The organism is Streptomyces dysideae, from assembly GCF_001514305.1.
In the GTDB taxonomy this organism is placed as follows: domain Bacteria; phylum Actinomycetota; class Actinomycetes; order Streptomycetales; family Streptomycetaceae; genus Streptomyces; species Streptomyces dysideae.
Window position 1 is genome coordinate 170,569 of record NZ_KQ949088.1, and the last position, 48,653, is coordinate 219,221.

Annotated in this window: 40 protein-coding genes and 4 pseudogenes (1 of these 44 running past the window's edge); 20 read left to right on the plus strand and 24 right to left on the minus strand. The window is 70.4% G+C overall.

The features are described from left to right. On the plus strand, positions 1 to 667 hold the 3' portion of the coding sequence (locus AQJ91_RS22675; RefSeq protein WP_107122498.1) for an acyl-CoA dehydrogenase family protein. Its footprint begins 491 nt before the window's first position; only the last 667 of its 1,158 coding nucleotides appear in the window; the start codon falls outside the window, past its left edge; the stop codon is at positions 665 to 667. A gap of 57 nt (positions 668 to 724) precedes the next feature. On the opposite strand, the gene AQJ91_RS22680 is transcribed toward AQJ91_RS22675, so the two are convergent. The 7 genes from AQJ91_RS22680 to AQJ91_RS22710 all read right to left on the minus strand — a co-directional run bounded on the left by AQJ91_RS22680 (position 725) and on the right by AQJ91_RS22710 (position 5,193). Continuing rightward, entirely contained in the window at positions 725 to 1,246 is a 522-nt protein-coding gene (locus AQJ91_RS22680) for a DUF6879 family protein (RefSeq protein ID WP_067024735.1), read from the minus strand. Positions 1,247 to 1,303: 57 nt separating this feature from the next. Continuing rightward, complete coding sequence (locus tag AQJ91_RS22685; RefSeq protein WP_067024738.1) at positions 1,304 to 1,786, minus strand: hypothetical protein; 483 nt, start codon at positions 1,784 to 1,786, stop codon at positions 1,304 to 1,306. A gap of 98 nt (positions 1,787 to 1,884) precedes the next feature. Continuing rightward, positions 1,885 to 2,109: a DUF397 domain-containing protein gene (locus tag AQJ91_RS22690; protein WP_067024741.1), complete on the minus strand. Its 225-nt coding sequence runs from the start codon at positions 2,107 to 2,109 to the stop codon at positions 1,885 to 1,887. Positions 2,110 to 2,507: 398 nt separating this feature from the next. After that, positions 2,508 to 3,359 carry a helix-turn-helix domain-containing protein gene (locus AQJ91_RS22695; RefSeq protein WP_199847999.1) on the minus strand — a complete coding sequence of 284 codons (852 nt, stop codon included), beginning with the start codon at positions 3,357 to 3,359 and terminating at the stop codon, positions 2,508 to 2,510. After that, positions 3,335 to 3,868: a DUF6879 family protein gene (locus tag AQJ91_RS22700; protein ID WP_067024744.1), complete on the minus strand. Its 534-nt coding sequence runs from the start codon at positions 3,866 to 3,868 to the stop codon at positions 3,335 to 3,337. The genes AQJ91_RS22695 and AQJ91_RS22700 overlap by 25 nt, the downstream gene beginning before the upstream one ends. Before the next feature lie 280 nt (positions 3,869 to 4,148). Beyond that, a complete protein-coding gene (locus tag AQJ91_RS22705; protein WP_067024747.1) occupies positions 4,149 to 4,331 on the minus strand; it encodes a DUF397 domain-containing protein in 183 nt (60 codons plus the stop codon). A gap of 10 nt (positions 4,332 to 4,341) precedes the next feature. Beyond that, the gene (locus AQJ91_RS22710; protein ID WP_067024750.1) at positions 4,342 to 5,193 is read right to left on the minus strand and encodes a helix-turn-helix domain-containing protein; all 852 of its coding nucleotides are present in this window, start codon (positions 5,191 to 5,193) and stop codon (positions 4,342 to 4,344) included. A 240-nt stretch (positions 5,194 to 5,433) separates the two neighbouring features. Between AQJ91_RS22710 and AQJ91_RS22715 the strand changes: the two genes are divergently transcribed. Continuing rightward, entirely contained in the window at positions 5,434 to 5,877 is a 444-nt protein-coding gene (locus AQJ91_RS22715; protein WP_067024754.1) for an ATP-binding protein, read from the plus strand. Between the two features lie 45 nt (positions 5,878 to 5,922). On the opposite strand, the gene AQJ91_RS22720 is transcribed toward AQJ91_RS22715, so the two are convergent. Continuing rightward, on the minus strand, positions 5,923 to 6,480 hold the full coding sequence (locus AQJ91_RS22720; protein ID WP_067024757.1) for an acyl-CoA thioesterase: 558 nt from the start codon (positions 6,478 to 6,480) through the stop codon (positions 5,923 to 5,925). 119 nt (positions 6,481 to 6,599) lie between these two features. Between AQJ91_RS22720 and AQJ91_RS22725 the strand changes: the two genes are divergently transcribed. Further along, on the plus strand, positions 6,600 to 7,901 hold the full coding sequence (locus tag AQJ91_RS22725) for an LCP family protein (protein ID WP_067024760.1): 1,302 nt from the start codon (positions 6,600 to 6,602) through the stop codon (positions 7,899 to 7,901). Positions 7,902 to 7,982: 81 nt separating this feature from the next. Here the strand turns inward: AQJ91_RS22725 and AQJ91_RS22730 are convergent, their stop codons facing one another. The 4 genes and pseudogenes from AQJ91_RS22730 to AQJ91_RS22740 all read right to left on the minus strand — a co-directional run bounded on the left by AQJ91_RS22730 (position 7,983) and on the right by AQJ91_RS22740 (position 11,832). Further along, on the minus strand, positions 7,983 to 9,389 hold the full coding sequence (locus AQJ91_RS22730) for an APC family permease (RefSeq protein ID WP_067024763.1): 1,407 nt from the start codon (positions 9,387 to 9,389) through the stop codon (positions 7,983 to 7,985). A 219-nt stretch (positions 9,390 to 9,608) separates the two neighbouring features. Beyond that, on the minus strand, positions 9,609 to 9,971 hold the full coding sequence (locus AQJ91_RS22735; protein ID WP_067024766.1) for a four-helix bundle copper-binding protein: 363 nt from the start codon (positions 9,969 to 9,971) through the stop codon (positions 9,609 to 9,611). A gap of 108 nt (positions 9,972 to 10,079) precedes the next feature. Then, positions 10,080 to 10,284, minus strand: a pseudogene (locus tag AQJ91_RS55865) (SAM-dependent methyltransferase); the annotation flags it as partial. Between the two features lie 84 nt (positions 10,285 to 10,368). Next, positions 10,369 to 11,832 (minus strand): LCP family protein, encoded by a 1,464-nt coding sequence (locus tag AQJ91_RS22740; protein WP_079085122.1) that lies wholly within the window; start codon positions 11,830 to 11,832, stop codon positions 10,369 to 10,371. Between the two features lie 138 nt (positions 11,833 to 11,970). Here AQJ91_RS22740 and AQJ91_RS22745 point away from each other — a divergent pair, with 138 nt between their 5' ends. Then, complete coding sequence (locus AQJ91_RS22745) at positions 11,971 to 13,014, plus strand: glycosyltransferase family 2 protein (protein ID WP_067024772.1); 1,044 nt, start codon at positions 11,971 to 11,973, stop codon at positions 13,012 to 13,014. A gap of 51 nt (positions 13,015 to 13,065) precedes the next feature. On the opposite strand, the gene AQJ91_RS22750 is transcribed toward AQJ91_RS22745, so the two are convergent. The 4 genes from AQJ91_RS22750 to AQJ91_RS22765 form a co-directional block, all read right to left on the minus strand. Beyond that, positions 13,066 to 14,694: an LCP family protein gene (locus AQJ91_RS22750; RefSeq protein ID WP_079085130.1), complete on the minus strand. Its 1,629-nt coding sequence runs from the start codon at positions 14,692 to 14,694 to the stop codon at positions 13,066 to 13,068. Between the two features lie 333 nt (positions 14,695 to 15,027). Then, positions 15,028 to 16,791 (minus strand): LCP family protein, encoded by a 1,764-nt coding sequence (locus AQJ91_RS22755; RefSeq protein ID WP_079085123.1) that lies wholly within the window; start codon positions 16,789 to 16,791, stop codon positions 15,028 to 15,030. A 223-nt stretch (positions 16,792 to 17,014) separates the two neighbouring features. Beyond that, positions 17,015 to 18,241 (minus strand): LCP family protein, encoded by a 1,227-nt coding sequence (locus AQJ91_RS22760; RefSeq protein ID WP_107122501.1) that lies wholly within the window; start codon positions 18,239 to 18,241, stop codon positions 17,015 to 17,017. A 351-nt stretch (positions 18,242 to 18,592) separates the two neighbouring features. Then, positions 18,593 to 19,348 (minus strand): TIGR03089 family protein, encoded by a 756-nt coding sequence (locus tag AQJ91_RS22765; RefSeq protein WP_067024782.1) that lies wholly within the window; start codon positions 19,346 to 19,348, stop codon positions 18,593 to 18,595. Between the two features lie 129 nt (positions 19,349 to 19,477). On the opposite strand from AQJ91_RS22765, the gene AQJ91_RS22770 reads away from it, so the two are divergent. Together AQJ91_RS22770 and manB are read left to right on the plus strand one after the other, a co-directional pair. Continuing rightward, complete coding sequence (locus AQJ91_RS22770; RefSeq protein WP_079085132.1) at positions 19,478 to 21,001, plus strand: peptidoglycan recognition protein family protein; 1,524 nt, start codon at positions 19,478 to 19,480, stop codon at positions 20,999 to 21,001. Positions 21,002 to 21,167: 166 nt separating this feature from the next. Then, positions 21,168 to 22,250, plus strand: coding sequence for a mannose-1-phosphate guanylyltransferase (gene manB, locus AQJ91_RS22775; RefSeq protein WP_067024790.1), 1,083 nt, complete (start codon positions 21,168 to 21,170; stop codon positions 22,248 to 22,250). 149 nt (positions 22,251 to 22,399) lie between these two features. Here manB and AQJ91_RS22780 read toward each other — a convergent pair whose 3' ends face one another. From AQJ91_RS22780 to AQJ91_RS22795, 4 genes are all read right to left on the minus strand, one after another. Then, positions 22,400 to 23,410 carry a DNA-3-methyladenine glycosylase family protein gene (locus tag AQJ91_RS22780; RefSeq protein WP_079085124.1) on the minus strand — a complete coding sequence of 337 codons (1,011 nt, stop codon included), beginning with the start codon at positions 23,408 to 23,410 and terminating at the stop codon, positions 22,400 to 22,402. 59 nt (positions 23,411 to 23,469) lie between these two features. Then, a complete protein-coding gene (locus AQJ91_RS22785) occupies positions 23,470 to 24,807 on the minus strand; it encodes a coenzyme F420-0:L-glutamate ligase (protein ID WP_067024795.1) in 1,338 nt (445 codons plus the stop codon). 77 nt (positions 24,808 to 24,884) lie between these two features. Continuing rightward, entirely contained in the window at positions 24,885 to 25,844 is a 960-nt protein-coding gene (cofD, locus tag AQJ91_RS22790; RefSeq protein ID WP_067024798.1) for a 2-phospho-L-lactate transferase, read from the minus strand. A gap of 84 nt (positions 25,845 to 25,928) precedes the next feature. Beyond that, positions 25,929 to 26,477 carry a cysteine dioxygenase gene (locus AQJ91_RS22795; RefSeq protein ID WP_067024801.1) on the minus strand — a complete coding sequence of 183 codons (549 nt, stop codon included), beginning with the start codon at positions 26,475 to 26,477 and terminating at the stop codon, positions 25,929 to 25,931. A 707-nt stretch (positions 26,478 to 27,184) separates the two neighbouring features. Between AQJ91_RS22795 and AQJ91_RS22805 the strand changes: the two genes are divergently transcribed. The 3 genes from AQJ91_RS22805 (at position 27,185) to AQJ91_RS22815 (ending at position 32,799) form a co-directional block, all read left to right on the plus strand. Beyond that, positions 27,185 to 27,448 carry a WhiB family transcriptional regulator gene (locus AQJ91_RS22805; RefSeq protein WP_010034659.1) on the plus strand — a complete coding sequence of 88 codons (264 nt, stop codon included), beginning with the start codon at positions 27,185 to 27,187 and terminating at the stop codon, positions 27,446 to 27,448. Positions 27,449 to 27,658: 210 nt separating this feature from the next. Continuing rightward, positions 27,659 to 31,321 carry a glycosyltransferase gene (locus AQJ91_RS22810; RefSeq protein ID WP_079085125.1) on the plus strand — a complete coding sequence of 1,221 codons (3,663 nt, stop codon included), beginning with the start codon at positions 27,659 to 27,661 and terminating at the stop codon, positions 31,319 to 31,321. After that, positions 31,318 to 32,799, plus strand: a complete 1,482-nt coding sequence (locus tag AQJ91_RS22815; protein WP_067024812.1) for a DUF5719 family protein — start codon at positions 31,318 to 31,320, stop codon at positions 32,797 to 32,799. The genes AQJ91_RS22810 and AQJ91_RS22815 overlap by 4 nt, the downstream gene beginning before the upstream one ends. A gap of 42 nt (positions 32,800 to 32,841) precedes the next feature. Here AQJ91_RS22815 and AQJ91_RS22820 read toward each other — a convergent pair whose 3' ends face one another. Then, on the minus strand, positions 32,842 to 33,291 hold the full coding sequence (locus AQJ91_RS22820; RefSeq protein WP_067024815.1) for a metallopeptidase family protein: 450 nt from the start codon (positions 33,289 to 33,291) through the stop codon (positions 32,842 to 32,844). Positions 33,292 to 33,636: 345 nt separating this feature from the next. Here AQJ91_RS22820 and AQJ91_RS22825 point away from each other — a divergent pair, with 345 nt between their 5' ends. The 8 genes and pseudogenes from AQJ91_RS22825 to AQJ91_RS22855 all read left to right on the plus strand — a co-directional run bounded on the left by AQJ91_RS22825 (position 33,637) and on the right by AQJ91_RS22855 (position 41,023). Next, the gene (locus AQJ91_RS22825) at positions 33,637 to 34,014 is read left to right on the plus strand and encodes a DUF3499 domain-containing protein (RefSeq protein ID WP_067024818.1); all 378 of its coding nucleotides are present in this window, start codon (positions 33,637 to 33,639) and stop codon (positions 34,012 to 34,014) included. Between the two features lie 151 nt (positions 34,015 to 34,165). After that, a pseudogene (locus tag AQJ91_RS22830) lies at positions 34,166 to 34,947 on the plus strand (L-lactate permease); the annotation flags it as partial. A gap of 279 nt (positions 34,948 to 35,226) precedes the next feature. Further along, a pseudogene (locus AQJ91_RS49830) lies at positions 35,227 to 35,577 on the plus strand (L-lactate permease); the annotation flags it as partial. 100 nt (positions 35,578 to 35,677) lie between these two features. Then, positions 35,678 to 37,042 (plus strand): phosphomannomutase/phosphoglucomutase, encoded by a 1,365-nt coding sequence (locus tag AQJ91_RS22840; protein WP_067024824.1) that lies wholly within the window; start codon positions 35,678 to 35,680, stop codon positions 37,040 to 37,042. Positions 37,043 to 37,282: 240 nt separating this feature from the next. Then, on the plus strand, positions 37,283 to 37,453 hold the full coding sequence (locus AQJ91_RS49835; protein WP_079060162.1) for a Trm112 family protein: 171 nt from the start codon (positions 37,283 to 37,285) through the stop codon (positions 37,451 to 37,453). 83 nt (positions 37,454 to 37,536) lie between these two features. Then, positions 37,537 to 38,664, plus strand: coding sequence for an SIS domain-containing protein (locus tag AQJ91_RS22845; RefSeq protein WP_067024827.1), 1,128 nt, complete (start codon positions 37,537 to 37,539; stop codon positions 38,662 to 38,664). Positions 38,665 to 38,773: 109 nt separating this feature from the next. Beyond that, a complete protein-coding gene (gene manA / locus AQJ91_RS22850; RefSeq protein WP_067024830.1) occupies positions 38,774 to 39,925 on the plus strand; it encodes a mannose-6-phosphate isomerase, class I in 1,152 nt (383 codons plus the stop codon). Between the two features lie 117 nt (positions 39,926 to 40,042). Beyond that, positions 40,043 to 41,023 carry a cation diffusion facilitator family transporter gene (locus AQJ91_RS22855; protein WP_067024832.1) on the plus strand — a complete coding sequence of 327 codons (981 nt, stop codon included), beginning with the start codon at positions 40,043 to 40,045 and terminating at the stop codon, positions 41,021 to 41,023. A gap of 60 nt (positions 41,024 to 41,083) precedes the next feature. Here AQJ91_RS22855 and lepB read toward each other — a convergent pair whose 3' ends face one another. Together lepB and AQJ91_RS22865 are read right to left on the minus strand one after the other, a co-directional pair. Further along, a complete protein-coding gene (lepB, locus tag AQJ91_RS22860) occupies positions 41,084 to 41,749 on the minus strand; it encodes a signal peptidase I (RefSeq protein ID WP_079085127.1) in 666 nt (221 codons plus the stop codon). A gap of 80 nt (positions 41,750 to 41,829) precedes the next feature. Further along, positions 41,830 to 43,396: pseudogene (locus AQJ91_RS22865) on the minus strand (fructose-specific PTS transporter subunit EIIC). 603 nt (positions 43,397 to 43,999) lie between these two features. Here AQJ91_RS22865 and ahcY point away from each other — a divergent pair. Both ahcY and AQJ91_RS22875 read left to right on the plus strand, forming a co-directional pair. Beyond that, positions 44,000 to 45,457: an adenosylhomocysteinase gene (ahcY, locus tag AQJ91_RS22870; protein ID WP_067024835.1), complete on the plus strand. Its 1,458-nt coding sequence runs from the start codon at positions 44,000 to 44,002 to the stop codon at positions 45,455 to 45,457. A 163-nt stretch (positions 45,458 to 45,620) separates the two neighbouring features. After that, entirely contained in the window at positions 45,621 to 46,235 is a 615-nt protein-coding gene (locus AQJ91_RS22875) for a hypothetical protein (RefSeq protein ID WP_067024838.1), read from the plus strand. 63 nt (positions 46,236 to 46,298) lie between these two features. Here the strand turns inward: AQJ91_RS22875 and AQJ91_RS22880 are convergent, their stop codons facing one another. Next, on the minus strand, positions 46,299 to 47,294 hold the full coding sequence (locus AQJ91_RS22880; protein WP_067024841.1) for an RDD family protein: 996 nt from the start codon (positions 47,292 to 47,294) through the stop codon (positions 46,299 to 46,301). Between the two features lie 130 nt (positions 47,295 to 47,424). On the opposite strand from AQJ91_RS22880, the gene AQJ91_RS22885 reads away from it, so the two are divergent. Further along, the gene (locus AQJ91_RS22885) at positions 47,425 to 48,432 is read left to right on the plus strand and encodes a stage II sporulation protein M (protein ID WP_067024843.1); all 1,008 of its coding nucleotides are present in this window, start codon (positions 47,425 to 47,427) and stop codon (positions 48,430 to 48,432) included. Positions 48,433 to 48,653: the final 221 nt, after the last annotated feature.

A 48,653-nucleotide genomic window follows, 5' to 3' on the forward strand; every position in this document is an offset into this window, starting at 1 on the left:
CAATGCGGGCGAGTCCGAGTACTACACGGTGATGGCGGTGACGGACCCGACGAAGCGCTCGAAGGGCATCTCGGCGTTCGTGGTCGAGAAGTCGGACGAGGGCGTCTCCTTCGGCGCCCCCGAGAAGAAGCTCGGCATCAAGGGCTCCCCGACCCGCGAGGTCTACCTCGACAACGTCCGCATCCCCGCGGACCGCATGATCGGCGAAGAGGGCACCGGCTTCGCCACGGCGATGAAGACCCTCGACCACACCCGCATCACCATCGCCGCCCAGGCCCTCGGCATCGCGCAGGGCGCGCTGGACTACGCCAAGGGCTACGTCCAGGAGCGCAAGCAGTTCGGCAAGGCGATCGCCGACTTCCAGGGCATCCAGTTCATGCTCGCCGACATGGCGATGAAGATCTCCGCGGCCCGCGCCCTGACGTACCAGGCGGCGGCGGCCTCGGAGCGGGGGGACGCCGACCTGACGTATCTGGGGGCGGCGGCGAAGTGCTTCGCGTCGGACGTGGCGATGGAGGTGACCACGGATGCGGTGCAGCTGCTGGGTGGTTACGGCTATACCCGCGACTATCCGGTGGAGCGGATGATGCGCGACGCCAAGATCACGCAGATCTACGAGGGCACGAACCAGGTCCAGCGGATCGTGATGGCCCGCAACCTGCCGTAACCACCACGACGGGGAGAAGCCCCGGCCAGCCATTCGGCCCGGACCGGGGCTTCCTCGTCAGACGTCCAGCCCCTTCGCGTACTGCTCGAAAGGCACCGACTCGGCCAGCGCGATCCGCTTCCACTCCAAGTACGGGGTGATGTCGCCCGTAATCAGCTCCCGGTTGATCTGCGTTCCGTCCGGGCGGTAGTTGAGATGAACGACGGTTGTCTCGTCGAACATCCAGAAGTCCTGCTCAGGCAGTCCGGGGTTCGAACCGTCGGTCAGATCGATGACGCGATAGTCCTCCCCGGCCGCGACATTCGTCGGAACTCCCCACGAGAAGGAGTACCTGCTGTACGGCGTGAGCGGCTGACGCACGATCTTCGCTCGGGTCATCGTCCGCCCCGCCGCCGCGTGCTCGCGAATGGTCTGATGCCACCGCGCGTTGAAGCCGTCCGGCATGGGTTCCCCAGCCAGGAACGCGCCGAAAGTCGCCGCCTCGCCGGGCATGGTGTAGGTCTGGTGCACTTCGAGCCGGAACGCCGAACGCTTGAAGTCACGGAAGTACGCCTCCCATTCGTCGCCGTCCAGGTACACGGGGTGTGGGGTCAGAACCGCCGGTGGGCACGAGCGGCCTCCTTCGAGATGTCTTGGTCACACGAGGGGACAGGGCAGGGTGGGTGTCGAGTGGTTCGGGGAACAGGTCACCACGGCCAAGTGCAGGTACGCGGGGCGTTCGAGGTAGAAGCCGTACGACACATCGGCTCCTGTATCGAGTCGTTCAGCGGCGGAGTCGACCAGCCTGGCCAGGCGGCCGGTATCACGGTCGTGCTCGCAGGCGAACCGATGCATGTGCTCGGTGAGTCGTTCCCCGATCCAGGCTGCCGCCTCCTTCGCCTCATCCCACGTGCCGCGAATCAGTGAACGCGGCTTGATGAGCCAGTACGCCGTCTCCAGCGGAGGCAAATCGACGGTGGGGAACTCCGTTGCCACTTCGCGGTAGCGCTGGAGCAGCCGTTCTCCGCCGGGGTCACCCGGGGCCGGCGGGGGCGGCGGCGCCGGATGTGGAGGTCGCCGAAGCGCCTCTTGGTCGAAGCGCTCCTTCGGGCCGGTCCACAGATAGCCGTGGTGGTGCACCAGTCGTTCCCGTTCGGTGTTGGCAGTCGGGGAACCAGCAGGGCCCGGCCCAAGGAAGCTACGGCGTGAGCGGCGCCCTGCTGGCGAGGAGAGGAGGATCAGACGTTCAGGCCGAAGCGCGCCGGCTCGATCCCGGCCGCGTCCAGCTCCTCCGTGGTGAACCGCAGCGGTTGCACGTCCGGCCGCTTGCTGTCACCGAGGGCCCAGGCGTCCTCACCGATACGCGCAAGGGGCACGCATCCCTCCGTGCAGGGGCCGCCGCACGCTTTCACGAAGGAGGCCCTGTCGATGTCGAGCACGTACAGGTCGGTTCCGTTCTGCATTGCTGCACCTTCCTGTTCAACTGATCGCGGCCATGACTGACCGCCGCCGCCCTCGTGGGCGGGAGTTCAAAGGGGGGAGAGGGAGCGTCCCTCAGCGACCGGAGCCCTTACCCCGTTCGGCGGAGAAGCTCGAATCAATTCCCCTGCTCATGACGTGTGCACCTCTGCCTGGTGCTTGCGCATCCTTACGTTGCCGTCGGATACGGCGCTGTAGTCCCCCGTGGAGCGGGCGTTTTCGCGGGCCACCGATAAGGACAGGCAGTCAGAGCAACCGGATTTCGGCGACGGCTCAAAGGGCGGTTCCGACAGGCACGTCCCCACCGTGGTCGGGGTTTGAGGATCGGAAGTTCTCTCTTCACTCTCCATGGCGCCATCTTCGACGGCCTATGGATGCGGAACTAGCCCGTTTCCTGTTCTCGCAAAAGGTCGTCGCGGATACCCTCGACCAAGCTCCGCATGTCCTCACCGGACATCGCCACCCGTTCGAACCCCTCAAATTTCTCGATGTACAGAGCGACATCTCGGGGATCGGTCACAGCCAACTCTGCATGGACGGTTTCCACTGTCACCATGCGGTCGTCCTTGATGGAGAAGGAGTGACTGGGGAAGTCCGTCTGCCGCGCGGACAACGGCACAATCCGGAGGTCAACGCTCGGAAGCCGGGAGACGGAGATGAGCTTGTCGAGCTGCCCGGCCATCATCAGAGGCGGCAGGACCCTCCAGCGGAGGACTGGTTCCGTCACGATAAAGCGAAGCTGCCGCCCCGGCTCGTAGAGAATTCTCTGTCTGGCGAGCCTTGCCCCTACGGCACGTGCGAGCTGTTCTTCGCTGAGTTGTTTGCGTCCCAGGACCGCCTGTACGTACTCCGGCGTCTGCAACAGGCCCGGGACGAGGGCGGGTTGAAAGAGCCGCAGCAGAGTCGTCCTGGCCTCGATCGCCTGAATCTGCTGCTGTTTCCGGTGATACCCGAGCCGCTGGTACAGACGCCATGCCGTTGCCTCGGTCGCCGCCGCCCGAGCGACCGACATGTACTCGGCTTTGACGCCCTCGGACACTCCTATGGCGGTAAGGATGTGCTCCATGTCCACGACGCTCGGCATGACGCTGCCGTTCTCAATCTTGGACAGCTTCGAAGCGGACATGGCCGCGCCACGGGCGACGGCTTTGGCCTCCTTCCCGGATGCCTGCCGCAGCGCCCGCAGCGCGGATCCCAGCTCAGCTCTGTTCACTCCCCGTGCTGCGCCCACCATTCCGTGAAGGGCACGGCCTGTGCGAGTGCCGTGTCCCGGTAACCCCGGAATGTGACCAGCTGGTCGTCTTCCTCCAGGAGTTCACTCCCGAGGTACTTCCCAGCCCCGTCGTATGCCATGACCCCTGCCACCCGGTCGTCGAACAGCCAGAAGTCGGGCGCATCCGGGATCGGGTTCTCCCACTCAGTGGTGTCGAGGATGAAGAACTCCTCACCGGCGCTCATGTTCCGGCGGTATCCCCAGGACAGTTCGAACCGGAGGTAGTCTGTCAGCGGGCGCGACAGGACGTGCACGCGGTACACGCGCTTGCCGGCCGCAGTGGCGTTTCCCACCGTCGTCAGCCATGCGGCTGTCTTGTACGACTCCGGTTGCTCCTCTCCCGCCAGGAACGCTTGATAGGCGTCGACCCCGCCTGACTGGCTGTAGTCGTCCAGCGTCTCCAGCCGGAAGGCCTCCCGCTCGAACGCGGTGAACCATTCCCCGAGAGAGCGGCTAGATGAAGTTGCCACGGACAGCCTTTCGGATCAGCTCGACGGGGATTTCGACGAGGCCTTCGTGCGCCGGGATCTCTCTGTCGTGGTCGATCAGAATGCCTCCCTGCACAACGAGGGTCCCGCGGTCGGTGGCATACAGCGTTGGGCACTCACCCTCGTCGCACTCACCCACACTCCAGCCGTGTCAGCTGCACCACTGTGTACTCCTCCTGTCGGGGATCAGTTGTCACAACTGATCGTCCCGACTCCGGCAGAGCTCCTGCAAGGGCCCTTGGTTTCCGTTACTGGAAACCGCTCAGCGGCTCGCGTCCGGCGCGTGCGAGAGGAAGTACACCCAGACAGTGGGCCGGAGGGTGAGGTGCGGACCGGCGGGGGTCTTGGAGTCGCGGATGTGGATAGTGGTGGGCGTGGCGGCTATCTCCACGCAGTTGGCGGCTTCGGCGCTGTACGTGGACTTCTGCCAGGTGAGTTCGGGCATGGTGGGTTCCTCAAAGTTCTGCGGCGATGCGACGGATGAAGTCGCGGGACTCGGGCTCGGGAAGGGCGCGTGACTCCATGCGGTCCAGTACGGAGCGGTAACGGTTCAACTGAGCTTCCGCGTCAAGGAATTCGCAGCCGTGGTCGGTGTCCAGGACAACGGTGTCGAGCTGTGGGACGGGGCCGGTCGCGTACGTAATCGGCTGGCCCGAGGCGGGGAAGCCGGTCTGACCGAAGGGCAGTACCAGCACGGTGACCGTGGGCTGCTCGCTCATCTCGAGTAGGTGATGGAGCTGTGCCTGGGCGACATCCGGACCGCCGAAGCCCATGCGCAGGGCCGCTTCGTGGACGATGGTCGTGTAGGCGGTCGGGACGTCCTCGAACAGGACAGCCTGGCGCTTCACGCGGTACGAGACACGGTGCTCGATCTCGTACGGGCGTAGTGGCGGAACGGCTTCCCGCATGGTGGCGCGGGCGTGCTCCGAGGTCTGCAGTAGCCCCGGCATGTGAATGGTGACTGCTACGCGCATCGTCGTGGCGTGGTGTTCCAACTCCGCCAGATCAAGGAGGCCGGACGGGAGGTTGTCGCGGTACTCCTCCCACCAGCCCCGCTTGCGGGCACCCGTCATGTCGGCGAGGGCGTCGACGTACGCCTCGTCGGCACAGCTGTAGTTGCGTGCCAGCGTACGTACGCGATCGGCGCTCACGGCGTACCGCCCGGCCTCGATGTTGCTGATCCGGGCCTGCGGGGCGCTCAGCAGTCCGGCAGCCGCGGTCGACGTCAGTCCCGCGCGCTCGCGGAGTTTGCGCAGCTCGGCGCCGAGGCGCTGTTGGCGCAGGGTCGTTGTGGAGGCGGGTGGCATGTCGAGTCGTCTCTCTCCTACGCGCGAGTGTGCAACGTCACTCACACGAGTGGTAGTTGGTAGACCTTCGCGGATTCGATGGAATACCTTCCAATCTCCACGCTACGTTGCACGTGTTGGCCGCTCAACTCCCCTCGCCCGTAAGTCGGAAGCGCACCAATCCAGGCAATACCACGGCCCGGAGCGGTAGTTGAGCGAGGCGACCACGTCCCCTTCCCTGCGAGATTTCTGGAGGTTTCCATGCGCACCGTATCCCCGCCCCACACCTGGGTGTACTCCCTCCGCCTGCCCCACGACCCCCGCGCGGCACGGGTCGCACGCATGACCGTACGGTCAGTACTCGACAGCCACGGCAGGCCCGAAGTCCTCGACACCGTCGAGCTGTTGATCTCCGAGATGGTGACGAACGCCTACCTGCACACCAGCGGCCCCGCATCCCTCCGTCTGACCGCGCTCGCCGACGGACGTCTGCGCGTCGGGGTCTGGGACAGTCACCCCCGCATTCCCGCACCCTTCGGGCGACCGCCCCACGATCACGTCTCGCTCGCCCCGGCGGATGCCGACGGCGGGCGCGGCCTGCGCCTTGTACAGGAATACGCCGACTGCTGGGGCGGCGTGCCTTTCGGCGATGGCCTCTTCGACCGCCGCGCCGGGAAGCTGCTCTGGTTCGAGACGAGCGGGTGAACCTCCCGCCCCATCCCACCCTGCCCCGCCCCGCCGGAGGTGCGGTCAGTCCTCGAACCCGTCCGCAATCCTCTTCTCCCGCAGCTCCATGATCGCCCGCCGCCGTGCCAGCCGATGCGTCCGGCGGATCTGGGCCTCCTGGTAGCGCCGCTTGTCGCGCTCGGTCTCCGGCAGCACCGGCGGGACCCGGCGCGGTTTGCCGTCGGCGTCGACGGCGGCGAAGACGAGGTAGGCGGAGCCGACCTGGGTGGCCGGGGTGGACTCGTTCCAGCGTTCGGCCAGGACCCGTACGCCGACCTCCATGGACGTCCGGCCGGTCCAGTTGACCTGGGCCTTCACATGGACGAGGTCGCCGACGCGGACCGGTTCCAGGAAGGCCATCTCGTCCATGGACGCGGTGACGGCGGGACCGCCGGAGTGACGGCCGGCCACCGCGCCCGCGGCGTCGTCGACCAGCTTCATGATCACGCCGCCGTGCACCGTGCCCAGAAGGTTGGTGTCGCTGTGGGTCATGATGTGGCTGAGGGTGGTGCGGGACGCCGAGGTCGGCTTGCCGGGGATATCCGGAGTTTCCGATTCCGAAGCTGCGGCCTGGTCTGTCATGGCCTCCACCTTATGTCGACCCGACATTCGCGGACTTTGTGTCGGGTTCGCAACAGCCGTGCCCCTTTTTTACGCGGACCCTTGTAAGAGACACAGCCCGGCCCTGCACACTGGGGCGCATGAACGATTGGCCCGAGGCATGGTCCGACGACAACCGCGGCAACCGGTACGGACGCGGCAGCGCGAGCGCAGAGCCTGAGAGCGCCCGTGTGATGCGCCAGGTCCGGCGGCCCGCCTCGGGCGCGTACGGAGGCGGTCCCAACCCCTCCGCGCCGCCGTACGGAGGCGGGGTGCCGCCCCAGCCGTCGTACGTCGACGGCCAGGGCCACGGCGGATACGACGACAGTGGCTACAACGACAGCGGCTACAACACCGGCCAGGTCTACGGCGGGGGTGGACCTGGCGGCCCCGGCGGTACGAGGATGCGCGAGCCGCGTCCGGCGCCGAACTGGGGGCGCCGTATCAAGCGGACCGCGATCACGGTCGTGACCGTGATGGCCGTCACCACCATAGGCACCTACTTCTGGGCCGACTCCAAGCTCAACCGCGAGGTCGACCTGTCCAAGGTCATCGAGCGGCCGGAGGCGGGCGAGGGCACCAACTACCTGATCGTCGGCTCCGACAGCCGTGCGGGTATGTCGGCCGAGGAGAAGAAGAAGCTGCACACCGGGTCCGCCGAGGGCAAGCGCACGGACTCGATGATGATCCTGCACACCGGCTCCAACGGCCCCACCCTGATCTCGCTGCCGCGCGACTCGGACGTGGAGATCCCGACCTTCAAGGGCTCCGAGTCCGGCAAGACGTACCAGGGCACGGGCCGGCACGTGAAGCTCAACGCCGCCTACGCGGAGGACGGCCCCGAACTGCTCGTCCGTACCGTCGAGTTCAACACCGGTCTGCACATCGACCACTACGTCGAGATCGGCTTCGCCGGTTTCGCGAACATCGTGGACGCGGTCGGCGGCGTCGAGATGGACATCCCGCAGGACATCAAGGACACCAAGTCCGGCGCGGACTTCGAGAAGGGCAAGCAGACCCTGAACGGCGAGGAGGCGCTCGCCTTCGTCCGTACGCGGTACGCGCTGGCGGGCTCCGACCTGGACCGTACGAAGAACCAGCAGAAGTTCCTGTCGGCCCTCGCCAACCAGGTGGCGACCCCGAGCACGGTCCTGAACCCCTTCAAGCTGTACCCGACCATGGGCGCGGGCCTGGACTCCCTCATCGTCGACAAGGACATGAGCCTCTTCGGCCTGGCGGACATGTTCTGGTCGATGAAGGGCGTCAGCGGCGGCGACGGCAAGTCGATGAACATGCCGATCTCCGGGTCGTCCGGCGGCAACCTCGTCTGGGACAAGGCGATGGTGAAGACGCTGGTGGAGCAGCTGAAGAACGACGAGACGGTGACCGTTTCGGGCAACTGACCAGGGCTGGGCCCGGGCCTGGGAGTTCGTGCGGGCGGCACAGTGCGGCCCGCACGGCTCCCGGTGACGTGACAACGACGGTCAGCGCGCCCCGACGGCCTCGATCAGCCGCTCCTCTGCGTCCTCACCCGGCGCCACCTTCGGCAGCCGCCACAGGAACAGGGCGCCGACCAGCCACCACGCACCGACGATCACCCACTCCGACGGCCAGACCAGGGCGGCCGGCATGCCCGGCAGGTACAGGACGCCCAAGCCGAGGCTGAGCACCAGCGCGGCGATGCCGACGGCCGGGCCGGCCGGGGTGCGGAACGGGCGTTCCATGGCGGGCTCGCGGCGGCGCAGTACCAGGAACGACAGCACCACGACGACGTACGCGACGACGATGTTGATACCGCCCGCGTCGACGAGCCACACCAGCATCGGCCGGCCGAAGAACGGGGCGAGCACGGAGAGGCCGCCGATGAAGAGGACGGCGTTGCCCGGCGTGCGGTACTTGGGGTGGAGCTTGCCGAACCAGGCGGGGATCATGCGGGACTCGGCCATGGCGTAGAGGAGTCGGCTGCCGCCGATGAGGAAGGCGTTCCAGCTGGTCAGGATGCCCGCGATACCGCCGATGATCAGAAGGTTGCCCATGGCCTCGCTGTGCCACAGGGCGGCCATGGCGTCGGCGGCGGCGAGTTCGGACTTGGCGAGGGTGGCGGAGTCGAGGCCGGAGCCCACCGTCAGCATGATCATGACGTACCACGCGGTCGCGCAGAGCACGGAGATGACCAGCAGCTTGCCCACCAGGCGGTACGGCAGCTTGATCTCGCCGGCGGACTGTGGGATCACGTCGAAGCCGACGAAGAGGAAGGGCACGGCGACCAGGACCGTGAAGACGCCGTCCATGCCGCCGTTGACCATCGGGTCCATGTTGTCGGTGGAGCCGCCCTTGAACGCGCCGACGAGCAGCGCGGCGCCCGCGGCGAGCAGGAAGAGCACGGCGACGGTCTGGAAGACGGCGGCGGGGCGGATGCCGATGTAGTTGACGGCGGTGACGGCGATCGCCGCGAGGACGCCGACGGCGACCCAGCTGGCGTAGACGTCGTAGCCCTGGATGGTCCACATGTGGCCGGCGAGCATGTCCGGGAAGAGGTTGACCATGCTGTGCGGGAGCGCCACGGCCTCGAAGGCCGCGACCGACACATAGCCGAGGACCATGGCCCACGACGCCACGAAGGCGCCGCGTCCGCCGAGCGCCCGCAGCGCGTAGTGGTGTTCGCCGCCTGCGTGCGGCATCGCCGAGACCAGTTCGGCGTAGGTGAGGCCGACGAGCGCCACGACGAGCCCGCCGACGACGAGTGCGAGGGCCGCGCCCACCGGCCCGGCGTCGTTGATGAAGCCGGACGTGAGCACGATCCAGCCGAATCCGATCATGGCTCCGAAGGCCAGTGCGAGGACATCGCCTCTGCCGAGCACTCTGAGAAATCCGCCGCTGTTGTCCGTCATCCGCCGAGCCTGCCTCTCTGGGGGTGCGCGCATCCGGGGTGCGTGCATCCGGGGGAGACAGCAGTGGAGCGTATGTCCGAACATGAACGCCAGGATCGAAATGTATAACTAGGATCGTATACATATCCATAATGGCGAAAGCGCTGGTGGGGCGAGGTCCCCCGGGCATGACCAAGGGCACCCCAAGAGGTGCCCTTGGAAACACTGGGACGAGATCCGTCACATCGTGGCGCCCGCCATCGCGCGGCAGGACTCGGCACAACGGCGACACGCCTCGGCGCAGCGCATCATCTGCGGGTCGTCCGGCATGGACATACACGCCTCGGCGCACATCTCACACGCCTTGGCGCACATCGCGCACATCTCGGTCGACATCGGCGAGCGGCGCATCATCATGTCCGCACACATACGCGTGGTCTCGGCGCAGTCCATGAGCGTCCGCATGATCTGCATCTGGGCCTGGCCACCCAGCTGCATGCAGGAACTCATGGTCTCCTCGCACACACTGTGGCAGGACATGCACGCCTCGACGCAGTCCTGCATCGCCTTGCTCATCGCGGTCATGGTTCCCTGCTGGGGCATGGCTCCTCCTGGGGGGGGTGCGGGAGCCCGGGCGGGCCCCGTGCCCTTCCGTCCTACGCCCGCCCGCGGCTCCGCGCCATCCGGCGGACGCCGGTAATCCGGTTCAGGGCCCCGCGGCCGACTCCGCAGAAGTGCGTGACGTCGGGGGCCTGGGACGCGCTGGGCGACCTGGTGGGTGTTGTCGGCGGTCTGCAACCCGCTGCCGACGTCCGGGAACTGCCGTATCCCCGCCTCCCAGGCCAGGAACCGAACCGCACGACGCCCGCGCCGGAAACCGCCGGTTCTCCACCGCCGAACGGGGCAGCTCCGGCACGAAGGGCAGCACCTGGTCGCCGACCTCCTTGTCGACGGCGGTAGTCCATGCCGCCGAGCCGGCTATGGCGTTCTACGGTCCGGGCTACGAACACCCCACCTCATCCCCCCGCACCACCCCGGACTCCCGCTGCCCAGGATCCGCCGCCTTCACCTTCCGCACCCCCCGGAAGTCCGCCCCCACCACCACCTTCAACGTCGCCCCCAGCCCTTTGACCACCCGCAGCTCACTCCCGGGCAACGCGGCCGCCAGCGACTTCGCCGACCGGTCCCACCGAGGGTCGTACGCGACGACCGTCCGCTTCACCGTCCGGTCCGCCGCGTTCACCGGCTTCCGTGTCGTGCGGAAGCCCTTCGCCGCCAGCGCGGAGTCCACGCGCCGCCCGAGTCCCGCCGTCGCCGTCCCGTTCTCCACCTGGACGCGGATCTGCCGCGGGGCGATGTCCACCCGTACCGCCTTGGCGCCCGGCCGCCGTACGGACAGTGGCCGGTCGTCGCGGAGGGACCGGAAGAGGCGGTCGGCCTTCTTGGCGTCCCACTTCAGGGTCGAGCCCAATCCCTTGACGACGTATCCCATCCGGCCGATCGGGACCGTCGTGAACTCCGACGACGACGGTGAGAAGTTCCGCATCGCGCGGCCGAGGTCGAGCAACTCGTCCGCGCCGAAGCCCTTGTCGGCGCGTACGGAGCCCAGCACCGCCCGTGTCACGTCCCGGAACTTCATGGGGTTGAGGAGGATGCCGGAGGACGTCGCTCGGTCGATCAGCGCCGCCATGAAGCGCTGCTGACGCTGCATCCGGCCCAGGTCGGAGGCGCCGTCGACGTGCCGGGCGCGGACGTACTGGAGGGCCTCGCCGCCCTTCAGGTCGTGGGTGCCGGGCGGCAGGTCGAGGCCGGTGTAGGAGTCCTTCAGCGGTTCGGCGGTGCAGATCTTCACGCCGCCGAGTACGTCCACCGTCTTCATGAAGCTGGTGAAGTCGACCTCCAGATAGTGGTCGATCTTCACCTTGGTCATTTTCTCGACCGTACGGACCGTCAGGTTCGGGCCGCCCTCCGCGTACGCCGCGTTGATCTTGATGGGGTGTCCGCCGTGCCGTCTCCCGGTCGTCCCGTCGGTGTGCGCGGGCGTCATGGCGTACGAGTCGCGCGGCAGGCTCACCACACTCGCCCGATCCCGGTCCTCCGAGATGTGCACGATCATGATCGTGTCGGTGCAGTGGCAAGGCGCGCCGCCGAGCCGGTACTTGCGGCGCTCGGCGTCCGTGATTTTGTCGCGGCCGTCCGTGCCGACCAGCAGGACGTTCATGCCGTGGCCCGCGCGCGGGCGGTTCTTCATGTCCTTGAAGGGGTCCACGCGCGCGAAGCCCGCGTCCAGGCTGGTGATCACCGCGTGCCCGATCCCGGACGAGGCCAGGACCACCACGGACAGCGCGGTCACCGCCCGCATGGCCCAACGCGGCTTCTCCCGCCGTACGGGCGGCCTCGGCGCGCGGCGGGACGGCTGCGGGCGGCGTTGCGGCGCGGGGGAGCGGCGGGGCGGCGTGGGCATGGGGACACCTCCGCTGGGAGCGGATCTGGGGCCGTACGTGGGATCCGTGAGCACCGTAGGCCGATACGATCTGTGGCCCGACTCAGTACGCCGGCGGCGCGCAACGGTGTCCCCCGTTCGCGGTAACGTGATGCCCCTATGAACGCCAAGCCCGACGTACAGCTCCCCGCCGTTTCTGTGATCATGCCCGTCCTCAACGAGGAGCGGCATCTGCGCGGAGCCGTCCAAGCGATCCTCGCGCAGGAGTACGCCGGCGAGATGGAGGTCGTGATCGCCCTCGGTCCGTCCACGGACCGCACGGACGAGATCGCCGCCGAGCTCGTACGGGACACTGCGTCCGACAGAAGCAAGCGCGTCCACACCGTCCCCAACCCCACCGGCCGTACGCCCGCCGCCCTCAACGCCGCGATCAAGGCCTCCCGCCACCCGGTCGTCGTCCGCGTCGACGGGCACGGCATGCTCTCGCCGAACTACATCGCCACCGCCGTACGGCTCCTGGAGGAGACCGGCGCGCAGAACGTCGGCGGCATCATGCACGCCGAGGGCGAGAACGACTGGGAGCGCGCGGTGGCCGCCGCCATGACCTCGAAGATAGGGGTCGGCAACGCGTCGTTCCACACGGGAGGCGACGCCGCGCCCGCCGATACCGTCTACCTCGGGGTGTTCCGGCGCGAGGCGCTGGAGCAACAGGGCGGCTACAACGAGGAGTTCATCCGCGCCCAGGACTGGGAGCTCAACTTCCGGATCCGCGAGGCGGGCGGGCTCATCTGGTTCTCGCCGGAGCTGAAGGTGTCGTACCGGCCGAGGCCGTCGGTGAAGGCGCTCGCCAAGCAGTACAAGGACTACGGCCGCTGGCGGCACGTCGTCGCCCGCTACCACGAGGGCTCCATCAACCTGCGCTACCTCGCCCCGCCGACCGCGGTGTGCGCCATCGCGGCGGGCCTGGTCGTGGGCGCCCTGCTGACCCCGTGGGGCTTCGTGATCCCCGGCGGCTATCTCGCGGCGATAGGGGCCGGGTCCCTCCCCGCCGGCAAGGGGCTGTCCCTCAAGGCCCGGCTCCAGATCCCCGTCGCCCTCGCCACCATGCACATGTCGTGGGGCTTCGGCTTCCTCACCAGCCCGCGCGCCCTGGCCAAGAAGGTCATCGCGTCCCGGCGCCCGGCGGTCCTCACCTCCAAGTGAGCCCCGCCGGGCCCCGGCCCGCGCCTATGGCCACGCTCCTACGACCGCGCTCTATGACCAGGTGAAGCCCGGGTTCACCTTCATGCAGGCCTTCGTGTCTGAGGCGTTGAGGGCCTCCGCCGACTCCGGCGTCTCGTCGCTCTGCTTCGGCGCCTCGTACGCCGTGCCCTCCCGCCAGTCCGCGCCCACGAACAGCGTGACCCCGGACACGTCCGTGGACTTCTTGACCGCGCTCGTCGGGATGCCGAGCGCCTTGGCGACCCGCTGGGCGTCGCCCTCGAGGTCGGCGCTCGGGTAGCGGACGACCGTCGTCTCCTCGACCGTCGAGACCGACTGGTCCGCCACCGCCTGCGTGAAGCCCTCGCCGACGAGCAGCCGGGCGACCGCGGAGGCCCGGCCGGCGACCGCGGCCAGCATGGCGGTGCGGGTGCCGTTGCGGACCTGCACGGCGATCTCGTCGTCCGCGGCGGCCGGGTCCGCGGTCGGAGACGCCGACGCCTCGGTGGTCTTCTTCTTGTCCTTGCCGTCCAGGGCGATGTCCTCGCGCACCAGCCGGAACAGCTGGGTGGCGTCCTCGGTGGGCTCGACGCGGGCGCCGACATAGCGGTTGGGCATCGTCGTCATGGTGATGCGCGCGGTCGGCACCTTCTTGAGCTCGCCCGCCAGGTCGTAGAGCTTGTCCACCCTGCCCAGGCCGTCGTCGACGGTGAGCGCCTCGGTGGCCGCCTCCGCGAGGGCCCGCAGCTTGCCCGGGTTGCTCAGCTTGGCGTTCTTGCGCAGCTCACGGACCATCGAGTTCATGTACTGGTGCTGCGCCTTCGCGCGGGCCAGATCGCTGCCGTCCTCGAAGCCGTACCGGGTGCGCAGCCACTGCAGGGCCTGCTCGCCCTTGACGTACGTCGTGCCCTTCTCCAGCTTCAGCCCGGAGCCGTGGCCCGCGCTGTCCTTGGAGTGGATGTTGGCGTCCACACAGACCGGGACGCCGCCGATCGCGTCCGCCATCGACACCACACCCGAGAAGTCGATCATCATGAAGTGGTCGATGTGGATGTCGGTCAGCTTCTCCCACGTCGCCACCGTGCAGCCGGGGCCGCCACGGCCCAGGGACTGGTTCGTCATCCTGCGCCCGACGGTCGCCGCGTACACCTTCCCGGTGTCCGGGTCGGTGCACTTGGGGATCTCCACCAGGGTGTCGCGGGGCATGCTGACGACCGACATGTTGGTGCGGTCCGCGGACACGTGCAGCAGCATCTGGACGTCGGCGAGCGGGGTGGAGCCGAACGTCTCCTTCGCGCCGCCCAGTTCCTGGTTCTCCTTGCTGTCCCGCGCGTCCGAGCCGATCAGCAGGATGTTCAGAGGCGTCTGGCCGGCCGCGTTCGCCTCGGGCTCGGCCGCTCGGTCCTTCGCGTCGCCGAGGTTGAGGGCGTCCTTCCTCAGGTTGTCGTTGAGGTGCTGGTAGTAGAGATACCCGGCCCCCGCCGTGCCCAGTATCACCACCGCCAGTACCGTCGCCGACCAGCGCAGCGCACGGCGTCTGCGCCGCGTCCGGCCGGTCCCGCGACCCCCGCCGCGGTGCCCGCCGCCATCGTGCCGGCCGCCCGGGTCGGCCGGTGCGCCCTCGTCGCCCCGCGGCGTGTCCTCGCCCTGCGACGTGTCTTCGCCCTGCGGTGTCAGGGACATCGTGTCCTCCACCGCGGGCACCTCCCCCCGCACACTGCTCCGCGCCAACTCCCTGCCCTTCCCCACCCTTTGCCCGACACGGCTGCGCCGCCGCGCCGGACCTCCCTGTCCCGCACGGCTCCGCACCCTGTCAGAGCACCCTGTCCACCACGGATCGACACCCTGTCGAACGACTGTGAGCCCGGCCCGCCCCAGCCCAGGCCGGCTCCGCGACCGCCCTGCCGTATCAGACCGGTGTGGGCCCGACACGGTTGTGCCGTTCGCCGGACAGACGTACGCCCGACAAGGGCACGTATCACGTCGAGTAAGACGCGATACGGCCCCGTCGGGTCACTACTTGGCGCATTCCACCTTGTCCGCGGTGGACTTCTGGACCCCCTCGGGAGTCGCGGCCGAGGAGGAGTTGAGCTTCACCCCGGCCCCCTTGAAGTCCTTGCCCAGGGTGAGTGTCATCGTCGGCAGCCCCTGGGCGTTGGTGACGCTCTCGCCCGGCTTCATCGCGGATCCGGACAGACCCATGATGTCGGCGAGCCTGCGCGCCTGGTCGGCCTGGTCGGGGGCGTACTCGAGCGTCGTCTTCGACAGCGTCTTCGGAGCGTTGCCCGCGTTCTCGGACTTGGACACACCCTCGTCGTTCTGCAGGTACAGGAGCTGTGCCTGCGCGCTGCCCGCTGCCGCCCCGCCGTTCAGGATCTGCACCCGTACCTCGGAGGCGTCGGCCTTGGTGCCCTTGAGACGGGCGGCCACGGCGGCGGCCTCCTTCTTCTTCTGCTGCTTGACCTCGGTGAACGACACATCGTTCTTGATCATGTCGAAGACCTGGGGAGCCGACGTCTCGTTGACGACGACGGTCGCCTTGACCTTCTCGGCAGGGTTGTCGATCACCGGGACGGTCGTGAACGTCAGGTTCTTGACGTTGAGCTTGCCCAGCTCCAGACCCAGGTCCTTCAGCTTGCCGATGCTGTCCAGCGCGGAGTCGACGGTCAGCGCCTCGGTGCCCGCCTCGGCCAGCTTCACCATCTTGGTCGGGCTGGTGAGCGTGTCGTTGGACTTCAGCTTGCGCATCAGCGCGCTGAGGAACTGCTGCTGCAGCTCGATCCGGCTCAGGTCGCCGCCGAAGCCGACCGAGTGCCGGGTGCGCACGAACGCCAGCGCCTGCTCGCCCTCGATGTTGTGCGTGCCCGCCGCCAGCTTCAGGTGCGAGTCCGGGTCGTCGATGTCCTTGGCCAGACAGACCTCGACCCCGCCGACCGCCGAGGTCAGCGTCTTGACCGCGTTGAAGTCGGCGACCATGAAGTTGTCCGGCTTCACCCCGGTCAGCTCGGTGACGGTCCGCATCGCGCAGCTGGGCGTACGGCCGTCCTGGCCGAGGCTGGTGTTGAACCGGACGCCGGCCGAGCCCGGGATGACCTTCTGGCTGCCGTCCTCCTGGGTGGTCGGACAGTCCGGGATGTCGACGATCAGGTCACGCGGGATGCTGAGCGCGGTCGCGTTCGTCCGGTCCTTGGAGACGTGCAGCAGGATCGTGGTGTCGGCGTGGCCGACGCTGCCGGCGTCGCCGTAGCCCTCGTTGCCCGAGCCGGTGCGCTTGTCGGTGCCGATCAGCAGGATGTTGATGGCCTTGTCCTTCTGGAAGCCACCCGTGCTCGCGCCGTCGTCCGGAACCGAGTCGATGTTCGAGTTGAGGTGCCGGATGTAGAAGTAGGCGCCAGCGGCCGCGGCGAGCACCACGAAGGCCATGACACCGCCGGTCCACAGCAGCGCCTTCTTCGCCTTCCCCTTCTTCTTCACCGGTCGGCGGCCACGCCGCCCCGGCAGGGGTTCCTCGGGCGCACCCCGGCGCCTGCGCGGCGGCGGGACCTCCCGCCCCGGCACCTCACGCTCCGGCGGTGCGGTCCGGCTGCGCACCGCACCGCCGGCGCCACCCGCTGCACGCGTGGCGCCGGCGGCACCGGACGCGGATCTACGCGGTCTAGGTACGGGCGACTGCGCTGCGGAAGGAGTCAGTCGCAGTTCGTATTCGCCGGTGTTCGGATTGAGTACCCACTGGTCTGCGGGGTCGATGTCGTCCGCCCGCCCACGGCCTTGCGCGTCCACGGTTGTCTGAGTCCTCCGTCGGGGCCACGCGGCGCCTTCCCCCTCCAAGGCGCTCGGGTCTCGGTCAAACAGTGCGCAAGCCTAACTACGGCCGGGTGCACCGGATTGCTCACACTATCCGTCCAGTTCGACGTCAAGCGACGACGGTGACAAATTCCACGTCCCTACAAAGGGCAATCTGCCGCATTTCCCTGAACTGGGGTTCGTCGACTTGGCGATCGCTTTACCCGCAGGCGTCCTCGGCGGCGGTGTTCCCGCGGAAAGTAGGTGTGGGGGCGGGGTCCGCGGCGGGCTCACCGGGCCGTTCAGCGGCCCCCTTCCCGTCGCTGTACCCACCCTCATGGTCATAAGACCGGTACCCGCTGTAGCCGGACGGCCCCGCGACCTCCAAAGGTGTGTCCGTACGCAACCGCTCGAACAACTTCTCCGCCTCAGGTTCCACAAGTTGATCGCGATTGGCGTTGTAGAGGTACGACTCCCGCGGAACAGTCAGAAATTGCACACGTTCGGTGGGGATGTCGCGCAGCCCGCGAGCGAGTTCGTACAAACCACGCAAGCTGGCCAAATCGGGATCTGTGGTGAGCGACGAAGTGGCGGCATCCAGCACCGGATAAAGCTTGACCGGATTCAGGAGTACGCCATTGCTCCACACCTTGTTGACGAGCGCCGCGAGGAACCGCTGCTGCCGGTCCATCCGGTCGGTGTCGCTGCCGTCGCCGAGCGACTTGCGGGCGCGGACGTAGCCGAGGGCCTGCTCGCCGTCGAGGGTCACCTCCCCGGCCGGCAGCCGCAGCTTGGCCGCCTTGTCGTCGATCGGCTCCGCCAGACAGATCCGGACCCCGTCGACGGCATCGACCATCTCCTTGAACCCGCGGAAGTCGACGACGGCGTGATGATCGACACGGATGTCGGTGAGCCTCTCGACAGTCCGGACGGTGCAGGCCGAACCGCCCGCCTGGAAGGCGTAGTTGAACATCGCGAACATCGGCTCGGTACGGCTACCGTCGGGCCGTCGGCACCCCGGCACGTCCACCATCAGATCGCGCGGGATCGACACCGCGGTGGCGCTGCGCCGCCCCGCGGTCAGATGCAGCAGGATCGTGGTGTCCGACCGCTCGGTCCCCGAGTCCCGCCCATACGGGCGGTTCCCGTCCCCCGCCCGCGAGTCCGACCCGATGAGCAGAATGTTCCGTGCATCCCGAACCAGCGAGGTGGGCCGCTCCCGCTCGAACCGGGCAAGCTCGGCAGCGGCGGCCTCGTCCCGGGTGATGTTCCCGTCCAGCTTCAGATAAACGGCCACCCCGGCCCCGCCGGCCACGACGACAAGCCCACAGAGCCCAAGGGCCCCGTACCGCACCCACCGCCTCCGACGCCGCCGTATACCCCCCGCACCACTGGCGGACGCCCCCACCGCCTCGTCCACACCGCGGCCCGCCCCCTCGGAGCCCATGCCTGCGTTGTCGGTCACGTGCGACTCCACCCCTCATGACGTACGAACGTGTCGTGCGGGCTGCTTCTACGACCATGGCGTGGGTGGGGGGCGGGGGGTGGGTGGTGATGGGCTGAATGAGTGAAGGGGGATGGGGGAGCGGGAGGCGGGGGTGCCAGGTCTGGGGGGGGAGCGCGCTGGGGGGAGGGGACCCCGCGGGGTGCAGGGGACGCAGTCCCCGCCGGGGTTCAGGGGCGGAGCCCCTGGCGGGGGGGGCGAAGGGGCGGAGCCCCTGGGGATGGGACGGGTAGGGGCGGCGGGGGCGAGAGCCGCCCTGCGTCAGCCGCCCGGAGCCAGCCCCCCGCCCTCCAATTACCGCGCCGTCGCCGAAACCCTCTCGCTCTCGATCCGCCTGGCCAGCGCCTCCTCGCCAAGCGCCTCCAGGTGCCGGCACAGCACCACCGAACCCCCCGTGGCCAGCGCCGCGTACAGCCCGGCGTTGAGGCCCTCCCACGTGTCGTACGGCAGCCCGGACAGGATCCGCGACCCCGGCCCCGTAAGCCCCAGTGCCGGCGCCTCCGCCCGCGCCCGCTCGACGACCTCGGCCCCGCTGAACTCCCGCCCGGCCACGATCAGCGCCGGCCCCTCGGGATCCACCGGCGCGAACGGCACGAATCGGTCACCCTGACTCGGCACCTCGACGGCGTAGTCGGCGAAACCGGCCGGCGGCTGCGGAAAACGGCCACCGAGCGGCCGCAGCGCCAACGCCACCCGTTCCCCACCACACGCCCGCGCCGCATCCAGCGTGTCCGGCCCGCTCACCACCAGGTCGGCGGCCCCCGCCTCCCCGGCCACGTCCGCGACCGCGCCCACCGACGAACACGCCAGCAGCCACACCGCCGTCTGCCAGTGCGCGGGCAACAGCAGCGCGACCCGGTCACCGGGCCCGGCACCGAGGTCGCCCTGGAGCAGGTTCGCGGTCTTGGCCACCCAATTGGCGAAGGTGGCCACGGACAATTCGACGCGTTCCCCGGTGGCGTCGTCGTAGAAGGTCACCAGGGGGCGTCCGGGATCCGCAGCGAGCGCGGAACTCAGCAGGTCGGCAGGGGTGCGATCGGTGGCATTCACCCGCGCAAGCGTACGCGGACACACCGGCGCGCACGGCCCGGCGGTGCCACCGGATCGGCCCATTGCCCCCCGACAGCCCGTCAATTCCCCAATAGACAGACTTGTGTGGCTATGTCCAACATCAGGGGCATGCGTGGATTCCTTGCTTCCTCGATCGGCGTCACCTGCGCGGCGGCCCTGGCCGTCCCGCTGACCCTGCCCGCAACCGCGGCGACCGCGGCGACCGCGGCGACCGCGGCGACCGCGGCGACCGCGGCGACCGCGGCAACCGCGGCGACCGCGGCGACTGCGGCGACTGCGGCGACTGCGGCGACCGCGAGACCGGCCCCGACCGCGGAAGCGGCCACCTCCGCCGGTCCGGCGGCCGAGCCGTACGCCCCCGGCAGCACCCAGTCCCTGCCCCTCACCCCCCGTACCCGTGCCTTCGGCGTCCCCACCGAACAGGGCCTGCTCCGCCCGGACGTACGCCCCTTCTCCCTCGTCGGCGTCGTCTGGGACAACCCGGACACCGAACTGCACGGCAGCGTCCAGGTCCGCACCCGTACCGCCGGCACCGACACCTGGTCCGGCTGGCAGGACGTGGAGACCCACAACGCCGAACACGCGGCCGACCCGGGCACCGCCGAACGCGCCTCGTCCCGGTTGCGCGGCGCCACGGCCCCGCTGTGGGTGGGCGAATCGGACGGAGTGGAGGTACGAGTCCAGACGGCCACGGACACCCGCACCTCGCACCCGGCCACCCCCCTCCCCACCGGCCTACGCCTGGAACTCGTGGACCCAGGGACGGCGCCGGCGCCACCTGAGGCCGACACCCCCACGACCGTCTCGAGGGCCGACATCGCCGGCACCTGGCACACCAACACCGTCAACACCATCGACACCATCGACACCATCGAGAGCGCCGAGGCCCTGGCTGCCTCCGCCGCCAACGCCGAACTCGCGCCCCTCGGCGCCACGGAGATCCCGGAACTGAACCAGGCCCAGACCGAGTGGGAGCTGTTCACCCTGCGCGCGGGCGAGCTGATGGAGGCGCAGCAGACGAAGCCGTACATCGGCCCGCGCCCGCGCATCGTCACGCGGCGCGGCTGGGGCGCGAACGAGAGCTGGCGGGAGCGGAAGTTCGCCTACACGAAGAAGGTGAAGGCGGCCTTCGTGCACCACACGGCGTCCGGCAACAACTACAGCTGCTCGCAGGCCCCCTCACTCATCCGCGGTATCTACCGCTACCACGTCAAGAGCATGGGCTGGCGCGACATCGGCTACAACTTCCTCGTCGACAAGTGCGGAAACATCTACGAGGGCCGTGCCGGGGGCGTGGCGAAGCCGGTCCTGGGCGCCCACACTCTCGGCTTCAACACCAACAGCATGGGGATCGCCGTCCTCGGCAGCTTCGGTGCCAGTAAGCCGCCCGCCGCCGGGGTGAAGGCCGTCGCGCGGCTCACGGCCTGGAAGCTGGGCCTGTTCGGCGCCAATCCGCGTGGCAAGACATACCTGAAGTCGGACGGTGGCAATCTCTACCGAAAGGGAGAGAACGTACGACTGAATGTGATCTCCGGCCACCGGGACGGCTACGCCACGGAGTGCCCCGGCGGGGAGCTCTACCGCAAGCTCGGCTCGGCCCGCACCACGGCGGCCCGCTTCCAGGGCCGCTGACGCCGGGAACGGGCGGCTCGGGAACCGGGAACACATTCACCGCCGTCGGGGGACGAGAGGCGGAACGTGACGCCGTACTGCCGTCGAGGGCACCGCGCAACGGTCTGCACAAACTGGCCGGTCGAAAGACAGTTCGGCCGGTCCCGGCAGGAAGCAGAGACGACAGGTGACAGAAGCGATCCTCCTGGTCGGCGGCAAAGGCACCCGGCTGCGTCCGCTCACGGTGCACACGCCCAAGCCCATGGTCCCGGCGGCCGGAGTCCCCTTCCTCACGCACCAGTTGGCGAGAGCGAGAGCGGCGGGCGTCGACCACATCGTCCTGGCGACGTCCTATCTGGCCGAGGTCTTCGAACCCCACTTCGGCGACGGTTCGTCCCTGGGCCTCCACCTGGAATACGTCACGGAGGAAGAGCCCCTGGGCACCGGCGGAGCCATCCGCAACGTCGCCTCACGCCTCTCCTCATCCCCCGACGACCCGGTCCTCATCTTCAACGGCGACATCCTGACCGGCCTGGACATCAGGGCTCTGGTGGCGACACACGAGCGCACCGCCGCGGACATCTCCCTCCACCTGACGAAGGTGCCGGACCCGAGGGCGTACGGCCTGGTCCCCACGGACGAGACGGGCCGCGTCACCGCCTTCCTGGAGAAGCCGCAGACCCCGGAGGAGATCGTCACCGACCAGATCAACGCGGGGGCGTACGTCTTCCGCCGCTCGGTCATCGACACGATCCCGGCGGGCCGCCCGGTCTCGGTGGAAAGGGAAACCTTCCCGGACCTCCTGGCAGCGGGAGCCCACCTCCAGGGCATGGTCGACTCGACGTACTGGCTGGACCTGGGCACCCCGGCGGCATTCGTCCGAGGCTCCGCGGACCTCGTCCTCGGCCGGGCCCCGTCCCCCGCGGTCCCCGGCCGCTGCGGCGACCGCCTCATCCTCCCGACGGCCACGGTCGCCTCCGACGCCAAACTGACCGGCGGCACGGTGGTGGGCGAGGGCGCCTTCGTCGCGGAGGGCGCGCGCGTCTTCGGTAGCACGATCCTCCCCGGCGCGGTCATCGAACCGGGCGCGATCATCACCAACTCCCTCATCGGCACGAGGGCCCGCGTAGGCGAACGCTCGGTCCTCACCGGCACGGTCATCGGCGACGGCGCGATCATCGGCGCCGACAACGAGCTGAAGGAGGGCGTCCGGGTGTGGTGCGATGCGCGGATTCCGGCGGGGGCGGTGCGGTTCTCTTCGGATCAGTAGGGGGCGGCGGTCCCTGAGGCGGGGGCGGGGGTTCGAAGCGCCGGTACGGCCTGCCCGGCGGAGCCGGACATGGGCGAAAAGACCTCCTGGAGCGCCGCCCCAGGAGGCGGCCTGAGCCAGGAAACTCCTCCCGTCAGGGAGCGGAGCAGTCAGAACCGCCCGATGTCCCCCCGAGGCATCCGCGGCGCCAGCCTCGGCGGCGTATGCCCGCTCAACAGAATCAACCGAGCCGCCCGATGCCGCTCCCCCGCATACGGCTCCAACAACTCCAGCATCAGGGAGTCGTCCGCATCCCGATCCCCGGCCAGCGCCCACCCCACAATCCCCGGCAGATGCAGATCCCCCACGGTCACCGCATCCGCCGCCCCATGACTACGCTGCACCACTTCCGCCGACGTCCACGGCCCGATCCCCGGCACGACCTCCAACCGCGCCTGCGCATCCTCCGGAGACATCCTCACCGCCTCCTCCAGCCGCCGAGCCACCCGGACAGCCCGCAGAATCGTCGACGCCCGCTTGTTGTCGACCCCGGCCCGGTGCCACTCCCACGACGGAACGAGTGCCCACGTCCGAGGCGAAGGCATCACCCACAACCGCCCACCCGCCGCAGGCCCAGGTCCCGGCGCCGGCTCCCCGAACTTCCGTACCAGCAACCGCCAAGCCCGATACGCCTCATCCGTCGTGACCTTCTGCTCCAGTACTGACGGAATCAACGACTCCAGCACCAGCCCCGTCCGCGTCAGCCGCAGCCCCGGCCGTCGATGCCACGCATGGGCGACAACCCGATGCCGAGGCGCGAAAACGGACGGATCATCGGCGGCCCCGAGCAACTCGGGCAGCTGCTCCAGCAGCCACGAAGCCCCGGGCCCCCAGGCCTCACCGCGCACCTCACCGCCGTACACGGAAACCCGCAGCGTCCCCGGCCCCGCAGGCGTCAGACTGGCCCGCCACACGGACCCGTCCGGCATCGCCCGGAACGTGGGATCCCCCGGCCCCCGCCGCAGCGGCCCGAGCACCAGCCTCAGATCGAACGGCCCGTCCGGCACGTACCTCCGCACGCGCCCCGACTCCGCGCCCACGGCCGCCCGCGCGCCGGGCACGACGACCTCCCCGCTGCGTACGGTCGTACGTGTGGGCCGGGGAGCGAAACGTCCTGCCACGAATGAGGTCCTAGGGAAGTGGGAGGGGCCCTACGAGGGTAGACGCTAACCGGTGCGCGTCACCGCACCTCGACAAACGCCCCCGCATCCCGCTCCGCCCGAGCTCGCGGCTCCTCCGCCGGATGCCCGACCGCCACCGCTCCCATCGGATCCCACCCCTCCGGCAGCCCCAGCACCCCCCGCACGACATCCCGGCAGAACATCGTCGACGACACCCACGCCGACCCCAGCCGCTCCCCGGCCAGCGCGACCAGGAAGTTCTGCACCCCGGCCCCGACGGCGACGACGAACATCTCCCGCTCGGCCGCGTCCCGCCGGGCGTCGCCGTACGTGTGCGAACCGTCCATCACCAGACAGGGCACCACCAGATACGGCGCGTTTCGCAGCACATCCCCCCGCCGGACCCGCTTCGCGATGGACTCCTCGCTCTTCCCGTCCCGCCGCAGGTCGGCGATCCAGGCGCCCCGCATCGCGTCGAGCAGCCGTATCCGCGACTCCTCGGACTCCAGCAGTACGAACCGCCAGGGCGTCGTGTGATGCGGCGCGGGCGCCGTGACAGCCGCCGCGACCGCCCGCCGCACCGCACCCGGGTCGACGGGCTCGTCCGTGAAGGCCCGCACCGTACGCCGCTGGGTCACCGCCTCCCGGACGGCCTCCGACGTGCCGAGCCGGAACATGTCGTCGCGCGCCGCACGCACCATGGCCCCCGCCCCCTCCCCGTGCCCCTCGGCCACCACGTGCGCCAGCCCGCGCACCACGGCGACAGGCAGCCCGGCGGCCTTGCCCTTCACCAGATCGCCCGCGGCGGCCAGTTCGTCGGCCGTCGCTACGACGGTCGCGCTGAGCGGATTGCCGTACGCGTCCGTACCCCCGCGCAGATCGTCGAGCACGCGCACCCCGGCGGCGCCGATCGCGACGTCCGTGAGCCCCGAGCGCCAGGGCCGCCCGAAGGTGTCGGTGACGACGACCCCGACGTCGACCCCGAGGGCGTCCCGTAGCCCGTCCCGGATCGCCCGCGCGGACGCGTCCGGGTCCTCGGGCAGCAACAGCACCTTCCCCGAAGGGGTGTTGGACGCGTCGACCCCGGCGGCGGCCATGATGAGCCCCTGCCGGTTCTCGACGATCCGCAGCGCCCCGCGCCGTGCCACGACCCGTACGGTCTCGGCGTCGATCGCGGCCTCCCGGTCCGTCGCCTGCACGGCGCGCCCCTCGGCCTTGGACACGATCTTCGAGGTGACGAGGAGCACGTCCCCGTCGGCCAGGCCGGGCTCGGCGGCGGCGATCAACTTGGCCAGATCGTCACCCTGCGAGACCTCGGGAATCCCGGCGACGGCCCAGACGCGGTACCCGGCGCCGCGCTCGATCGCCGTAGCGCTCCCGCCAGCGCCACCACTCACCGCGGCTCCAACGCCTCCGCTTCCGTCACCACTCACCGCGGCCCCCACGCTCGAAGCCCCCTCGGACACCTCGCCGCTCAAATCCCCCGCACCTCCTCCGCCAGCGCCAGCGCCTCCCGCGCCATCCGCGCGCTGGCCTCGACGTCGGTCATCATCAGCGGCACCGCCCGGCAGCGGATCCCGGCCGCCTCGACCCGCTCCACCACGCCCGCGTCCACGGTGTCGACGAGCCAGCCGTCCAGCAGCCCCGAGCCGTAGTGCTCGGCGACCGCCGCGGCCGTCGACTCCACGCCCACCGCCGCGAGCACCTTGTCGGCCATCCCGCGCACGGGCGCGTCCCCGACGATCGGTGACAGGCCCACCACGGGCACCCCGGCGTCGGCGATCGCCTCGCGGATGCCTGGCACGGCGAGGATGGTGCCGACGGAGACGACGGGGTTGGAGGGCGGGAACAGCACGATGTCCGCCTCGGCGATCGCCTCCAGGACACCGGGCGCCGGCTTCGCCTGCTCCGCGCCGACCGGCACGATCGCCTCGGCCGGCACCGAGGCCCGCAGCCGCACCCAGTACTCCTGGAAGTGGACGGCCTTGCGCTCCCCGTCCACCTCGACGGCGACATGTGTCTCGACCCGGTCGTCGGTCATCGGGATCAGCCTGACGCCCGGCTTCCACCGGTCGCACAGCGCCTCGGTCACCGCGCTGAGCGGATATCCGGCGCCGATCATCTGCGTCCGCACGATGTGCGTGGCGAAGTCCCGGTCGCCGAGCCCGAACCACTCGGGTCCGACGCCGTACGCCGCGAGCTCCTCCTTCAGATGGAAGGTCTCCTCGGCCCGACCCCAGCCCTGCTCCTCGTTGATGCCGCCGCCGAGCGTGTACATCACCGTGTCGAGGTCCGGGCAGACCTTCAGCCCGAAGAGGTGGATGTCGTCCCCGGTGTTGCCGATGACCGTGATGTCCGCGTCCGGCACAGCCTGCTTCAGGCCGCGCAGGAACCGAGCACCACCGATGCCGCCTGCCAGAACCACAATGCGCATGAGAGCAAGTCTCGCAGGCGGGTACGACAACGCGGCATGTGGTTGTGGACAACCGGCTGCCGGTGGAAAACCGGACGAAACCCGTCAGGCGGTCGCCGCGTCCACCGGATCGGGCGCGGCGGACGCGGCGCACCGCGCGGCGTGCATCGGCATCTCCGTCAGCCCCGGGTAGTAGACGTGCAGGCTCACCGCCGGCTCCAGTGTGTCGTTGACGACCTCGTGCACGTACCCCGGCGCGAACACCCTCCCCCACTCTCGGCTTCGCTCGAGCGGGGGGACCCCCACCGCCCCCGCCGCCAACGCGCGCGTGCCGCGCTCCGTGCGCTCGGTCAGTGTGCCGTCCAGCACGGTCAGCACGCCGGAGGAGGGGCCGTGGTCGTGCAGTCCGCTGCCCTGGCCGGGCACCCAGGACAGCAGCCACACCTCATAGCCGGGGCCGGTGCGCAGCCGGTGGTACCAGCGTGTGGTGGCGTCGTAGCGGACGAGGTGCTCCCACTGGGAGCGGTCGGCGGCGATGGTGCGGGCCAGGCCGACGAACTCGGCGACGGTGGCCGGGTGCTCGCGCGGAGTCTGGAGGAGGTGCTGGACTTCGAGGATGTCGCCGGCGATCTGGAGGTCGCTGTCGCTGTTCATGGGGTGCGGGGTTCCTCGGCGGAAGAGTGGGGGGGCTGGTGTCACGTACCGTCCGCCCGGGTCACGGGGGACAGGAGTGCCCTGGTCGGGGTGTGGGGAACAAGCAGCCGAGTCGCGTGGACTCAGAGGCAGCCGGAGCGCGTTGGGCTCAACAGCTGGGACAGCAACAGCTACAGCGAGCGCGGGCAGCACCGTGGGACCCGGCGGTGCGGGTCGAGGTCAGTGCCAAGTTCGCGAGCATGCCCACAAGGACAGCGGTTCACACCTTCACTGTCAACTCGACGCCCGGTATGTGGGACATGTTTCACCTCATCCGGTTCATCTCTGTGGCGAAAGGTTTGTTCAGGGGCCACCCGGGACACATGGCGCACAACCGGGCGCAGGAGTCTCGATGCGATCCCGTGATCCGAATGTGATCCGGTTCGCTTCGACGTGCTCGTCGCAACGAGATCGAACTTCTGGGCGTCCTTCCCTGCAGAGGCCCTGCACGGGCTGGAGGCCCCTAGGGGTCCCTTCCGTGTGTCAAGGTTTATGCCGATTTGAACACTTTCCGCTAGGCCTTGGTTCCGCAGAGTGAATAAGGGGCCCAATAGCAGATCTCGGCTTGACTCGCCCGGAGCAGCACACTTGTAATTTCACTCGTGTCGTTCAGCCGAAATCGGTAACGGCTACATCACGGGGACGCGAAAGACAGACGAGGGGCGCACATGACCGAGACGGTGCAGCAACTGCTGGTCGACGACGCGGACGAGGAACTCGGCTGGCAGGAGCGCGCGCTGTGCGCCCAGACCGACCCCGAGTCCTTCTTCCCCGAGAAGGGCGGCTCGACCCGCGAGGCCAAGAAGGTCTGCCTCGCCTGTGAAGTCCGCTCCGAGTGCCTCGAGTACGCCCTCGCCAACGACGAGCGCTTCGGCATCTGGGGCGGCCTGTCCGAGCGCGAGCGCCGTCGGCTGAAGAAGGCCGCTGTCTGAATCGCGTCCGGATCAGGGCGCGCGTGCCTCTTGTACGCACACGCACACACATACACACACGTCTTGAGCGGCCCGTCGCAGGTGGTTATCCACAGGCGGCGGGCCGCCGTCGTGCCCAGCCGATAGTGTGGGCGCTCGTCCGAGACGCACCGCTGCTCCCACGGAGCACAGGCGTCCACCGCAGTCCACCGAACCGGGGCCCGTACCTCGATGTCCGTGCACAGCCACACGGCAGCCCAACACGACGCTGCCACTCCTGAGTTTCCGCGTCATGTGGTGACCGCGGTCCTCGTCTCCCATGACGGCGCCCGCTGGCTGCCCGACGCGCTCGCCGGCCTGCTCGGCCAGGAGCGCCCCGTCCAGTTCGCCATGGCCGCCGACACCGGCAGCGCGGACCAGTCCGCCCAGCTGGTCACCGACGCCCTCGGCGCCGACCGCGTACTGCACCTCGCCCGGCGCACCGGCTTCGGCCAGGCCGTCGAGGAGGCCAACCGCACGGCACCCGTCCTCACGCCGGACGAGCTCTCCTATCTGAAGCGGCCGAGCGGCTGGGACCCCGTCACGCGCACGTGGCGCGACGACGCCTACGACATGCCCGAGCTCCCGCACGGAGAGCCGGTTCAGTGGCTGTGGCTGCTGCACGACGACTGCGCCCCCGAACCGGACGCCCTCGCCCAGCTGCTGCGGGTCGTGGAGAACGAGTACGAGCTGGGCCGGGACGACATCGCCGTGGTGGGCCCCAAGCTGCGCGGCTGGTACGACCGCCGGCAGCTGCTCGAGGTCGGCGTCACCATCGCCAACTCCGGCCGCCGCTGGACCGGCCTGGACCGCCGCGAACAGGACCAGGGCCAGCACGATCACGTCCGGCCCGTGCTGTCCGTGTCCACCGCCGGCATGCTGATCCGACGCGACGTCTTCGACCAGCTCGGCGGCTTCGACCGACGGCTGCCCCTGATGCGTGACGACGTCGACCTGTGCTGGCGCGCCACCGCCGCCGGCCACCGCGTCCTCGTCGCCCCCGAGGCGGTCGTACGGCACGCCGAGGCGGCCTCCCGCGAGCGCCGCACCGTCGACTGCGTGGGCCGCACCTCCGCCTCCCCGCACAAGGTCGACAAGGCGGGCGCCGTCTACACCCTGCTCGTCAACACCCGTACGGCCGCCCTGCCCTGGGTCCTGCTGCGCCTCGTCGTCGGCACCCTGCTGCGGACCGTCGCCTACCTCGTCGGCAAGGTCCCCGGACAGGCCGTCGACGAGATCCGCGGCCTCGTCGGCACCCTGCTGCGGCCCGAGCGGATCATCGCCGGGCGGCGCAGGCGCGGCGCCCCGCAGATCGACAAGGGCGAGCTGAGGGCCCTGTTCCCGCCGCCCGGCGCGACCGTGCGGGCCACGGTCGAACAGGCCGCCGGCAACCTCGTCGGCAGCTCCGACCCGGAGGCGACCTCGGGCGCCGGACGGCACGGCGGCGGCATCGAGTCCGGGCCCGGCGGCGACGACGCCGACTTCCTGCAGATCGAGCAGTTCGCACGCCTCAAGCGCATCGCCCGCAAACCCGGCCCGGTGCTCTTCCTGGTGCTGCTGCTCGTCTCACTGATCGCCTGCCGCAGCCTCCTCGGCGGCGGCGCGCTCGCGGGCGGCGCCCTGCTGCCCGCCCCGGCCGACTCCGGTGAGCTGTGGTCGCGCTACCTCGACGCCTGGCACCCGGTGGGCGCCGGCGGCACCCCGTCCGCGCCCCCGTACCTCGCGATCGTCGCCATGTTCGCCTCCGTGCTGCTCGGCTCGACCGGCCTCGCGGTCACGGTCCTGCTGGTCTGCTCGGTGCCGCTGGCCGGCTTCACCGCGTACTTCGCCTCCCGCCCGCTCGTCGAGTCCCGCCTGCTGCGCGCATGGGCGGCCGTCGTCTACGCCTTCCTGCCCGCCGCCACCGGCGCCCTCGCGGGCGGCCGTATCGGCACCGCCGTCCTCGCCATCCTGCTGCCGCTCATCGCGCGCGCGGGCATCGCGGCCAGCGGCCTGGCGAACAGCTCCGGTGCGCGCGGCAGCTGGCGCGCCACCTGGGCGTACGCCCTGCTGCTGACGGTCACCACCGCGTTCACGCCGATCGTGTGGCCCATCGCGCTGCTCCTCGGCCTCGGCCTGCTGGCCGTGCGCCGCACCGACATCACCGCCTACGGCCTGCGCTTCATCGCCCAGCTCGGCACGCCCCTGCTGGTCCTGGCCCCCTGGTCGCTGTCGCTGCTGCCGTTCGGCTTCTTCCGGGAGGCCGGCCTGGAGTACGGCTCCTCGGCCGCCTCCGCCCTCGACCTGCTCGGCGCCAGCCCCGGCGGCCCCGGCACGGTCAGCGGGCTGATGCTCATCGGCATCGTCCTGGCGGCGCTGGCCGCGCTGCTGCGCTCCGAGCGTCAGTTGGGAATCTGGACGGCCTGGACGGTCGCCCTGGTGGGCCTCGTCTTCGCGGTCCTGTCCAACAGCTCCACCTGGGCCGGGCCCGCCACCCTCGTCTACGGACTCGCCCTGCTGTCCGCCGCGATGCTGGGCGCCGACGGGGCACGCGCGCGTGTGGCCGAGCAGAGCTTCGGCTGGCGCCAGCCGGTCGCCGTGCTGACCGCGTTCGCCTCGGCCGCCGGCCCGCTGCTCGTCGCCGCCGGCTGGATGATCGGCGGCGCCGACGGACCGGTGGAGCGGCGCGACCCCGTGCAGGTGCCCGCGTTCGTCGCCGAGGAGAGCAACACCCGCGACCAGGCCCGCACCCTGGTCCTCGACAGCGACTCCACGGCCCACGTCGGCTATGTGCTCGTCCGCGGCTCCGGCGCCCGCCTCGGCGACGCCGAACTCGCCGCCGCCGACGGCGAGAACAGCAAGCTCGACAAGGTCGTCGCCAACCTCGTCGCCGGCTCCGGCGCCGACCAGGCCAACCAGCTGGGCGCGTTCGCGGTGCGCTACGTCCTCGTCCACAAGGGCGCGCCCCGCGAGGTCACGCGCGTGCTGGACGCCACGCCCGGCCTGTCCCGGCTCAGCGAGCAGAACGGCAGTGCGCTGTGGCGGCTCGACCGGCAGGTCTCCCGCGCGGCCATCGTGTCCGGTTCCGGCTCGGGGTCGGCGGAGCCGCAGGCCGTCGCCGCGGGCCCCGTGGAGATCCACACCACGGTCCCGGCCGGCGCCGACGGCCGCGTCCTGCGCCTCGCCGACACCGCCGCCGAGGGCTGGACGGCCACCCTGGACGGCAAGCCGCTGACCCGCACCACCGTCGACGGCTGGGCCCAGGGCTTCGAACTCCCGGCCTCCGGCGGCCGGCTGGACGTCACCTACGACGCCCCGGTCGGCCACACCGCCTGGCTGTGGGCCCAGGGTTTCCTCGCCCTCGTCCTCGTCGTGATGGCCCTGCCCGGCCGCCGCCGCGACATCGACGACGACCTGCCCGACGAGCCGGTCGTCCCCGCCCAGGCCGTGACCGGTGAGGGCCGCCGGGCCCGCCGGCTGCGCGCCCAGGCGGAGGCCGAAGAGGCGGGCCAGAGTGGTGAGTTCCCGTCTCCTCCGGAGGAGGAGACCCCCACCCCCGCGCCGGTGCCGCAGCAGCAGCCCTACGGCGAATGGGACACGCCGAGTTACGCGGGCGCCGAGTACGGCGCCTACGGCGGCGAGCAGTACCCGGGCACCCAGCAGTACCCGGCGGGCGGTTACGACCAGACGTATCAGGCGGACCCGTACCAGGGTGGCCAGTACGACCCGTACGCCTACGACGGCCAGTCCCCGCAGACGCCGTACGACCAGACGCAGACGTACGACCAGTCCTACGGTCAGGGCTACGACCCCGCGTACGACCCGGCGCAGCCGGATCCGCACGGCAGTGAGCGTCCCGACGGGAGCCAGCAGTGAACCGCACCACCCTGTCCCTCATCGCCGGCGTGGCCGCGCTCGCCGCCGTCACCGGATTCGCCACGCTCACCACGCCCGACGCCGGCGCGAACACCGCGAAGGCGGCCGCCGAACTGCCCGTGGAGCGCACGAGCCTGCTGTGCCCGGTCCCGAGCACCTCCGACCTCGCCGAGACGACGTACACGTCGTTCACGCCCGTCACGAAGGGCACGGGAAGCGACGGTGAGGCCGAACTCCGGTCGGCGGGGGAGGAGTCGGCGGACGCCAAGGACGACAAGAAGGCCGACAAGCCCGTCCTCACCCCCAAGGAGCCGGGCACCCCGGTCACCGGGGACGCGTCCGGGGCCGACTCGCCCGCGCTGCTCGGCACCGCCGAGGGGAAGTTCGCACCCGGCTGGACCGTGCAGCAGACCACGGAGGTCGCCGCCGGCACCGGGCGCGGCCTGCAGGGCGTCAACTGCACGGGACCGGACACCGAGTTCTGGTTCCCGGGCGCCGGCACGGCCGCGGACCGCACGGACTACGTCCACCTGACCAACCCCGACGACTCCGCCGCCGTCGTCGACATCGAGCTCTACGGCAAGGACGGCGCCCTGGAGACCACGGTGGGGGAGGGCATCACGGTCCAGCCGCACTCCAGCGAGCCGGTCCTGCTGTCCACGCTCACCGACGAGAAGCAGGCCAACGTCACCGTGCACGTGAGCGTGCGCAGCGGCCGCGTCGGCGCCGCCGTGCAGGCCCTGGACGACAAGCTCGGCGGCGACTGGCTGGCCGCGTCCGCGGACCCCGCGGGCAGCCTCGTCCTGCCCGGCATCCCCAAGGACGCCACCGCCGTACGCCTGGTCGCCTTCACCCCCGGCGACGCCGACGCCGACCTGAAGGTGCGCCTCGCCTCCCCGACCGGCCTGATCACCCCGGCCGGCAACGAGACCCTGCACGTCAAGTCCGGCATGACGGCCGCCGTCGACCTGGGCGACCTCACGCGCGGCGAGGCGGGCTCGCTGGTGCTGACGCCCACCGACCGGTCGGTGCCGGTCGTGGCGGCGCTCCGGGTCGTACGCGGCAAGGGCACCCGGCAGGAGACGGCGTTCATCCCCGCGGCCCGTCCGGTCGGCACCCGCGCGACCTCGGTGGACAACAGCGAGAAGGGCACGACGCTGTCCCTGACAGCACCCTCCGGCACGGCGCAGGTCAAGGTCACGGCATCGGCGGGCACCGAGGGCGGCACGGCGGCATCGAAGACATACACGATCAAGTCCGGCACCACCCAGGACGTGGAACTGCCGGTCCCGAGCGGCCTCAAGGGCACCTACGCCCTGACGGTCGAGCCGGTGTCGGGCGGCCCGGTGTACGCGTCGCGCACCCTGACGGCCACGAAGGACGGCGTGCCGGCCTTCACGGTACAGACCCTGCCGGACGACCGGGGCATGGTGTCGGTGCCGGAGGCGGACCAGGACCTGTCGGTGCTGCAGAAGTAGGCGGCGCGTGGGCGCCTCGGCCGCCCACGCGCGCGTACGGCGTCAGTCCTCCCCGTACCGCGGATCCACCGTCTCCGGCGTCAGCCCCAGCAGCTCGGCCACCTGCTCCACGACCACCTCGTGTACCAGCGCCGCCCGCTCGTCGCGCCCCTTCGTACGGATCTCCACCGGCCGCCGGTAGACGACCACGCGCGCGGGACGTCCCTCGCGCGCGGGAATCGTGCCGCCGAGCGGGACCGCCTCGTCGTTCCAGGCCTGCCCGGGCCCGTCCAGCCGCGGCACCTCGAGCACCAGGAAGTCGATGTCGGCGAGCTGCGGCCAGCGCCGCTCCAGGCGCTCCACGGAGTCCTGCACCAGGTCCGCGAACGCGTCGGCGCGGCTCGCGGCGAGCGGCACCTGGGGCGGTGCGATCGGGCCGCGCATGCCCCGGCCGTGGCGATCGCGGCGGCGGGGCCCGGGGGCGGCGGCACGGGGCGGTACGGGGTTGTCCATCACTGGTGAAGCGTAGTCCTCGCCGGGACGAGCTGCCCGGCCCCCCACGCGGCACCGGGGACGCCGTCCACCCGCGCCGGACGGCATGTCGCCGGATGACCATTCCGGCCAAGATTGGGCTCGATTCCGTATCTCTCCAAGACCGTCGAAATCAAGGCAATTGGCCTGGTTTGTACGGAGCGGTGACCACTTTCAGAACCGTTCGGCATCCCGGAAAGCGGTGTCCATGCAGGTCAGTGAGGTGTGCCGGACGGGGTGTGTGGGGCGTTTCACAGTACGACACGGTGGAGTGACCTGGGGGAGAGTCGTCGCGGCCCGTTCAAGAGTGCGGTACCGTCCAACGTCGTGAGCCCTGTACGTCGCTGTTCGCGCACCGCTTGCGGCCGTCCCGCCGTCGCGACGCTGACGTACGTCTACGCCGACTCGACCGCGGTCCTCGGCCCGCTCGCCACCTACGCCGAACCCCACTGCTACGACCTGTGCGCCGAGCACTCCGAGCGCCTCACCGCGCCGCGCGGCTGGGAGGTCGTCCGGCTCCTCGACAGCTCCGCCCCGGCCCGTCACAGCAGCGACGACCTGGAAGCGCTTGCCAACGCCGTGCGTGAGGCGGCCCGCCCGCAGGAGCGCGCCGCGGAGGCCGGCGGTGGCGGCTCGCGGCGGGCGGACCCGATGGAGGTCGCGCGCCGCGGTCATCTGCGGGTGCTGCGCTCGCCGGACAACTGAGCGCCCGAACCCTTTCGGTCAACTCCCTTTTCCCGGCGGCCCGTTCCGCCGAGTGACGCACGACCGTTGACGTGCCGTTGGCGCGGACACGGCCATTCCGTAAGCCGAAGTGAGAAATCGCTTTCTGTATCGCGGAACCGGAGAGGTGTCCGTGTACGTCCAGGAACTGGACCCTATCGCCGGCTCGCTCGGCCTGTCCGCCCTGGTGGCGGCCCTGCCCCTGGTGATCGTCCTGAACCTTCTCGGCGGCGTCCGCATGAAGGCGGACTCAGCGGGCCTGACCGGCCTTCTGGCGGGCCGTTCTGGTCGCCTGGCTCGGCCTAGGCGTGCCGCTGGACCAGACGTTCTCCAGCGCCGCCCAGGGTGCCGTGTTCGGGATCTTCCCCATCCTGTGGATCGTCGTCAACGCCCTGTGGGTGTACCGGATGACGGTCCGCACCTGGCACTGTGACATCCTGCGCCGCTCCTTCGGGCGGCTCTCCGACGATCCGCGCATCCAGGCGCTCGTGGTCGCCTTCTGCTTCGGCGCCCTCCTCGAAGCCCTCGCCGGGTTCGGCGCCCCCCCCCGTCGCGATCTGCTCGGTCATACTGGTCGACCTCGGCTTCGAACCGGTGCGCGCGGCGGTCGCCGCGCTGGTCGCCGACACCGCGCCGGTCGCCCTTCGGCGCGATGGGCACACCGGTCGTGACACCGGCCCAGGTCACCGGGCTGCCACTGGACTCCGTGGCCTCCGTGGTGGGCCGTCAGACGCCGCTGCTGGCCCTCGTGGTGCCGCTCGTACCGGTCTGGCTCGTGGTGGGCGGCGCGGGCTGCGCGAGACCTGGGTGCCCGCCCTGGTGTGCGGAATCGCCTTCGCCGTAGCCCAGTTCGCCGCCTCCAACTACGTCTCCGCCCAACTGGCCGACATCGGCGCCGACTTGGCCGGCGCGGGCCTTGGGTACCACGACTGGCCCTTCGTCAACTGCCCGTTCCTGATGGAGCGGGCTTGCTGCTCGGATCGTCGATGGCTTCGACGGTGCCTGGCTGCGTCCAACTGCTGGATGAGCAGTAGGGGCGTTTGACTGTGCCCCGCACCTGGCGTGGTCGACGTTCCGTGCAACCGGGTCCACCGGCGTGGGCCGGGCTTGTGCCTTCAGGAACTCGCACACTGGGACGGCCAACATGGCGCTTCAGTACGGGAGTTAAGCCGCAAGGAACCCGATCGGGTGAACGGGGCCGACGCGGGGCTGGCCTTCCTGTCGCCGGTGCTCGGATGGTTCGGCGTGGCCGTCTCCGGGTCGGACACCTCGGCGAACGCGCTGTTCAGGGCGATGCAGGTGACCGCGGCGCGCGAGTCGGGGCTGTCGCCCGAACTCCTGGCCGCCGCCAACAGCTCGGGCGGAGTCCTGGGCAAGATGATCTCCCCGCAGATCCTCACCATCGCCTGCGCGAAGGTGGGTCATCGCGGGTGGTGAGGGGACCTGCCGCGCAAGGTGCTGCCCTGGAGTCCGGGGCTGCTGCTGGTGATGTGCCTGATCGAGGTGGGGCAGAGTTCGCCGGTGCTGCACTGGATGCTGCCGTGACCTGAGGTTACGTCCAGGGGGCCACTCGGCGGACCCACAGCCGACTGTCAGCCGGGCCGGGTAGTTTGGGGGCCCGACAGGACTCTCAGGAGGGTTGGCCGTGGCTGCTGATCTGTCACAGCTCGTGAAGGCGTACGACGTGCGCGGGGTCGTACCGGACCAGTGGGACGAGTCGCTGGCCGAGCTCTTCGGGGTCGCCTTCGTCCAGGTGACCGGCGCGAGCGCGATCGTGACCGGGCACGACATGCGGCCCTCGTCCCCGGGCCTCTCGCGTGCCTTCGCGCGCGGGGCGGCGGCGCAGGGCGTCGACGTCACCGAGATCGGCCTGTGCTCCACCGACCAGCTGTACTACGCGTCCGGCGCGCTGAACCTGCCGGGCGCCATGTTCACGGCCTCGCACAACCCGGCCCAGTACAACGGCATCAAGATGTGCCGCGCCGGCGCCGCCCCGGTCGGCCAGGACACCGGCCTCGCGGAGATCCGCGAACTGGTCGAGCGCTGGAGCGAGTCGGGCGCCCCGGCACCGGCGGCGACGACGGGAACGCTCACGCAGCGGGACACGTTGACGGATTACGCGGCCTACCTCCGCTCCCTCGTCGACCTGACCTCCATCCGCCCCCTGAAGGTCGTCGTCGACGCGGGCAACGGCATGGGCGGCCACACCGTCCCGACGGTCTTCGCCGGTCTGCCGCTGACCCTGGTCCCGATGTACTTCGAGCTGGACGGCACCTTCCCCAACCACGAGGCCAACCCCCTCGACCCGGCCAACATCGTGGACCTGCAGAAGCGCGTCCGCGAGGAGGGCGCCGACCTCGGCATCGCCTTCGACGGCGACGCCGACCGCTGCTTCGTCGTCGACGAGCACGGCGACCCGGTCTCCCCGTCCGCGATCACCGCCCTGGTCGCCTCCCGCGAGCTGGCCCGGCACGGCGGCAAGGGCACGGTCATCCACAACCTGATCACGTCCTGGTCGGTCCCGGAGGTCGTCAGGGAGAACGGCGGCACACCGGTACGCACGCGCGTGGGCCACTCCTTCATCAAGGCCGAGATGGCCGGCACCGGCGCCCTCTTCGGCGGCGAACACTCCGCCCACTACTACTTCAAGGACTTCTGGAACGCCGACACGGGCATGCTGGCCGCCCTGCACGTCCTGGCGGCCCTCGGCGGCCAGGAGGGCCCGCTGTCCGGCCTGGTCGCCCAGTACGACCGCTACGCCGGCTCCGGCGAGATCAACTCCACGGTCGACGACCAGACGGCCCGCCTGGCGGCGATCAAGTCCGCGTACGAGGGCAGCGAGGGCGTCGAACTGGACGAACTCGACGGCCTGACCGTCTCCGCCGCCGACTGGTGGTTCAACGTCCGCCCGTCCAACACGGAACCACTGCTGCGGCTGAACGCGGAGGCCCGGGACGAGGCGACGATGGCGAAGGTCAGGGACGAGGTACTGACGATCATCCGCGGCTGACGCGGCGAGGTCACCTCTTCCCGACCGAGTCGGGTGGTGAGTGGGCATAGGCCGGGGGTCCAGGGGGCGGAGCCCCCCGGAGGATGGGACGGGTAGGGGGGCGGGGGCGAAACCCTCTACGCCCACCCCGACGCCGACCACCCGCCAACCCCGACACCCCGCCCCCACCGGCGGTACCCTGACCAGGCACATCCGCACACGCGCACGCACGTGCACACCCCGCCCCCGAAGGGACACCCCATGCCGCTCGAAGCCGGCCTCCTGGAGATCCTCGCCTGCCCGGCCTGTCACGCCCCCCTCAAGGAGCAGGACACCGAGCTGATCTGCACAAGCCAGGACTGCGGCCTCGCGTACCCCGTTCGCGACGGCATCCCGGTCCTCCTCGTCGACGAGGCCCGCCGCCCCGCGTAACCGCCGCTCCGGCGACCGGCGTACAGACGATCCGCGCAAGGACGACCGGGTCCGGACGACCCGGCGATCGGAGGCTGCCGCCCATGCTCGACGAATCGCTGCTTGACGCCCCCGAGGCCTTGGCCGAGGCCGACCGCCGCGCCCTGCTCCGTGGCGCCGCCGAGGCCGGCGCTCGCGTCCGCACCGCGGTCCGGCACGCCGCCGAGGCCGGTGTGCAGGACCTCAAACCCGACGGCCGCCCCCGCGCCGTGCTCATCGCGGGCCCCGGCGCCGCCGCCACCTGCGTCGCCGACCTCCTCGGCACCCTCGCCGGCGCCGGCAGCCCCGTCACCCGACTGGCCCCCTCCGGCGTCGCCCCGGCCGCGGGCGCCCTGCGCTGGGAACTTCCCGGCTGGGCCGGCTCAGTGGACCTGCTCCTGATCGCCACCCCCGACGGCAGCGAACCCGGCCTGTCCCTGCTCGCCGAGCAGGCCTACCGGCGCGGCTGCACCGTCGTCGCCGTGGCCCCCGTCGGCTCCCCGATCACCGAGTCGGTGCACAACTCGCACGGCATGTTCGTCCCCATGGCGACCGCCCCGTACGAGCAGGACCAACCCCAGGCCGCGTCCGCCCCCGGCGTCCTGTGGGCGCTGCTCACCCCGCTGCTCGCGCTCCTGGACCGCACCGGCCTGCTCGCCGCCCCGCCCGAGGCCCTCGGGAAGGTCGCCGACCGCCTCGACCAGATCGCCGAGCGCTGCGGCCCCGCCATCGCGACGTACAGCAACCCCGCCAAGACGCTGGCCGCCGAGCTCGCCGACGCGCTCCCGATGATCTGGACCGAGGGCGTCTCGGCCGGTCCGGCGGGCCGCCGTTTCGCCGCCGCGCTCGCCGAGCTCTCCGGCCGCCCCGCCGTCGTCGCCGAGCTGCCCGAGGCACTGGCCGCGCACAGCACCCTGCTGGCCGGCCCGCTCGCCGCCAGCGCCGACCCCGACGACTTCTTCCGCGACCGTGTCGAGGAGGCTCCCGCCCTCCACGCGCGCGTGGTGCTGCTGCGCGACCGCCCGATCGACGGCCTCACCGCCGCCCCCGCCGCCCGCGACCTGGCCCTCAGCCACGACACGCCGCTCAGCGAGCTGGAACCGGAGCCGGGCGACGAGCTGGAGACCCTCGCGGAACTGATCGCCGTGACGGATTTCGCCGCCGTTTACCTGGCGCTCGCTTCCGGCGCCTGATCATGCCCAGGATGCCCTGACCGCCGTACGAGCACAGCACCGCCGTACACACAGACCCGCAGCGCCGCTGTAGGAACACCGCACCGGCAGAGAGAACCCAGAGAGCCCCATGGACCGCCTCGACAACACCATCCGCCCCTACGCCTGGGGTTCCCCCACCGCCATCCCCCTGCTGCTCGGCGTCGAGCCGACCGGCGAACCGCAGGCGGAGATGTGGATGGGCGCCCACCCCGGCGCACCCTCGCGCACCGGACGCGGCACCCTCGTAGAGGTCATCGACGCGGATCCCGACAAGGAGCTCGGCCCGGCGTCGGCCGCCAAGTTCGGCCCCCGTCTGCCCTTCCTGCTCAAGATCCTCGCCGCCGGCGCCCCGCTCTCCCTCCAGGTGCATCCCAACCTGGAGCAGGCGAAGGAGGGTTACGAGGACGAGGAGCGCCGCGGCATCCCCGTGGCCGCCGGACACCGCAACTACAAGGACGCCAACCACAAGCCCGAACTGATCTGCGCCCTCACCGAGTTCGACGGCCTGTGTGGCTTCCGCGACCCCCTGAGGGCCGCCGACCTGCTCGACGGACTCGGCGTCGACTCCCTCAAGCCGTACGTCGACCTGCTGCACGCCCACCCCGAGGACGCGGCCCTGCGCGAGGTCCTCACCGCGATCCTCAGCGCCGACCCGGACGAGATGGCCCGCACGGTCGCCGAGGCCGCGGCCGCCTGCACCCGCCTCGGCGGCGACTACGCCCCCTACGCCGACATCGCCCACCACTACCCGGGCGATCCCGGCGTCATCGCCGCGATGCTCCTCAACCACGTCCGACTCCAGCCCGGCGAGGCCCTGTTCCTCGGCGCCGGCATCCCGCACGCCTACCTCAGCGGTCTCGGCGTCGAGATCATGGCCAACTCCGACAACGTCCTGCGCTGCGGCCTGACCCCCAAGCACGTCGACGTCCCCGAACTCCTGCGCATCGTCCGCTTCGAGGCCGCCGACCCGGGGGTGCTCCGCCCGGAGGCGTCCCCCGACGGCGAGGAGGTCTACGAGACCCCCATCGACGAGTTCCGGCTGTCCCGGTACGTCCTCCCCGAAGGCACCGGCGCCCACGACCTCACCCGCCCGACCCCGCAGATCCTGCTCTGCACGGCGGGCTCCGTCCGCGCCGGGGAGCACGAGCTGACCCCCGGTCAGTCCGTGTTCGTCCCGGCGGGCGAAAAGGCTGAAGTGTCCGGTACCGGCACGGTATTCCGGGCCACGGTCGTCGCCTGAACGAGTCCATCGGGTGGTCCGGCGAACCGTTGTCGGACCGGGCTGCAACAATGACCCACCGGCAAAGGACAGGCAAAGGTCTGGACGGCGTACGCACCGAAGGGACAACGCGAACACATGAGCGCGTCAGGCGGCACCAAGGCGATCGTGGCGGCACTCGCCGCCAACCTAGCGATCGCGGCATCGAAGTTCGTTGCGTTCGCGTTCAGCGGCTCGTCGTCGATGCTCGCCGAAGGCGTGCACTCGCTCGCCGACTCCGGCAACCAGGCCCTGCTGCTCGTCGGCGGCAAGAAGGCCCAGCGCGAGGCCACCCCGCAACACCCCTTCGGGTACGGCCGCGAGCGCTACATCTACGCCTTCCTCGTCTCGATCGTCCTCTTCTCCGTCGGCGGCATGTTCGCCATCTACGAGGGCTACGAGAAGATCAAGCACCCGCACGAGATCGACCACTGGTACTGGCCGGTCGGCGTCCTCGTCTTCGCGATCATCGCCGAGGCGTTCTCCTTCCGTACGGCCATCAAGGAGTCCAACCTCCTGCGCGGCAAGCAGTCCTGGAAGGAATTCGTCCGCCACGCCAAGGCCCCCGAGCTGCCCGTCGTCCTCCTGGAGGACCTCGGCGCGCTGGTCGGCCTGGTCCTCGCCCTCGGCGGCGTCGGCCTGGCGCTCATCACCGGCGAGGGCGTCTGGGACGGCATCGGCACGCTCTGCATCGGCATCCTGCTCGTCCTGATCGCGCTCGTCCTGGCCGTCGAGACCAAGTCCCTGCTGCTCGGTGAGGCCGCAGGCCTCGAAGAGGTCAAGAAGATCGAGGCCGCCACCGTCGACGGCGACACCGTCACCGGCATCATCCACATGCGCACGCTCCACCTCGGCCCCGAGGAGCTCCTGGTCGCCGCCAAGATCGCCGTCGGGCAAGACGCCACGGCCGCCGAGATCGCCGCCGCGATCAACGCCGCCGAGTCGCGCATCCGCGAGGCCGTCCCGATCGCCCGCGTGATCTACCTCGAGCCGGACATCTACCTTGAGACCGAGGCGGCCAAGGGCGCGGACCGCGAGGCCACGCCGGGCGGACCGGCGTCGCCCTCCGCTGAGCACTGACCTCCGCCTCTACGCCCACGGGGCCCGCCGATTGTTCGGCGGGCCCCGTCGTACGCCGTCTCAGGCCGCTGGAGCGGGCCACGGCGGCCGAGCGGCGGCCGCCGCCCGACGCCGTACGACCAGACAGGCGATCCCCAGTCCGACGCCGGTCAGGACGAGCCCGGCCCCGAGCAGCATGGTCGCCGTGAGGAGCAGGGGAGCCGTGTACTCCTCGGTGATCCGGCCCCGGACCGCGGACGCGGCCACCGTCCCGTCGTGGTCGTCCTCGAAGAACCGCGAGTCCATCGAGTTCGCCCGGTGATCACCCAGCAGGAACAGCCGCCCCCGCGGAACCGTCACGTCGTACGCCTTGCGCGCGCCGTCGGCGTCACCGTCCCTGACATACGGCTCCGCGAGCGGCTTCCCGTTCAGGGCGAGCCGTCCGCCCGTGCAGCACACCAGACGGTCGCCGCCCACACCGACGACCCGCTGCATCACCAGCTCGTCGAAGCCGTAGCGGCCCGGCGCCGCGTACAGCACGACATCGCCGCGCCGCACCTCGCTCCCGTCGACACGCTCGAAGACGATGCGGTCGCCCCGCTCGTACGACGGTTCCATACTCGTGCTCGCCACCCGCGAGGTCCCGTAGGCCTCCCGCCCGTAGGCGAAGCCGCCGAACGCCAAAACCAGCCCCAGCAGCCCCACCACGGCCGCCGCGATCCCAAGTCCCCGCCCCTTGCCGGACATCGCACCCCTCCCCATGCGGCACATCCGCGCGCAGAGAGTAGCGGCTGCCGGCCAACCCCCGGTGCGGGCCCGCACGCCGGCTACGTGATCTCGCTCAGCACCCGCAGCACGGCTCCCTCCTCGGCCGCCAGCAGCCGCTCCCGGAACCCGGCGTCCATCAACTTCCGCGACAGCAGCGCCAGAATCCGCAGGTGCTCGTCGCCCGCGGCCGCCTCCGGTACGGAGATCATGAACACCAGCCGAGCCTTCGTACCGTCCAGAGAGCCCCATTCGACCCCCTCCACGGACCGCGCGAACCCGACGACGGGCGCGGTCACCGCATCCGTCTTGGCATGCGGAATCGCGATCTCCTCACCGAGCCCCGTCGTGCCCTGCGCCTCCCGCCGGAGCGCGGTCGCCACCAGCTCGTCCACATCCGTTACCTTGCCGGTCCGGGCCAGCAACTCGGCCATCTCCCGGATGGCGGCCTCCTTGTCGGCCGCGTCCAGCCGGACCTTGACGGTCTGTTGGGTGAGACAGCCGGAGAGAACCTCGGCGTCGGCCCCGCAGCCGGTTGCGGCGGGGCCCGCCTGGGACTCGCGCACCGCCTGCCGCGCTACGACAACACCGGCGCCCGGCGCCCCCGCGCACACCCTGGCGGGCACGGGCACAAGCCCCGACACGGCCCCTTCGGCGACCGCCGCCCCGCGCCGCTTCCGCCCGCTGAGGTCGACCGGAGCGACCGTCGTCAGCGCGGTGACGACCGTGCCGATCACCACGGCCACGAAGAACATCGGTACGCCGCTCACCGCGCCCAGCACGGCCACGATCGGCCCGCCGTGCGGCACCGCGTCCTCGGCCCCGGCGGCCCCGGCGATCGCACCGGCCACCGCGCCGCCCAGCATGTTGGCGGGGATGACCTGCGCGGGCCGCGCCGCCGCGAACGGGATCGCGCCCTCGGAGATCCCGAAGCAGCCCATGAACAGCGAGGCCGGCCCGGTCTCCCGTTCCTGCTCGGTGTACAGCCGCTTCCGTATCAGCGTGGCCATGCCCTGTCCCAGCGGCATGACCGGGATCGCGCCAGCGCACATGCCCATGACCGTCTGGTTGCCGGTCGCGATGAGACCGGCGCCGAACAGGAACGCCGTCTTGTTGACCGGTCCGCCCATGTCGAACGCGATCATGAGGCCGAGAATCGCCCCGAGCAGGATCGCGCTGGTGCTGGTCATCCCGCTGAGCCAGTCGGTCAGATGCTCGAAGACCCAGGAGATCGGCTTGCCGATCACGTACACGAAGAACAGGCCGAGCGCCGTGGTCGCCACGATCGGGATCACGATGATCGGCATGATGGGCTGCACGAACTTCGGGACCTTGATCTTCTTGATCCAGAGCACCAGATATCCGGCGAGGAACCCGGTCACGATCGCCCCGATGAAGCCCGCGCCCGCCTCGGAGTCGTACAGCGACCCAGTGTTGGCGATCCAGCCGCCGATCATGCCCGGCGATGATGCCGTCCGCGGTGCTGACATCGTTGTCAGTCAGGACGTTCTCAGCCCCGATGGATCCTTGGGTCTCCACCGTCATGTCGATACCGCGGCACTCGGCGGCTTGCGCGAGCGTCTCCGCCGCCATGTACGTGTGCGCGATGCCGGTGGGGCAGGCGGTCACCGCGAGCAGCTTCAACCGCCTGCGCTCGCCATCGCCGCCGCCCGTGGGGGGAGGGCCGGGCGATGCCGGTGGGGCAGGCGGTCACCGCGAGCAGCTTCAACCGCCTGCGCTCGCCATCGCCGCCGCCCGTGGGGGGAGGGCCGGCCGGACTGGTCACGTCGATCTCCTCACGCCTTCGTCCCGCGGAACGCCGTCCCGGACGCCCCGCAAGATCGATCAGTTGTTCCGATCCCCTGGCATCCTGCAACACCTCGCCCCAGGCTCAAAGGTGTGAAGGTCCCCGAATGCCTTGGTCAGTTGGCTCCCGTTCTGCCGTTCGCAGGGGTCCAGTTATCGCTCCTGCAACCATCCGTCACCGACACCTCTCCCAAGAGGCGGACTGGGGCTGCCCCGCCCCACCGGTGTAGCTTGGGACGGAGCCAGACGTCGCTGCTGATGGCGGGCGGGCGGTCCCGACGCGGACCGACCGAGGGAGAGAGGGCCTCCGACGGACTGCGCTGCGTGAACGCGGGCATACCCGTGCCCTCCTTCGGGCACTCCTGTGTCCGCCGCCGCGCAGACCAGCCGTACCCACCTCGCCCCAACCCCGAGGAGCAGCTCGTAATGACGACTGTCGACAAGCGACAGGACTTCAAGGTCGCCGACCTGTCCCTGGCCGAGTTCGGCCGCAAGGAGATCACCCTCGCCGAGCACGAGATGCCCGGCCTGATGGCGATCCGCAGGGAGTACGCCGAGGCGCAGCCGCTGGCCGGCGCCCGTGTCACCGGCTCCCTGCACATGACCGTGCAGACCGCCGTCCTGATCGAGACTCTGGTCGCCCTGGGCGCCGAGGTCCGCTGGGCGTCCTGCAACATCTTCTCCACCCAGGACCACGCGGCCGCCGCCATCGCCGTCGGCCCGAACGGCACCGTGGACGACCCGCAGGGCGTCCCGGTCTTCGCCTGGAAGGGCGAGACCCTGGAGGAGTACTGGTGGTGCACGGAGCAGGCACTGACCTGGCCGAACACCCCCACCGGCGGCCCGAACATGATCCTGGACGACGGCGGTGACGCCACCCTCCTCGTCCACAAGGGCGTCGAGTACGAGAAGGACGGCAAGGTCCCGGAGGTCGACACCGCCGAGTCCGACGAGCACCGCGTCATCCTCGAACTCCTGCACCGCACCATCACGGACGGTTCGCAGAAGTGGACCCAGCTGGCGTCGGAGATCCGCGGTGTCACCGAGGAGACCACGACCGGCGTCCACCGCCTGTATGAGATGCACCGCGACGGCACCCTCCTGTTCCCGGCGATCAACGTCAACGACGCGGTCACCAAGTCGAAGTTCGACAACAAGTACGGCTGCCGCCACTCCCTGATCGACGGCATCAACCGCGCCACCGACGTCCTGATCGGCGGGAAGACCGCGGTCGTGTGCGGGTACGGCGATGTGGGCAAGGGTTGCGCGGAGTCCCTGCGCGGACAGGGCGCCCGGGTGATCGTCACGGAGATCGACCCGATCTGCGCGCTGCAGGCGGCGATGGACGGTTACCAGGTCACCACCCTGGACGAGGTCGTCGACAAGGCCGACATCTTCGTCACCACGACCGGCAACAAGGACATCATCATGGCTGCGGACATGGCCAGGATGAAGCACCAGGCGATCGTGGGGAACATCGGTCACTTCGACAACGAGATCGACATGGCCGGTCTGGCGAAGATCCCGGGGATCGTGAAGGACGAGGTCAAGCCGCAGGTCCACACCTGGACGTTCCCAGACGGCAAGGTGATCATCGTGCTGTCCGAGGGCCGCCTGCTGAACCTGGGCAACGCGACCGGTCACCCGTCGTTCGTGATGTCCAACTCGTTCGCGGACCAGACGCTGGCCCAGATCGAGTTGTTCACGAAGCCCGACGCGTACCCGACCGACGTGTACGTGCTGCCCAAGCACCTCGACGAGAAGGTCGCCCGCCTCCACCTGGACGCGCTCGGCGTGAAGCTCACCCAGCTGCGCCCCGAGCAGGCCGCGTACATCGGCGTCGAGGTCGAGGGCCCGTACAAGCCGGACCACTACCGCTACTGAGCACGGAGGTGAGCGCACCTCTGCCTGAGACGAACGCGCCCGTGCACTGACGCGCTCCTCAGCAGCAGGTCCTCCGAGGGCAGGCCCCCCGCACCCCCGTGCCGGGGGGCCTGCCCGTCCGGCCCCGCAAGGCCGGACCACCCCGTCAAGACCCAGGACCCCCATGCCCCGCGGCCGTTATTCGCTCCACGATCCGCACGATCACACCCCCCTCGCAGAAGAGCACTTCCACTGCGCCCCCGGCCCCTCCGGCTGGCGCTATGTCTCCCAGCTGACCACCCCCACGGGCGACCACAGCGGCTCCGTAGACCTCACCCTCGACGAACTCGGCCGCCCCATCCGCCTCGAACTCCACGCCGCCGGCTGGCAGGTGCGCGGCGCCGCCCTCGACGGCGTCACCTGGGTCCGCACGGACCCCACAGGGGCTCATGCCACGGAAGGCAACGTGCGCGCCCACGCCTTCACCGGCACATCCCCCGCGTTCCTTGTCGCCACCACTCGTCTCCTGCGCCTCACCCCTTCCGCCTCGGCAACCCGCGTACGCCTCGTGGCCTTCACAGATCCGGTGCTGGCCCCGCGCACCGTGGACCAGTCCTGGGCTCTGGTGAAAAGAGAAACACACGGCACTGACAACGCCCCCCTGACCGTGGACGAGTACCAGGTCACAGCCCTGGACACGGGCGAACAGCACGCCGTGCACATCGCTGGCGACGTGGTCCTCGCGGCACCCGGCATCGAGCTCGAGGACCTCGACTCGCCCCCGTCCGTGTTCGCCTGAGCGGAGCGATGAGAAGACAGCCGCCGATGCCACGTACGGCACAGCCCCGGACCGACAGAGGGACTAGGCCGGCGGCGCGAACCCGGTCGAGGGCCGCTCGGTCGGCGGCGCGTCCTGCGGAGCCCCGGACCGAGCGTCGGCCGGAGCCGCCTCCGTCACATCGGGGACCGGCTGAACCGGCGCGGCCGCCGGGGAGCCGTACGAATCCGGCGCACCGGTCCCGACAGCCGGTCCACTCACCGGGGGCGTGTACGAGCCGGGCGCACCAGCCGCAGGCCCGGCCCCGCGAGCCGGTCCACTCGCAGCCGTACCGTCCGAGAAGGACCGCCGGACCTCTCGAGCCTGCCGCTCCTGCACCACTGCCGCCAGATACGCCGCCGCCGGCACACCCGGCGGCACCGGAGCACCGGTGCGAGCCGAAAGGTCGGAGGCCAGTTGCTCCGCCATGGCCTGGCCGACCTGCGGGTCCAACTGCTGCATCCGCGTCAGGTACTGCCGGATGGCAAGCCACAGCGCATCGGGAACCGCCGACAGATCAAGCCCTGAGAACCGCCCGGCCAGCCAGGGCGGAGGCGGCGGCACGAAGCCTGTACGCGTGGCCGGCACCCGTTCCCGTACGACCAGAGTCCCGGCGAACACGTCCCCGAGCCGCCGTCCGCGCGCCGACACGAACGAGGCGATGCAGGCGATGACCCCGAACGTCATCAGAATCTCGATCACACCGATCAGACCCCGCACCAGCGCATGCCGGAACCGGATCGGTCCGCCGTCGTCCCGCACCACCCGAAGCCCGCACGCCAACTTCCCGAGCGAACGTCCGTGGCTGAGCGTCTCAACCGCGATCGGACCGCCCACCAGCACCAGTACGAACGTCGCGATCGACACCGCGATCTGCGCCGCCTCGTCCAAAGAAGCCGTGGCAGCCAGCAGCGCAATGCTGACGACGGTGTAGACGATCACGGCCACGACCAGATCGAGCAGCACGGCCAATGCCCTGCTGGGCAGCTTGGCCGGGCGCAGCTCCAGCGCCACCGCCTCGCCCGTCACGAGCTCACTCACGCCTGCCGTCCTTCCCCTGACCTGCCACTCGAATGGCCAGTCTGCCAAGCTGAGGGCGCATCGCGCCGCAGTACGACAAGCTGACACCTACGACGAACCGCCGACGAACAGCCGAGGAGCGGGCAAACAGATGGACCTCGACGTCTTCGTCGCCACCCACCGGGTCGAATGGGACCGCCTCGAAGCCCTGCTCCGGCGCCAGCGCCGCCTCACCGGCGCCGAGGCAGACGAACTCGTGGCCCTCTACCAACGCACCGCCACCCATCTCTCGCTGATCCAGTCGAGCGCCCCCGACCCGCAGCTCACCGGTCGGCTCAGCCAACTGGTGGCACGCGCGCGTAGCGCCGTCACCGGCACCCGACGCGCCTCCTGGCGCGATGCCACGCGCTTCCTCACTCACGGCTTCCCGGCCGCGGTCTACAGGTCGCGGCACTGGTGGGTACCCACAGCGCTCCTGTCCATCCTCGTGGCCGCCCTCCTGGGCTGGTGGATCGGAACCCATCCCGAAGTGCAGGCCACGATCGCCGCCCCCAGCGAGCTGCGCGAGCTCACCCGCCCAGGCGGTCAGTACGAGGCGTACTACTCCAGCCACCCCGCGACGTCCTTCGCCGCCCAGGTCTGGACGAACAACGCCTGGGCCGCCGCCCAGTGCCTGATCCTGGGCGTTTTCCTGGGCCTCCCGGTCCTCTGGATCCTCTTCCAGAACATGCTCAACCTCGGCGTCGGCTTCGGCCTGATGTCCTCGGCCGGCCGCCTCGACACCTTCCTCGGCCTCGTCCTGCCGCACGGCTTGCTCGAACTGACCGCGGTCTTCGTCGCCGCGGGCACAGGGCTGCGCCTCGGCTGGACCGTCATCGACCCGGGCCCACGCACCCGACGCGCGGCTCTCGCCGAGGAGGGACGCGCCGCCATTGGCATGGCAATCGGCCTGGCGCTGGTCCTCTTCATCTCCGGCGCCATCGAAGGCTTCGTCACCCCGTCGGGCCTGCCCACCTGGGCGCGCATCGCCATCGGGGTCATCGCTGAGCTGGCCTTCCTCGCCTACGTCTACGTCCTCGGCGGCCGTGCCGCTCGCACCGGAGAGACGGGCGACCTCGAGGAAGCCGAGCGCAGCGCCGCCGTACCGACGGCGGCCTGATGTGCGAACACGCCTGCTGAGCTGTTAGTCTCCTCTTCGCCCCACAGGAGCCGTTGACACGGAGCGTGTGGGGAGGTAGATTTGAACAGTTGTCTGGAACCGGATCTCAACCGGTCGGCAGCAGTGAATATCTATCAGCTTCTCGGAACTTCGATTTCGAAGAAGCCTCTCCCGATGATTCGGAAAAGAGTGACCGGTCAGTCCGGCTCGAAACTTCTGAT

Bases quoted from the DNA above. Each gene is read 5' to 3' on its own strand.
- AQJ91_RS22690 (WP_067024741.1), bottom strand. From the start codon at position 2,109: ATGCAGAACGGAACCGACCTGTACGTGCTCGACATCGACAGGGCCTCC.
- AQJ91_RS22695 (WP_199847999.1), bottom strand. From the start codon at position 3,359: ATGGTGGGCGCAGCACGGGGAGTGAACAGAGCTGAGCTGGGATCCGCG.
- AQJ91_RS22705 (WP_067024747.1), bottom strand. From the start codon at position 4,331: ATGCCCGAACTCACCTGGCAGAAGTCCACGTACAGCGCCGAAGCCGCC.
- AQJ91_RS22710 (WP_067024750.1), bottom strand. From the start codon at position 5,193: ATGCCACCCGCCTCCACAACGACCCTGCGCCAACAGCGCCTCGGCGCC.
- AQJ91_RS22715 (WP_067024754.1), top strand. From the start codon at position 5,434: ATGCGCACCGTATCCCCGCCCCACACCTGGGTGTACTCCCTCCGCCTG.
- AQJ91_RS22720 (WP_067024757.1), bottom strand. From the start codon at position 6,480: ATGACAGACCAGGCCGCAGCTTCGGAATCGGAAACTCCGGATATCCCC.
- AQJ91_RS22725 (WP_067024760.1), top strand. From the start codon at position 6,600: ATGAACGATTGGCCCGAGGCATGGTCCGACGACAACCGCGGCAACCGG.
- AQJ91_RS22730 (WP_067024763.1), bottom strand. From the start codon at position 9,389: ATGACGGACAACAGCGGCGGATTTCTCAGAGTGCTCGGCAGAGGCGAT.
- AQJ91_RS22735 (WP_067024766.1), bottom strand. From the start codon at position 9,971: ATGCCCCAGCAGGGAACCATGACCGCGATGAGCAAGGCGATGCAGGAC.
- AQJ91_RS22740 (WP_079085122.1), bottom strand. From the start codon at position 11,832: ATGCCCACGCCGCCCCGCCGCTCCCCCGCGCCGCAACGCCGCCCGCAG.
- AQJ91_RS22745 (WP_067024772.1), top strand. From the start codon at position 11,971: ATGAACGCCAAGCCCGACGTACAGCTCCCCGCCGTTTCTGTGATCATG.
- AQJ91_RS22750 (WP_079085130.1), bottom strand. From the start codon at position 14,694: ATGTCCCTGACACCGCAGGGCGAAGACACGTCGCAGGGCGAGGACACG.
- AQJ91_RS22760 (WP_107122501.1), bottom strand. From the start codon at position 18,241: ATGGGCTCCGAGGGGGCGGGCCGCGGTGTGGACGAGGCGGTGGGGGCG.
- AQJ91_RS22770 (WP_079085132.1), top strand. From the start codon at position 19,478: ATGCGTGGATTCCTTGCTTCCTCGATCGGCGTCACCTGCGCGGCGGCC.
- cofD (WP_067024798.1), bottom strand. From the start codon at position 25,844: ATGCGCATTGTGGTTCTGGCAGGCGGCATCGGTGGTGCTCGGTTCCTG.
- AQJ91_RS22795 (WP_067024801.1), bottom strand. From the start codon at position 26,477: ATGAACAGCGACAGCGACCTCCAGATCGCCGGCGACATCCTCGAAGTC.
- AQJ91_RS22805 (WP_010034659.1), top strand. From the start codon at position 27,185: ATGACCGAGACGGTGCAGCAACTGCTGGTCGACGACGCGGACGAGGAA.
- AQJ91_RS22810 (WP_079085125.1), top strand. From the start codon at position 27,659: ATGTCCGTGCACAGCCACACGGCAGCCCAACACGACGCTGCCACTCCT.
- AQJ91_RS22820 (WP_067024815.1), bottom strand. From the start codon at position 33,291: ATGGACAACCCCGTACCGCCCCGTGCCGCCGCCCCCGGGCCCCGCCGC.
- AQJ91_RS49835 (WP_079060162.1), top strand. From the start codon at position 37,283: ATGCCGCTCGAAGCCGGCCTCCTGGAGATCCTCGCCTGCCCGGCCTGT.
- AQJ91_RS22845 (WP_067024827.1), top strand. From the start codon at position 37,537: ATGCTCGACGAATCGCTGCTTGACGCCCCCGAGGCCTTGGCCGAGGCC.
- manA (WP_067024830.1), top strand. From the start codon at position 38,774: ATGGACCGCCTCGACAACACCATCCGCCCCTACGCCTGGGGTTCCCCC.
- AQJ91_RS22855 (WP_067024832.1), top strand. From the start codon at position 40,043: ATGAGCGCGTCAGGCGGCACCAAGGCGATCGTGGCGGCACTCGCCGCC.
- lepB (WP_079085127.1), bottom strand. From the start codon at position 41,749: ATGTCCGGCAAGGGGCGGGGACTTGGGATCGCGGCGGCCGTGGTGGGG.
- ahcY (WP_067024835.1), top strand. From the start codon at position 44,000: ATGACGACTGTCGACAAGCGACAGGACTTCAAGGTCGCCGACCTGTCC.
- AQJ91_RS22875 (WP_067024838.1), top strand. From the start codon at position 45,621: ATGCCCCGCGGCCGTTATTCGCTCCACGATCCGCACGATCACACCCCC.
- AQJ91_RS22885 (WP_067024843.1), top strand. From the start codon at position 47,425: ATGGACCTCGACGTCTTCGTCGCCACCCACCGGGTCGAATGGGACCGC.